This window comes from Streptomyces sp. NPDC048504 (assembly GCF_043200035.1).
GTDB lineage: Bacteria > Actinomycetota > Actinomycetes > Streptomycetales > Streptomycetaceae > Streptomyces.
In genome coordinates this window covers 173,015-230,685 of record NZ_JBICXA010000010.1, presented here as the reverse complement: position 1 = coordinate 230,685, position 57,671 = coordinate 173,015, and the positions used below count along the sequence as shown (strand labels likewise).

The window sequence follows — 57,671 nt, the reverse complement described above, 5'->3', positions numbered from 1 at the left end:
GTCGCCGATGCCGTGGATGAGGACCAGCGCCGGGCCCTGGCCGGCCATGCGGAAGGCGCGGCGGTATCCGTGCACGACGCGGTACTGCAGCTCAAGTTCTCCGGCACCCACCGAGCGCAGTCGTGCGGCGCGCGCCGGGCGCCGTGCCGGGACGTCCTCCACGCACTCGCCTCCCGTTCACCTGGCCGCCCACATGCGGCCGAAAGCCCTTGCCTCCAGCGTAGGGCCGCTGTCCCACGGGGGATTTCGGTGACGTTTCGCCTCCGCTAAGCGGGCGAACCGGCGCCCGTCACAACGGCATTGTCAGTGGCACCCGGCAAGCTGGAGTCGTGCCACCGCCGCGCGGGGGCGCATGACGCCGACCAGGGGAGAGCCGTCCTATGCAGACCGCAGTGATGACCGACCGCGAGCGCGCCGCCGTTCAGGCCTATCTACGGCTGCTGCACACCGTCCGAGCAGCCTTCGACGGCCCACCGGGCGCCCCACGCCCCGTGCTCGTCCCACCCTCGGTACTCGCCGAGGCGGACCAGGCGTTGACGGACGCCGGGCTCGCCGGGAACGAGGAGGCGTTCTTCCGGCTGTTGCAGAGCTGGGGTCCGGAGGGATGAGCGGGGTGTCAACGGCCGGGAGATCAGGCGCGGTTCACGGACGGGGGACCGTGACCGGATGCGGGACCGTGACCGCCGTGGCGACCAGTCCGCGGCCGACGGTCCAACGGCCGTCGAAGACGTCGAGCCGTTCACCGTCGACCACCGGGCCGGGCACGAGGAGGCGGGCACGGAGGCCGCCGCGGGTGTCCTCGCCGGGGTCCGTGAAGACCTCGATGTCGGCCTCCGAGAAGTCCAGCCACTTTCCGGTGAGGGGGAACCACGCCTTGTAGACGGACTCCTTGGCGCTGAACAGGAGCCGGTCCCAGTGGACGCCGGGCCGCTCCGCCGTCAGGCGTGCCAGGCGTTCCTGTTCGGCGGCCAGGGCGACGGAGGGGAGGATGCCGTCCGGGAGCGGGGCGTGCGGTTCGGCGTCGATGCCGAGCGAGGCGAGGTCGGCGGCGCGGGCCAGCGCGGCGGCGCGGTAGCCGTCGCAGTGGGTCATGCTGCCGATGACTCCGGCGGGCCAGCCCGGCGCGCCGTGGGCGCCGGGCAGGATCGGCTGCGGAGGCACGCCGAGCTTCTCCATGGCGCGCCGGGCACAGGCCCGTACGGCGGCGAACTCGCGGCGTCTCTTGGGCACCGCGCGCGCCACACGGGCCTCTTCCTCGGGGTACAGCGGGGCGTCCTGGAGCCCCTCGTCACCGTGTGTCTCCACGGTCACCACGGAGTCCGGAAGCAGTTCCTCGATCACCGGTTCCGACCTCCATCGGCAGGATGCGGCGCAGTCGGCCCGGGGGTTCCGGGCGTTTCTGCCACTCGCGGGGGTATCCCACGGACACCTCTTCGAAGCGGACCCCCTCGTGGTGGGTGGTCCGCGGGATGTGGAGATGGCCGTAGACCATGGTGTCCACGCGGAATCTGCGGTGCCAGTCGGCGGTCAGGGTGGTGCCGCACCACATGGCGAACTCGGGGTACCAGAGGACGTCGGTGGGGTGCCGGTCCAGGGGGTAGTGGTTGATCAGGACGGTGGGCAGGGTGTCGGGGATCCCGGTGAGCCGGCGTTCGGTCCCGGCGACCCGGGCCCGGCACCAGGCCTCGCGGCTGGGGTAGGGGTCGGGGTGCAGCAGGAACTCGTCGTTGCAGACGACGCCGGTGCCGTGCGCGTACGTCAGCCCCTCGGCCTTGGTCGTACAGCCGGCCGGGAGGAACGAGTAGTCGTAGAGCAGGAAGAGGGGTGCCACGACGACCGGGCCGCCGGGGCCCTCCCAGACGGGGTAGGGGTCCTCGGGTGTGACGACGCCCAACTCCCGGCACAGGGCGACGAGATGGTCGTAGCGGGCGACGCCGCGCAGGGTGACGGGGTCCTTGGGGTGGGTCCACAGTTCGTGGTTTCCGGGGGCCCAGAGGACCTTGCGGAAGCGGCCGGCGAGGAGTTCGAGGACCCAGCGGATGTCGGCCACGGTCTCGGCGATGTCACCGGCCACGATCAGCCAGTCGTCGTCCGTGACGGGCCGCATGTTCTCGACCAGGGCGCGGTTCTCGGCGTACCCGATGTGCAGGTCGCTGATGGCCAGCAGCTGTCCGGCACCGCCGGCCGTCGACTCCACCCTTGCCCCCTCCGCGCACCCGATGGGCCCACGAGATCACATCCCGCCGTTCCGCGACAAGACGGCCGGGACGCACAGGGGCGTGCCCGCGGAGCGGGCCGCGGGAAACGCGGAGGCCCGGGCGACGCCGCGGCGGGAGTTCATGTCCCGGGTGGGCACCATCGGGAAATCCGTAACACGGGCGTTGCACGCGGTGCCCTTCGCAAGCCGTATGATCGCCCCAACACCACCGCTACGAACGCCCCTTCGCCGAGGGCGGTTTGGTGTACCTCCAACCACCTTGGCCGGGCACGGCCTCGCTCCGCCGTGCCCGCGAAACCGAAAGGACGGCCCTGCATGGTCTCTCGCGTACGCGTCTGGCTCAACCGCACGTACGCGGAGAACGTGTTCTTCATGGATCAGCTGCGGAGAAATCCCAGCGACCGGGCCGTCGAGATCCATGCCACGCACGGCGACGCGGACTCCCCCGTACTGGCCGCCGCCGACACCGCCGACCTGGAGCCCGAGGGCCTGTCCCCGGCCGCGTACGTCGAGTTCGCGCTCGACCAGTGCGCCCGTCGCGGCATCGACGTGTTCGTGCCCCGGCTGCACCAGTCGGAGATCGTGGCGCACCGCGCGGACTTCGAGGCGGTGGGCACGGCGCTGTTGGCGCCGACCCCCGAGGCCGTCGCCGTCTTCCACGACAAGGTGATCGCGTACGAGGCCGTCCAGGCGATCGGCGTGCCCGTGCCGCCGTGGTGGCGGGTGCGCACGGCGCCCGAACTCGTCGCCGCCGTCGAGGAGTTGGAGGCCGCCGGGCACAAGGCGTGCTTCAAGCCGGCGTCCGGCGCGGGCGGGGTGGGCTTCCGTGTGATCACGCGCGCCCCCTTCTCGCTCATGCACCTCAACGGCTTCCCGAGCCCCTACGTCCCGCTCGACATGGTCGTCGAGGCGCTGGAGCAGGCCGACGAGCAGGTGGACTGGCTGGTCATGCCGCGCCTGGAGGAGCCGGAGGTGTCGGTGGACTGCCTGACCGGTCCCGACAACCTGGTCCGGCTCGCCGTGGGCCGCACGAAGAACGGCCGTCGTCGCGGTTTCACCCTGCAGGAGCAGTGGCTGGAGCCGGCCCGCCGGATCGCGGAGGGCTTCGGGCTGCACTACCTGTCCAACATCCAGTTCCGCATGTTCGGCGACCGGCCCGTGCTGATGGACGTCAACACCCGTCCCGCGGGGGGCCTGCACCAGCTGTCGCTGTGCGGGGTCAACGCCCCTTGGGCGGCAGTGCAGTTGGCGCTCGGCGAGGACCCAGGCACGATGGAGCCGCCGTTCCTGGGCGCGGACTACGCGGTGGTGTCCGGCCCCCGCCAGCTGCGTCCGGTGTCGCTCCCGCACCAGCGCGCGGAGGAGTCGGAGCCCCTGCTCCCGGCGACGCCCGCACCGGCACAGGACGAGATGGAGACGGCGACGGAGACCTCGGAGACGAGCAGTCGGGCCGCCGCTCGCGCGTAACTCCCGGTCCCGCCCTACAACTTCATACCGGTATGGACCAATCATGGCAGGGCATCTTGACACCGTGATTGGTCCATACCAACTTGGTTGCGCACCCTCTTGCACTCCCGAACACCCCCATTACTTCAGGGAGATCGCGTGCGCGACACACTCAGACGCTCCAGACATCGGCTCCTCGCCCTGCTCGGTACCGCCGCCCTGGCCATGGCCGGGGCGATCGCGCTGCCCGGTACGGCGGAGGCTGCCAACGTCCTGACCAACCCCGGCTTCGAGTCGGGCAGCCTCTCCCCCTGGTCCTGCACCGGAAACCTCGGCTCGGTCGTCTCCTCGCCCGTGCACGGCGGCTCCAAGGCCCTTGCGGGAACGGTGAGTTCGAGCGACACAGCGCAGTGCACCCAGACGGTAGCCGTGCAACCGAACACGGCCTACTCGCTCAGCGGCTGGGTGCGCGGAAGCTACGTCTACCTCGGCGTGACCGGCGGCAACTCGACCTGGACGACGTCCCCGTCGGCGTACAGCCAGCTGACGACGTCCTTCACCACCGGCGCCTCGCAGACCAGCGCCACCATCTACGTCCACGGCTGGTACGCGCAGGGCACCTACTACGCGGACGACATCAGCCTCGACGGTCCGGGCGGTGGCGGCGGTGGCGACACCCAGGCCCCGACCGCGCCGACCGGCCTGACGTCCACGGGCAAGACCTCCTCCAGCGTCTCGCTGTCGTGGGGCGCCTCGACGGACAACGTGGGCGTCACGGCGTACGACGTCTACAGCGGTTCGAACCAGGTCCTCAGCGTCTCCGGTACGAGCGGCACGGTCACCGGGCTCTCCGCCAGCACCGCCTACACGTTCACCGTGAAGGCGCGCGACGCGGCCGGGAACAGTTCAGCGGCCTCGGGCGCGGTGAGCGTCACGACGAGCGCCGGCACCGGCGGCGGCACCGGGTTCACCCAGGCAGCGCCGTATCTCTACGAGGGCTGGGGCGATCCGCCGAGCCCGAGCACGGTGATGAGCGCGACCGGCATCAAGTGGTTCACGATGGCATTCGTGCTCGACTCCGGTGGCTGCAACCCCGCCTGGGACGGCAGCCGGGCCCTGACCGGTGGCGTCGACCAGACCGCCATCAACCAGATCCGCGCGGCGGGCGGTGACATCGTGCCGTCCTTCGGCGGCTGGCAGGGCAGCAAGCTCGGCGCCAACTGCTCCTCCGCGAGCGCACTCGCCGGGGCTCTGCAGAAGGTGATCGACGCCTACGGCCTCAAGGCGATCGACATGGACATCGAGAACACGGACGAGTTCGAGAACGAGGCCGTCCAGGCGAAGATCCTGACCGCGCTGAAGACAGTCAAGGCCAACAACCCGGGCCTGCGCACGATCGTCACCTTCGGCACCTCGACGACCGGCCCGACGTACTACGGCAACCGGCTCATCGAGCAGGCGCAGTCGCTCAACGCCAACATCGACGTCTTCACCATCATGCCGTTCGACTTCGGCGGCGGCTCCGACATGTACGGCAACACGGTCGCCGCGGCCGAGGGCCTGAAGACCAAGCTGAAGTCCACGTTCGGGTGGGACGACGCTACGGCCTACTCGCACATCGGCATCTCCGGCATGAACGGTCTGTCGGACCAGTCGGAGACCACGACTCCCGCCATCTGGACGCAGATCCGTGACTGGTCGAACTCGCACCACATCGCCCGGCTCGCCTTCTGGTCGGTCAACCGCGACCGCGGGTGCGCCGGCGGCGGAGTGGTGAGCAACTGCTCCGGCATCAGCCAGAACACCTGGCAGTTCACCTCGATCACAGCCGGTTTCACCGGCTGACGACCCCCACCCCTGGCGGCCGGTCCCCCGTGTGGGCCGGCCGCCTCGGTGTGTGTGCCCCGACAGCCGGCTCCGTCGGTCAGAAACGGCCCGAGCCCCGGTACAGCTCCAGATCCCCGTCCAGCTCCACGGCGAGGACCGTGGCGAGCGGGTCGAGATCGGTCAGCGGCGGCGGGTCGATCCACAACTGCCCCACGGCCTCGTGCAGTCCGCCGATGACCCGGTGGGCGAGTTCGGTGCCGGTGCCGAGCACGGTGACCCGGCGGACCGGGGTGACCAGCCCCCGGACTCCGATCTCGGCGCGCGGGATGTCGTACAGGGTGAGATAGAGGGTGCGCCGGTCGGCGGAGAGGGTGCTCGGCCCGTAGTGGTGCCCGGCCGGGAGCCCGCGCACCGTGCCGTACACGGCGTCGGCGTGCTTGCGGATCCACTCCCCCAGGCCTTCGAGACGCTCGACCTGCGGCTGCGGGATGGTGCCGTCCTCCATCGGGCCCACGTCGAGCAGGAGGTTGCCGCCCCCGCCGATCGTCTCCGTGAAGTAACGCACCAGCTGGCTCAGCGACTTGTGGTTGTCGTCGTGGTGCTGGTACCCCCACGAGTCGTTGATGGTGAGGCACAACTCCCAGGGCCCGTCCGGGGGTTCGACGGGGGCGCCCTGCTCCGGTGTCGCGTAGTCGCCCTCGCTGAGCATGCGCGCGTTGAACACGACGTGCGGCGAGTACGAGCGGATCAGCGCGGCGAGTTCCTTGATGCGCCACTGCTCCTCGCTGCGGTCCCACTCGCCGTCGAACCACATCAGGTCGGGCCGGTAGCGGGAGGCCAACTCCCTTATCTGACCGTCCCGGTAGGCAATGAACCGCTCCCAGGCGTCCAGGTCCTCGAACTCGGCCGCGACCTCGGAGTAGCGGTTGTCCTCCTGCTCCGGCGGGCGGCCCGGCTTGCGCGTGGTGGCGTAGTCGGGGTGGTTCCAGTCGGAGTGGGAGTAGTAGAGGCCGACCTTCAACCCCTGCTCGCGGAGGGCGTCGGCGTACCCGGTGAGGTAGTCCTTGCCGAGGTTGAGATCGCCGAACTCGGTGTCCCACAGGGCCACCCCGTCGTGGTGACGGCTCGTCAGGACGGCGTACTTGGCGCCGGCGCGGGCGAACAGGTCGGCCCAGGCGCGCGGGTCGTACTTCGCGCCGGTGAACCGGTCGAGCTGGGACATGTACTGGTCGTGGGGCACGATGTCGTCGTAGAACGACCAGGACTCCTGGACGCCGTCGACGGCGTAGATCCCCCAGTGGACGAAGATCCCCAACTTGGCGTCGGTGAACCACGGTTGCATGGGCACGGCTGAACTCCCTCTACGTACAGGGTGAGTTGGGAGACGAAGAGGGGCGGGCCCGGCGGCACCGATGCCGGGCCCGCCCCTCCCCCGGGTTCTACTGGCCCGCGCCCGCCCGCTGCAGACGGAGCGTCAGGATCTGGAAGGGCCGCAGGGACACGGCCACCGAGTCGCCGTCGACGGAGGCCTCGTCCGCCAGCGGTCGCTCCAGCAGGTCGGTGATCCGCGCGGCCGCGAGCGGGAAGCCCGTGCGCAGTGCGCCCCGGGCACGGCCGCCGTTCGACTCGTAGAGGCGGACCACGACGTCGCCGGACTCGTCGTCGGCGAGCTTGACCGCCTCGACGGTGATGCCGTCGCCGTCGACGGAAACGACCGGCTGCGGGGCGCCTCCCGAATCGGCCACGCGCAGCGGGAGGTTGAGGGCGTAGCCCTCGGCGACCGCGTCCTCGATGCTCGCGCCGGGCAGCAGCGAGTAGGTGAGGCGGTGCTTGCCCTGGTCGGCGCCCGGGTCCGGGATGCGCGGGGCGCGCACCAGGCTCAGGCGGACCGTGGTCGTCGTGCCGCCGTCCTCGCGGACCGTGCGGGAGACGTCGTGGCCGTACGTCGAGTCGTTGATGACGGCGACGCCGTAGCCGGGCTCGGCGAGGTGCACCCAGCGGTGGCCGGAGACCTCGAAACGGGCCGCCTCCCAGCTGGTGTTGGTGTGCGTGGGCCGCTGGATGTGGCCGAACTGGATCTCGGCGGAGGAGTGCGCGGCCCGGATGTCCACGGGGAAGCCGGCCTTGAGGAACTTCTCGGCCTCGTGCCAGTCGATGTCGGTCTCGAAGTCGATGCGGGGGCTGCCCGCGCGGACGGTGATCGTCTGCACGATCTTCGAGCCCTTGCCGAAGGACCGTTCCACGCGGATCGCGCCGAGCAGCGGGTCCTGCTCGACGACCGTGATGGAGTCGGCGTCCAGGAGGTCGGTGAAGCGGTTCTTGTAGTGCTTGTCGACGTCCCAGGCATCCCAGTAGTTGGGCAGGTCGGTGTGCAGACGCAGCAGGTTGCCCTGGTCGGCGAGGACTTCACGGCTGCCGTGGCGCAGGTCGCGCACGGAGGCGAGGGTGCCGTCGTCGGCGAGTTCGACGCGGACGATGCCGTTGTCGAGGACGCGGTCGGTGACGGTCACCGCCTGCGGGACGTACTCGGCGGCCAGCGGGGCGCTGCCGTTCGCCGGGACCGTCGCGTACATCGGGACGCCGGTCGCCGTGCGGATGACCTCGGCGCGGTCGAAGGGGCTGGTGTTGAAGACGCGGGTACCGCCGCCGCCCAGCGCGGCCACGGCCGCCGCCGTCAGCTCCTCCAACTCCGTTGCCACACGCGCGTATTCGGCCTCGGCCTCGCGGTGCACCCAGGCGATCGAGGAACCCGGCAGGATGTCGTGGAACTGGTGCAGCAGCACCGTCTTCCACAGCCGGTCGAGCTTCTCGTACGGGTACGCGTAGCCCGGCGCGTGCAGCGCGGCCGTGGTCGCCCACAACTCGGCCTCGCGGAGCTTGTGTTCACTGCGCCGGTTGCCCTGCTTGGTGCGGGCCTGGGAGGTGTAGGTGGCGCGGTGGAGTTCGAGGTAGAGCTCGCCGACCCAGACCGGGGCGTCCGGGTACTCGGCGCGGGCCTTGGCGAAGAACTCGTCGGGGTGCTCGACGACGACCTTCGGTGAGCCTTCCAAGTCGGCGAGCCTGCGCGCCCGTTCCATGATCTCGCGGGTCGGGCCGCCGCCGCCGTCGCCCCAGCCGAAGGGGGCCAGGGAGCGGGTGGCGTTGCCCTTCTCCTGGTAGTTGCGGACCGCGCGGGACATCTCCTCGCCGCTGAAGCGGGCGTTGTAGGTGTCGACCGGCGGGAAGTGGGTGAAGATGCGGGTGCCGTCGATGCCCTCCCACCAGAAGGTGTGGTGGGGGAACTTGTTGGTCTGGTTCCAGGAGATCTTCTGGGTGAGGAACCACTCGTTGCCGGCGAGCTTGGCGAGCTGCGGGTAGGCCGCGTTGTAGCCGAAGGAGTCGGGCAGCCAGACGCCCTTGGTCTCGACGCCGAAGTGCTCGATGAAGAACCGCTTGCCGTGGATCAGTTGGCGGGCGATGGCCTCGCCGCCGGGCAGGTTGCCGTCGGACTCGACCCACATGCCGCCGACCGGCGCCCACTGGCCGCGCTTCACGGACTCCTGGATGCGGGCCCACACCTGCGGGTAGTTGTCGCGCACCCACTCGTACTGCTGGGCCTGCGAGCAGGCGAAGATGAAGTCCTCGTACTCGTCGGCCAGCGAGGTCACGTTCGAGAAGGTGCGGGACGTCTTGCGCTTGGTCTCGCGGATCGGCCACAGCCACGCCGAGTCGATGTGCGCGTGTCCGACACCGGAGACGATGTGCGCGCTGGCGTTGGCGGGCTTGGAGAGCACCGGCTTCAGCGCGGCCCGTACGTCGGCTGCCGTACCGGCGACGTCGTCGAGGTCGAGGAGGTCCAGGGCCCGGTCGAGTGCGTGCATGATTTCGTGCCGGCGCGGGTCGTGCTCGCTCAGTTCCAGCATCAGTTCGCGCAGCACCTGGACGTCGAGGTCGAGATGGAAGACCTCCTCGTCGAGGACGGCGAGGTCGGCGCGGCGGAATGTATACAGTGGACGGTCGCCTGCCGTCAGTACATCACCGAGCGGCGTGGGCTCGGAGAAGTCGTTGGCGAGGATGTCGGGGTTGGAGGCCGCCTCGACGAGGTAGTCGATGACCTCGCCGCCCGCCGCCGGGTTGGCGATGGCGACGTACTGGTTGAGCGGGTTGACCGCCTTGAGCGGTGTCCCGTCCGTGAGGTGGACCAGGGCCTCGGCCTGGTTGCCGGGCCAGTCGCCGACGAAGCCGAGGTCGATGACGGCCTCGACGCGCTTCCCGGCCCACTCCTCCGGCACCTGCCCGCACATCCGGAACCAGGTGGTGCCCCAGGGCGGACCCCACGGGGTGTCCATCGCGAACGGCGTGTACGGCGCCGCCGCGGCCTCCTCGAAGGGGACCGGCTCACCCGGCGCCTGCCAGGCCTCGACCGTGAAGGGCGCGGTGGCCGCGTAGATCGCGGGCTTGATGCGCTGGTTGTGGGCGCGCTCGACGCGCTCCTCGATCCTGCGGCGTTCGTCGTGCATGGGAAGTCTCCAGGGAACCAGGGAGCTGCTGAGAACTTTGGGGAGCTGCCGAGAACTCGCTGCCGAGAACTCGGGGTGCTGTCCCGAACTGGGGAAAGCGCTTACCGAACGGATGCCTACTTAAGGTACGCCAGGCCCGGGTGGACCTCGGTGTAGCCCTCGACCAGCCGACGGGCGACGTTCACCGAGTCGACCAGCGGGTGCAGCGCGAAGGCCTTCACCGCCGTCGCACGGGAGCCGTTCTCGGCCGCCGCGAGGACCTCGCGCTCGACGCCCTTGACCGCGCAGACCAGGCCGGTGGCGTGGTCGGGCAGCGGGTCGACGGCGACGGGGTGGGCGCCGTTGGCGTCGACCAGGCACGGCACCTCGATGACGGCGTCCGCGTCGAGGACGGACAGGGCGCCCTGGTTGCGGACGTTCAGGATCAGGGTTGTGCGTTCGTCGCGGGCGATGGCCCGCATCAGGGCGAGGGCGACCTTCTCGTACCCGCCGGAGAGGTCGTCGGCGTCGCGTTCGCCGGCGCCGGCCGTCTCCCTGTTCTCCGCCATGTAGGTCGCCTCGCGCTCGGCGCGGGTGCGGTCCCAGGCGGTCAGCGCGGCCGCGTCGGGGCGCTTCATCTCGTCGTAGAACTGCGCCTGTTGGTCGCGGAGGAAGGCGCCGCGGGTCTTCTCGACCTCGGTGTAGGCGCGGACGGTCTCGCGGTTGAAGTAGTAGTAGTGCAGGTACTCGTTCGGGATCGCGCCGAGCGACTGGAGCCAGTCGGCGCCGAAGAGCTTGCCCTCCTCGAAGGAGCCGAGGAGGTCGGGGTCGGCGAGCAGGCGCGGGAGTTCGTCGCGGCCGGCGACGCGCAGGCCGCGTACCCAGCCGAGGTGGTTGAGGCCGACGTAGTCGATGAAGGCCTCGCGCGGGTTGGCGCCCAGGACCGTGGCGATACGGCGGCCGAGGCCGACCGGGGAGTCGCAGATGCCGATGACGCGGTCGCCGAGGTGGCGGGACATGGCCTCGGTGACCAGGCCCGCCGGGTTGGTGAAGTTGATGACCCAGGCGTCGGGGGCGAGGCGGGCCACGCGCTGGGCGATGTCGACGGCGACCGGGACGGTTCGTAGACCATAGGCAATACCGCCGGCGCCGACCGTCTCCTGGCCGAGGACGCCCTGCGCCAGCGCCACGCGCTCGTCGTTGGCGCGGCCCTCCAGGCCACCGACGCGGATCGCGGAGAAGATGAAGTCGGCTCCGCGCAGGGCCTCGTCGAGGTCCGTGGTGGCGGTGACGGTGGGGGCGTCGGGCACAGTGGCGGCCTGTTCGGCCAGTACACGGGCGACCGCATACAGCCGACTGTCGTCGAGATCGTGCAGCACGACCTCGGTGACCCGGCCCTCGCCGCGGTCCGTCAGGAGTGCCCCGTACACGAGCGGCACCCGGAACCCGCCGCCGCCCAGAATCGTCAGCTTCACGCTTTCACCTTTCCTGCCACGACGACCTCGACGCCCGCTTCCTCCAGGGAGGAACGGGTCACCGGGTCGACCGGGGCGTTCGTCACCACCGCGTCCAGGTCCTCGGGACCGCACACCTTCGCCATCCCCGTACCCGGGAACTTCTGCGCGTCCGCGAGCAGTACGACCTTGTCCGCGGCCTTGATCATGGCCCGTTTCACCGGCACCTCGACGACCGTCGTGTCCATCACCTGGCCGCCGGGCCGCACTCCGCTGGTGCCGAGGAAGAGCCAGTCGGCGTGCAGCTGGCGCAGGTTGTCCTCGGTGAGGAAGCCCACCAGGGACCGGTACTCGCGCCGGACCATGCCGCCGAGCAGCACCAGTTCGATGCCCTCGTCGTCGGCCAGCTCCTCGTAGACCACGAGGTTGCTGGTGATCACGGTGAGCCGGCGGCCGTGCAGCTGGCGGGCCAGCCGGTAGGCGGTGGTGCCGATGTCGAGGAGGACCGACTGGCCGTCCGCGACCATCGCGGCGGCGCGCGCGGCTATCGCGTCCTTCTCGGCCACCCGCACCTCGGCGACCTCGGCGAAGGGCTGGTCGCCCTCGTCGGCCACGGCACCGCCGTGGACACGCGTGAGCAGTCCGTCCTCCTCCAGTTTGAGCAGATCACGCCTGATGGTGGCGGGGCTCACACCCAGCTGCTCGGAGAGATCGGTCACGGCCGCGGGGCCCCCGGAGCGCAGGGCCCGCAGGATGAGTTGATGTCGTCGTTCTGCCAGCACGCCGCGAACACTACTCGTCATCTTCAATCATTTCTATGCTCAGTTCTGCTTGGGTATTGACCAATCTCGTCGAGCAGCGCACGATTCCGGTCACCGAAATGAAGAGTTTTGACGAACTCTCCAGACGACGTGCCGACGAGAGGATGCGCGCGTGGACGACCCCCGGCCCGATGTGCTGCTGACCGGGCTGCTCTTCTACGACCTCGTCCTCACGGGTCTGGGGCAGCCGCCGACGCCGGGCGAGGAGATCTGGACGACCGGCATGGGCTGCGGCCCGGGCGGCATCGCGAACCTCGCGGTCGCCGCGTCCCGCTTCGGCCTGCGGACCTCCCTGGCCACGGTCTTCGGCGACGACTTCTACGGCGCGTACTGCCACGAGATCCTCGCCGGCCAGGAGGGCGTCGACCTCTCCCTGTCCCGCACCGCGAACGGCTGGCACACCCCCGTCACCGTCTCGCTCGCCCACGGGAACGACCGGGCGCTGGTCACCCACGGCCAGGAACCGCCGTACTCGCAGGACGTGCTGATGGGCGACCCGCCCGAGGCGCGGACCGCGCTGGTGCATCTGGAGGCCGAGCCGCGCGCGTGGCTCGGCAAGGCCTCCGCGAACGGCACGCAGATCTACGCCGACGTCGGCTGGGACCCCACCGAGCAGTGGTCCCGTGACCTGCTCGACCAGCTCGCCCTGTGCCACGCCTTCCTCCCCAACGAGACCGAGGCGATGGCGTACACCCGCACCGACAGCGCGGTCGCGGCGCTCGGCACCCTCACCGAACTGGTGCCGGTCGCGGTGATCACGCGGGGCGGCGACGGGGCGATCGCCGCCGACCAGACGACCGGCGAGTACGCGGAGGTCCCGGCCCTGGCCGTCGACGTCCTGGACGCGACGGGCGCCGGTGACGTGTTCGGCGCGAGCTTCGTCGCGGCCTCGCTCGGCGGCTGGCCGCTGGAGGAACGGCTGCGGTTCGCGGTGCTCGCGGCCGGGCTGTCCGTCCAGCATCCCAGCGGTGCGCTGGCGGCGCCGGGCTGGTATGGCGTCGACCGTTGGCTGCATACAGTCCGCGATCCCGAACTGCGGCGTGCGTACGGCTTCCTGGTCGACAGGATCCCGGCGGACCCCGGTCCGCCCGTCTCGTACGCCCCCGTCACTCCCCCCGCACGGGAGTAGCTCCCCCCACCTCGCAAGTCCCTTGCAAATCCCCCCACTTCAGCCCCTCGTATGCACGACCCGAACAGATCGAACAGATCCGAAAGGCGGTGGGAGCTGTGCGGCTCTCACGAAGAGGCCTGCTCCGTGCGGGCCTGGCCGGTACGGCCGCCACGGCGCTCGGCGGCCTGGCGTCCGGCTGTGCCGTTCCGACCGGTTCCACCGGCCGGAACATGGTCCTGTGGTACTGGGACGGCGGCCTCGGCGACACGGTCCTGAAGAAGGCCAAGGCCCGTTACGACAGCTCCGTCGACCTCCAGGCCATCAAGATCGGTGGTTACTACCGGTCCAAGCTGCTCACCACGATGGCCGGTCGCGCCCATGTCCCCGACATCGCCGGCCTCAAGGGCGAGGACATGGCGTCCTATCTCCCCAACTCCGACCAGTTCGTGGACCTCAGGACACTCGGCGCGGACAAGTACAAGAGCCAGTTCCTGGCATGGAAGTGGGAGCAGGGCATCGCCGACGACGGCACGATGGTCGGCTTCCCGATCGACTGCGGGCCGGTGGCGCACTTCTACCAGTACGCCGTGTTCCGCAAGGCGGGGCTGCCGTACGAACCGGCCGATGTCTCACGGGAGTTGAACACCTGGGAGAAGTTCTTCGCGGCGGGCGAGCAGCTCAGGAAGCGGATTCCCGGGACGTCCATGGTCACCGACGTCAACAGCGTCTTCGAGAACGTGGTGCAGCAGGGCAGCAAGCGCTACGTCGACAAGGACCGCCACTTCATCGGCGACCAGGCACATGTGCGCCACGCCTGGGCGCTGGCCGTGGAGGCCAAGCAGCGCAGAATCGTCTCCAATCTCGTCAGCGGTACCCCCGACCAGTTGTCGGCCGTGGACGACGGCAAGCTGCCCAGTCAGCTGGGCGCCTCCTGGGCGACCAACGACATCAAGACCGGCAACCCGAAGACCAAGGGCAGGTGGCGGATCGCCGACATGCCCGTACGGCCGTCCAACAACGGCGGCTCGTTCCTGTCGATCACCAAGGAGTGCCGACAGCCGGAGCAGGCCTTCCAGATCATCTCGTGGATGCTCGACGCGTCGAACCAGGCACAGGGGTTCGTCGACGCGGGTCTGTTCCCGTCCACGCCGGCCTCGTACGACCTGAAACAACTGCGTGAGCCGGACGCCTTCTTCGGCGGCCAGGTCACGATGGACATCTTCGGGCCCGCCGCGCAGAAGATCGTGGTCGCCTACAACAGCCCGTTCGACGTCGCGCTCGGGCAGCCCATCAAGGACGAGATCAAGAACGTCGGTGTCCTCGGCAAGGACCCCAAGAAGGCCTGGAGTGACGCCATGAGCAAGTGCCGGCGCATCGCGGACCACCTGGGGGTGAGCTACTGATGGCCACCGCACTCGACAAGCCCCCGACCGCCGTGGGCAGTTCGTCCGCCTCCGCGCAGCCGAAGAGCGGCTTCCGCAAGTACTGGCATCTGTATGCCGCGATCTCCCCGTTCTATCTGCTGTTCCTCTGCTTCGGGCTGATCCCCGTCGGCTTCTCGCTCTACCTCTCCTTCCACCGCTGGGACGGCCTCGGCTCGATGGAGTGGGCGGGTCTGTCGCAGTACAAGTACCTGCTGAGCGACACCGACTTCTGGAACTCGATCGGCAACACGCTGATCATCTGGGCGCTGGCCACCTTCCCCATGATCTTCCTCGCGATGATCACGGCCGTGATGCTCAACTCGGCGGTCCGCTTCAAGAACGTGTACCGCTTCGCCTACTTCCTGCCGAACGTCACCTCGGTGGTGGCGATCGCGATCGTCTTCGGCTCGGTGTTCTCCACCAACTTCGGCCTGGTGAACGCCCTGTTGCAGGCGATCGGCATCGACCAGATCGCCTGGCTGAACACACCATGGGGCATCAAGATCGCCATCGCGACGCTGATGACCTGGCAGTGGACCGGCTACAACGCGATCATCTTCCTCGCCGGTCTGCAGACCATCCCGAGCGAACTGTACGAAGCGGCAAGGATGGACGGCGCCGGACCGGTGCAGACCTTCTTCCGGATCACGCTGCCGATGCTGCGCCCGGTGCTGCTGTTCGTGCTCGTCATCTCGACGGTCACCGGTCTGCAGAGCTTCTCCGAACCACAGGTGCTGCTCCAGAACACCTCCAACGACTCGACGTTCGCGGGCGGTCCGGGCCACTCCGGCCAGACGATGGTCCTGTACTTCTTCCAACAGACCTTCGACAACAACGACTTCGGTTACGGCGCCGCCGTGGCCTGGGGCATCTTCCTCGTCGTCATCATCTTCTCCATCGTCAACTGGCGCCTGGTGCAGCGCCGGGGCGAAGACTAGGGAGCCGGTCACCATGGCATTCTTCCAAGGCACACGGCGGCCGAAGGCGATCCGGGGCACCCGGAGCCGCGGCATCGCCCTCCATGTCTCCCTGATGCTGGGCGTGTTGCTCTCGGCCTTCCCGTTCTACTGGGCCGTGATCATGTCGACGCACACCTCGTCGGAGATCTTCTCCTACCCGCCGAAGCTGCTGCCCGGCACGCACTTCCTGGAGAACGTGCGCAGCCTCTTCGACAACATCGACTTCTTCGGCTCGATGTTCAACTCGGTGCTGGTGGCGGGGTCGGTGACCTTCCTGGTCCTGTTCTTCGACTCGCTGGCCGCGTTCGTCTTCGCCAAGTTCCAGTTCCCCGGCAAGAACGTGATGTTCGCGCTGCTGATGGGCATCTTCATGGTGCCGGCGCAGCTCGCGGCCATCCCGCAGTTCGTCATCATGGCGAAGCTCGGCTTGATCGGCTCGATGACCGCGCTGATCGTGCCTGCGGCGGCCAACGCGTTCGGCATCTTCTGGATGCGCCAGTACATGAAGAGCGCGATCCACGACGAACTCCTCGACGCCTCCCGCATCGACGGCGCGAGCTTCCTGCGCCAGTACTGGCACGTGGCCCTCCCGGTGGTCCGGCCGGGCCTCGCCTTCCTCGGCATCTTCACGTTCATGGGCCAGTGGAACGACTACGCCTGGCCCCTGATCGCCCTCACCAACCCGAACAACGTGACGCTTCAGGTCGCGCTGTCCCAGCTCAACGGCACCCACGGCACCACCGACTACGGAATGGTCATGACCGGCGCGCTTCTGGCCCTCATCCCCCTGCTGATCGTGTTCGCGGTCGGCGCCAAGCAGATCATCGGCGACCTCGGCAAGGGAGCCATCCGCTGATGACCGACCCGCTGCTCGCGCTCCGCCCCTGGGAGTCACCCGAGGTGACCTCCTGGGGGCGGTTGCCCATGTCCGCCGTCGACCGCCGCGCCGGCGCGCGCTCCCTCGACGGCGACTGGCGCTTCCAGCTGCTGCCGGCGCCGGACGCGCCACTCGCGGACGCCTGGTCGTCCGCATACGTGCCGGGCGTATGGACCATGCAGGACACGGACGACCTTCCGCAGTACACGAACGTCCGTATGCCGTATGCAGAATTCCCTCCGCTGTCGCCGGTCGACAATCCGACGGGTGTCTACGAGCGCGAGGTGGACGTCCCGGCCGACTGGGCCGGGCGGCGGATCGTGCTCCAGGTCGGGGCCGCCGAGAGCGTGCTGCTCCTGCACGTGGACGGGCGGCCCGTCGGCATCTCCAAGGACTCCCACCTCGCCGCCGAGTTCGACCTCTCGCACGTCGTACGTCCCGGCGGGCGGGCCACCGTACGGCTGACCGTGGTCAAGTGGTCGGACGCCTCGCACATCGAGGACCAGGACCAGTGGTGGCACGGGGGCATCACCCGGTCGGTGCTGCTGTACGCGACCGATCCGCTGTATCTCGCGGACGTCACCGTGCGGGCGTCCCACGACGGCGAGCTGCGGGTCGACTGCCAGGTGCGGGACGCGGCAGGCGCGCTGCCCGCCGGGTGGTACGTCAGCGGTGACCTCGACGGTCAACTCCTCACCCAGGACGAGGAGTTCGACCGCTTCAACACCGAGGACGACCGGGTCTCCGACTTCCTCGGCGAGGCCCGCATGCGCACCGGCGTCACCGAGGTCCGCACCTGGAACGCCGAGACGCCCGAGCTGTACGGCCTCACCGTCCGGCTGCACCGCGCCGACGGAACGGTCGCCGACGCGTCGTACCGGCGCATCGGATTCCGTGACGTGGAGATCGTCGGGCGGGATCTGCTCGTCAACGGCGAGCGCGTGTTCATCCGGGGCGTCAACCGGCACGACTTCCATCCGCTGACCGGCCGCACGGTGTCGTACGACGACATGCGCGCGGACCTGGTGCTGCTCAAGCGGTTCGGCTTCAACGCGATCCGCACCTCGCACTACCCGAACGACCCGGCGCTCTACGACCTCGCCGACGAGCTGGGTTTCTACGTCGTCGACGAGGCGGACATCGAGTCGCACGACCACGCGCACGAGATCGCGGACGACCCGCGCTATCTGAACGCGTTCGTGGACCGCATGGCGCGGATGGTGCTGCGCGACAAGAACCACCCCTCGGTCATCATCTGGTCGCTCGGCAACGAGTCCGACTACGGCGCGAACCACGACGCGGCCGCCGGCTGGGTCCGGCGCCACGACCCCACTAGACCGGTCCAATACGAGGGAGCGGCCAAGCGCGGCTGGGCCGACCCGGACCTCGCCTCCGACATTGCGTGTCCGATGTACGCACCGCTGGAGGACTGTGTCGCGCACGCGCTGTCCGGTGAGCAGACCAAGCCGTTGATCCAGTGCGAGTACTCCCACGCCATGGGCAACAGCAACGGGACCCTCGCGGACCACTGGGCTGCCATCGAGTCAACCCCGGGTCTTCAGGGCGGCTTCATCTGGGAGTTCTGGGACCACGGAATCCTGCAGCGTGTGAGCGACGGAAGACCCACCGGCCGCGCGGGCGCCGGACTGTATGACAACGGTGTCGCCGCGCCCGGTCAGCGCTGGGCGTACGGCGGTGACTTCGGCGAGTCGGTCCACGACGGCGCGTTCATCGCCGACGGCGTGGTGTTTCCCGACCGCACGCCCAAGCCGGTCATGTTCGAGCACCGGGAGATCGCGGCGCCGGTGCGCATCGAGTGTTTCCGGCACGAGGGCATCGTCCTCGGCAACCATCAGCACTTCCGCGGCCTCGAATGGCTGTCCGGTACTTGGGAGTTGGCCCTCGCGGACGGCCGTACGCTGACCGCCCCGGCCGAACTGCCCGCCCTATGCCCGGGCGAGACGGCGGCCGTACCACTGCCGTTCGAGCTGCCGGAGGACGGCGGCGAGGCCTGGCTGACGCTGCGCGTGAGGACGGCCGAGGACCAGCCGTGGGCACCGCGCGGCACGGACGTGTGCGCGCCCCAGGTACGGCTGCGGGCGGCAACTCCCATGGCGCCGCCGGTGGTTGGCGGCGGCGGGGTCGAGGTCGACGGTGAGGGCCTCCTGCTCCACCCGCTGTTGACGGTCGCCCCGACGCTGTCCCTGTGGCGGGCGCCCACCGACAACGACGAGTTGGGCGGCATGGCGGCGCGCTGGCGGGCCTGGGGGCTCGACTCGCTGGTCCGCAAGATCGTCTCGGTACGGCGTGACGGCGAGCGAAGCGAGATGGGGGTCCCCCCGGCCGAAGGCTGGGGGAGGGTGACGACGGTCGCGGAGTACGCCGGGGCGGTCGGTGTGGTCCGGCACTGTCAGGTGTTCACGCCGGTGGAGGGCGGGGTCCGGGTCGAGGAATCGGCCCAGCTGCCCGAGGAGTTCGTCGATGTGGCCCGGGTGGGCACCGTGTTCGAGACGGTGCCGGGGCTCGATCTGCTGGAGTGGTTCGGCCGGGGTCCCTGGGAGTCGTACCCCGACCGCAGCACGGGCGCGCCCGTGGGCCACCACTCGGTCCCCGTCGACGAGTTGTTCACCCCGTATCTGCGGCCGCAGGAGAGCGGTGGGCGGCACGGGGTACGGCGGTTCACGCTGTCGGCACCGGACGCCACCGGTCTCGCGGTCGACCTCGACGAGCCCCGCCAGGTCTCGGTGACCCGCCATCGCGCCGCGGACCTGACCGCCGTACGGCATCACGACGAACTGGTGCCGCGCGCGTCCTGCGTGGTGCAACTCGACGCGGCGCACCGGGGGTTGGGCACGGCTTCGTGCGGCCCCGACACCACACCGCAGTACCTCGTCGCACCGGGTGTCCATCGCTGGAGCTGGACCCTGCGCGTTCTCTGAACCCCCCAGTTCTCAGCAGCTTTCACGAGCACTCACCCTGTACGGAGCACACGTGTGTACTTCGCATGACCACGACCAAGAGCAGTGCGAGAGCGCCCAGGCCGGTGCCGGGCGCCGCAACTTCCTGCGGGCGACCGCGCTGCTCGGTGCCGCCGCCACCGCCGGTGTCGCGCTGCCGGGCGCCGCCGAGGCGGCCCCGAACCCGACGTCCACGAAGGCGGGTTGGCGGCCCGACACCGAGAGCCGCCGCTTCACGCTCGCCGTGATGCCGGACACCCAGTACCTCTTCGACGGGCCGAGCATCGACAAGGCGCCGATCGAGGCCTCGCTGCGCTATCTCCTGGAGCACGGCAAGGACGACAACATCGTCTTCCTGTCCCACCTGGGCGACCTGACGCAGAACGGGGCCGTGCCCGAATTCGCCGCGATCGGGGAGGCGTTCAGGCTGCTGGACCGGCGGGGCGTCGGCTACAGCGTGCTGGCGGGCAACCACGACATCAAGTCGTCGACGGACGACCAGCGCGGCGCGTCGCCCTACCTGGACGCCTTCGGCCCGCAGCGCTTCACGAGCAAGTCCACGTTCGGCGGGGCCTCTTCGGACGGCTACAACACGTACCACCTGTTCAAGGCGGCCGGACGCCAGTGGCTGGTGCTGGCGCTGGACTGGCGGCTGTCGGCGAAGGGCTACGCCTGGGCGAAGGACGTCATCGCGCAGCACCCGAAGACACCGGTCATCCTCACCACGCACGAACTGGTCGTGGACGACGACACGTTGTCGGACTACGGGCAGCAGCTGTGGAACCAGCTGATTGCGGACCACGACCAGATCTTCCTGACCCTGAACGGCCACTACTGGCCGGCTCGCCGGGCAACGCGCAAGAACGCGGCGGGGAATGACGTCCACCTTCACCTGACGAACTATCAGAACCGTTACTTCGGCGGCGCGGCGATGATCCGCCTCTACCACTTCGACCTGGACCGCGACGTCATCGACGTCGAGACGGTGTCGCCGTGGATCCTGGGCCGGGCCGCGAAGGGCCTCAACGAGCTGGAGCGGCAGGAGATCGAACTCAGCGGCGACGCCGACCGGTTCTCCGTCGGCATCGACTTCGCCGACCGCTTCGCGGGCTTCGACCCGGTGCCGGTCCGCGCGGCGCGTCCCGCGTCGAAGATGGTGATCCCGGGCACGGCCGCCTACTGGCGCTTCGAGTCACCGGTCTCCGGCACCGTCCGTGACCTGTCCGGCCGCGGCAACGACCTCACCGTCGTCTCCGTGAACGGCGGCACGCTCGGCTGGTCCGCCGACCACCACCCGGACCAACCGGGGCACGGCAGCCTGGAGTTCACGGGCTACAAGTCCCCGCTGAAGGGCGCGTATCTGCGGACCGTCGACGGTGCTCCGCTCAACTCGGCGACGTTCAAGGACGGTTACACCATCGAGGCGTTCTACTGGCTGCCGGCCGACTGGGATGCCTCGCACAACGCCTGGGCCGGTCTGGTCAGCCGCACGGGCCGCAACGGCTCCGTCGGCACGGTGACGGACGACCCCGACGAACCGCTCGCCACCCTGTCCCTCTCCGACGGCCCGGGCCCGCAGTGGGCGATGCACCCCCTGAACCAGCAGCAGTTGGCCACCAACTGGGGTGACGAGACCGACCCCGAGATCTGGTGGCACCTCGCCGTCGTCAACGACGGACGGCACACCACGATGTACGTCCAGGGCTGCCCGGTGGCCCGCAACCCGCACGCCCCCGCGATCGGCATCGCGTCCTCCGGGCAGCCCTGGCTGCTCGGCGGCTACGAGTACGCGGACAAGATCGACCAGATCCTGCACGGCCGCCTCGGCGATGTCCGGATCGTCTCCCGGGCGCTGCCCGTGACCTCCTTCATGACCCACTGACAGCCCTCCAGAGGACTCACACCGATCATGACCGAGCAGCAGCTGCCCGCCTGGGCCGACCCGTCCGTCTCTCCCGCCGACCTCGACGCGCAGGGCGTCTCCCGACGCCAGCTCCTGCGCCGCGCTGGCCTGTTCGGCGCCGCGTTCACCCTCGGCGCGGGCCCGCTCGCCACCTCCGCGTCGGCGGCCGGGCGGGGCTACGGCGGCAACGACCCGCGCCTCGCCTACCTCGTCGGCGACCACCACGTGCACTCCGTGTACAGCCACGACGCGAAGTACACGTTCTCCCAGCAGGCGAAGGCCGCCGCCGAGTACGGCCTCGACTGGATGGTGTTCAACGAGCACTCCAACTTCGGACACGCCTCCTACGGCGCCGAGTTGGAGCACGCGGAGATCCTCAAGGCGCGTGCCGAGAACCCGCGCCAGCTGATCTTCCAGGGCCTGGAGTGGTACATCCCGGCCGCCGAGCACTGTACGGTGTTCGCCGCGCCCGGCCGGCACGAGGTGGACCTGCTCACGCAGTTCGAACTCGCCTACGACGGCAAGCTGTTGGGCTACACCGAGGGCTCGGCCGGGGCGACGGACACCGCCCGCAACGAGGCCCATGCGGTGAAGGCCATCAAGTGGCTGGCGGAGCAGCGCCGTTCGGGCTACGTCGACGACGTCCTCGTCCTCGCCAACCACCCGCTGCGCCTGGGCATCGACTCCCCGCACGAGATGCGCAATTGGCGGGACGCGGCCCCCGAGATCATGATCGGCATGGAGGGCGCACCCGGCGCCCAGGGCGCGGCCCTGCCCGGCTGGCGCGGTGCCACGTCGATCCGCGGCGAGTACGAGAACAAGCCGTCGGCGCAGTCCTGGTCGGGCTATCCGGCGGACGCGTATGTGACGTACGGCGGTTTCGACTGGGCGACGGCGACCGTCGGCGGGCTGTGGGACGCGATGCTGGCCGAGGGCCGGCTGTTCTCGATCACCACCAACTCCGACAACCACCGTACGGTCTACGACACGTGGGCCAACGGCGCCTGGCCCGCCGGGCAGAACTTCGACAACACCGGCAAGCTGCCCGACCCGGTGCAGACCGACTCCCCGCAGCCCGGCAGCGACTTCTGGCCCGGCGAGTTCAGCCGCACCCACGTGGGCGTGACCCGTTACGGCTACCGCGAGGTGATGGCGGGGATGCGCGCGGGCCGGGTCTGGGTGGACCACGGGCATCTGCTGGACGGGCTCGACGTGCGCCTGAAGCGGGACTGCGACTCCGGCCGGGGCGTCACGCTGGGCGGCCGGCTGCGCGTCCGCAAGGGCGACCGGCTCACCCTGAACATCACCGTGACGACCGCCTCGCGGCCCAACGCCCGGGGAATCCTGCCCGAGTTGGCGCACGTGGACGTGATCCGGGGCGCGGTGCGCGGCACGGTGTCCGACCGGGACGCGTGGCGGGCGCCGGACACGAAGGTCGTCCGTACCGCGGACGTCGGCGGCCGCGAGGGGACGTACACCCTGCGCGTCCCGGTGACCGCCGGGGACGAGTCCTTCTATCTGCGGCTGCGCGGCAGCGACGGCAACCGGCACGGCCCCGGCTACCTCGGCGCCTCGGTCGACCCGCACGGCCCGATCCCCCACGAGCCCGGCAACGGTGACCCGTGGGCCGACACATGGTTCTATTCCAACCCCATCTTCGTCGACCTGGCAGGTATCTGATGAAGCGTCAACTCACTGTCCTCGCTGGCTTATTGGGTGCTCTCACGCTCGGCGTGAGCACCTCCTCGGCGGCGGCCGCCACCACCTGGGTGGAGACCGGCACGGCGTACACCGGCAGCCTCGGCGGCGGTGAGGGCGTCGCCAGTCAGGCGGACGGCTCGCTGCTGTACCGCGGGCTGGCGTCCATCCCGCTGGATCTGCGCATCCAGGGCTGGAACCACATCGGCGACCCGGACATCGCGAACGGCTATGTCTTCGACGCCTACCAGGGCGCCGACACGGCCACGTCCAAGATGTTCGCGGTCACCACGCCGTCGGGGACTCGGTACTCCTACGTCCACACGCTCGACTCGGGCGAGAAGATCAACAACTCGTTCGACGCGGTCTCGCCCGACACGCAGTGGATGGTGTCGGGCGAGTGGGGCGACCAGTCCAGACTCCAGGTCTTCCCCACGCCCCTGCTCAACCCGTCGACTCCGGCGACGGGCGGGGCGCTGCCGCAGGCCGGGCAGATCACCCTGGACAAGACGGTGAACGACATCCAGGGCTGCGACTTCGTGACGGACATCCGCCTGCTGTGCGTCTCGGACGACGCGTCGGGGACCAAGTTCCCCGAGATCCGCCCGCTCCTCCAGGTCGACCTGCCCCACAAGCTGGACGGCCGGCCGATCACCGGCACGGTCACCAGCCTGTTCGCACTGCCCGAACGCAGCATCTGCACGGGCACGTTCGAGGCCGAGGGCATCGACTACGACGTGAACAGCGGGACGCTGCGCGCCGAAGTCGTCCAGCCGGGCGTGTGCCAGGTGTCGACGAGCGTCTACTCGTACAAACAGCAGTAGACAAACAGCGGTAGACAAACGGCGGTCGGCAGTCGACCGTCACTCGGTCGGCGGTCGGCAGCAGCAGCCGGTCAGGCGTAGAACCGCGAGAGACTCTGCAGGACGGCGGCGGGCTTCGGCCCGCCGTCGATCTCGATGGTCCCGTCGACGGCGACCTGTACCCCGCCGGGCACGTCCTCCACCGAGGCGAGCTTCGCGACGAGCCGGATCCGTGACCCCACCTTGACCGGTGCGGGGAAACGCACCTTGTTCAGGCCGTAGTTGACCTTCGTCGACACGCCCTCGACGTCCAGCAGCTCGGTGAAGAGCGGGATGAAGAGGGAGAGGGTCAGATAGCCGTGCGCGATGGGCGCGCCGAAGGGGCCTGCCGCGGCCTTCTCCGGGTCGACGTGGATCCACTGGTGGTCGCCCGTCGCGTCGGCGAAGGTGTTGACGCGTTCCTGGGTGACCTCGATCCACTCGCTGGTACCGAGGTCGCTGCCCGCGAGCTTCTTGAGTTCGTCGAGGCCGTTGACGGTGATGCTCATAAGTAGCCTGTTCCTTAAGGGAGTTACTGGTCGCCGAAGCGCTTGCGCACCCGGGACTTGAGGAGCTTTCCGGAAGCGGTGCGCGGGAGTTCGTCCGCGACCACCATCGACTTGGGGATCTTGTACTTGGCGAGCCGGCCGGCCAGCGACGCGAGTACCTCGTCGGGATCCGGCGACGCACCCGCGCGCGGCACGACGACCGCGCGCGGCACCTCGCCCCACTTGTCGTCCGCGACCCCGATGACCGCGCACTCGACGATGTCGGGGTGGGCGAGGAGGAGGTCCTCGATCTCGGCCGGGTAGATGTTCTCCCCACCGGAGATGATCATGTCCTTCATACGGTCGACGATGTACACGTACCCGTCCTCGTCGGTCCGTGCCGCGTCCCCGCTGCGGAACCAGCCGTCGGCGAAGACCGCGGCCGTCTCCTCGGGCAACCCCCAATAGCCGGGCATGACATGGGGCCCGCGCACCACGACCTCGCCGGTCTCGCCGACGTCGGCGGGGGTGAGGTCGGGCCGTACGACCCGTACATCGCTGAAGAAGTGCTGCACGCCCGCCGAACCCGCCTTGCTCACCGCGTGTTCGGCGTCCAGGAACAGGGTCCCGGGCGCGGCCTCCGTCATGCCGTAGCCCTGGAGGAAGGTCAGTCCGCGTTCCTGGTAGGCGGCGATCAGGGGTGACGGGACCGGGGAGCCGCCGCAGGTGAGGATGCGCAGCGAGGAGAGGTCGGCGTCGGCCCAGCGCGGGTGCCGGGCCAGCTGGTCGAACATCGTCGGGACCCCGAACATGAAGGTGATCCCGTGCTGTTCGATCAGGTCGAAGGTGGCCGCCGGGTCGAAGGCCTCCACCAGGACGCAGGTGCCGCCCTTGAGCAGCACCGGCAGGGTGAGCATGTTCAGGCCTGCCGTGTGGAACAGCGGGGCGGAGACCAGGGCGCGTTCGTCGGCGATCAGGTCGGTGTCGACGAGGACGTTGATCGCGTTCCAGGCCAGGTTGCCGTGGGTGAGCATGGCGCCCTTGGGGCGACCCGTCGTGCCCGAGGTGTACATGATGATGCAGGTGTCGTCGGCCGTGACGGGCTCGTCGATCGGCTCGTCGGACGCCGCGTCGAGCAACTCCTCGTATTCCGGGCCGACTTCGAGGTACGTGCGGACGTCGGTGCTGCCCGGGAGTCCGGCGACGAGGCCGGCGTGCGTCGGGCCGTAGACGAGGATCTTGGCGCCGGAGTCGGTGAGTTGGTGGGCGATCTCGGGGCCGGCGAGGCGGGTGTTGAGGGGGACGAAGACCGCGCCGAGGATGCCGGCCGCGAACAGGGTCTCCAGGTAGGAGGGGTGGTTGGGGCCGAGGTGGGCGATGCGGTCGCCGCGGCGGACGCCTCGGGCGCGCAGGGCGTGGGCGAGGCGGGTGGTTCGTGTATGCAATGTGCCGTAGTCCATCGACGAACCGCCGTGGATCAGAGCCGTGCGGTGCGGGGTCTTGCGGGCCCGGCGTGCGGGCCAGGACCCCAGTCCCTCGTTGCGCATCCGGTGCCCCTTACGTCAGTCCGAGCAGGCGGGCGGCGTTCTCCTTGAGGATCTTCGGCTTGACCTCGTCCTTGATCGGCAGCTTCTCGAAGTCGGCGAGCCAGCGGTCCGGGGTGAGGACGGGGTAGTCGGAGCCGAAGAGGACCTTGTCCTTCAGCAGGGTGTTGGCGTACTGCACCAGCTGCGGCGGGAAGTACTTCGGGGACCAGCCGGACAGGTCGATGTGCACGCCCGGCTTGTGCGTGGCGACGGCGAGTGCCTCGTCCTGCCAGGGGAAGGAAGGGTGCGCCAGGATGATCTTGAGGTGCGGGAAGTCGGCGGCGACGTCGTCGACATGGAGAGGGTTGCTGTACTTCAGGCGGATGCCGCCGCCCCCCGGCACTCCCGCGCCGATGCCCGTCTGGCCGGTGTGGAAGAGGGCGATGGTGCCCGTCTCCTCGATGACCTCGTACAGGTCGTAGGCCACGGACCGGTCGTTGGGGAAGAAGCCCTGGATGTTGGGGTGGAACTTGAAGCCCTTGACCCCGTACTCCTCGACCAGGCGGCGGGCCTGCTTCACCCCCGCTCGGCCCCGGAACGGGTCGATGGAGGCGAAGGGGATCAGGACGTCCGGGTTGGCGGCGGCGGCCTCGGCGACCTCCTCGTTCGGGACGGGCTCGGTGCCGGTCGCGGACTCGGCGTCGACCGTGAAGATCACCGCGGCCATCTTCCGCTCGCGGTAGTACGCGGCGGTCTCCTCCAGGGTCGGCTTCCGCTTCCCCTCGACCTTGAAGTAGGCGGAGGAGGCGTCGTGCAGGTCGTCGTCCAGGGAGGAGTGCCCCTTGGAGGACACCTCCGCGTGGGTGTGGACGTCGATCGCCACGAGTCCACCGACGTCCATACCCGTGTCGGTACCGATGTCCATCACGCCTCCGGCAGCTTCGGTGCGGGGATGCCGACCGACTGGAGTTCGGCGCCGACCGAGGTGGGGAAGGCGTCGGCCAGGGTGTCAGGGGTCCAGCCGCCGTCGGCGTAGGCCGCGCTGATCTCCTGCGGGTGGGACCAGAGTGCCACCTTGTCGCCGCCGATGCCGATGGCCTGGCCGGTGATGCCGCGCGCGGCCTCGGAGGCGAGGTAGGGCACGAGGGCGGCGCAGTCCTCGGGGGTGCCGAAGCCCTCGCCCTTGCGGAGGAAGTCGGGCAGCGGGTCGCCGTTCTTCATGGCCTCGATGTACGGGGCGAACGCGGGGATCGTCTCGGTCATCGCGGTCGCGGCGACCGGCACGATCGCGTTGACGGTGATGCCCGCGCGGCCCAGCTCCATCGACCAGGTACGGGCGAAGGCGGCGATGCCCGCCTTGGCGGCCGAGTAGTTCGTCTGGCCGAAGTTGCCGCGCTGGCCGGCCGGCGAGCCGACCAGGATCAGGCTGCCGCCCTCGCCCTGCTCGCGCATCCGTACGGCGGCGGCGCGGGCGCAGGTGAAGGTGCCCTTGAGGTGGGTGGTGATCACCGCGTCGAAGTCCTCGTCGGTCATCTTCCACAGCACCTTGTCGCGCAGGATGCCGGCGTTGGTGACCAGGATGTCTAGCCGCCCGAACTCCTCGACGGCACGGTTCACCAGCCGCTCGGCGGCCTCCGTCGTGCCGACCGGGACCACCTCGGCGACGGCGGTGCCGCCCGCCTCGGCGATCGACTTCACGGCCTGTTCGGCCACCGCCTCGTCGATGTCGTTGACGACCACGGACGCGCCGTGGGCGGCCAGGGCGTGCGCGTAGGCGAGGCCAAGGCCCCGGCCACTGCCGGTGACGACGGCGACCTTGCCGGTCAGATCGATGCTGGGCACGAGCGGTCCCTTCACAAGACGAGGCTGCGGTACGACACACCGGGACCGTGACTGCGAAGTCCCCGAAGTCTGCGAGGACTGCGAACGGCACCGGTGCGGCTACGAGATCGAAGCTAAGAGCAATAATTGTCGACGTCAATAGTTGTTGCTGATGGACCATGTGCGTCAGACTGGACCCGGACCACCGCACGCCCCGCCCGGGGCCTCGACCCAGGGAGCCCGCCATCGCCCGTCAGCCGCACGCCGCGAACCCCCCGATCGACGCGCACGAGCCGTGGATGCGCGGGCTGCACGCGGACACGGGCTACCTCATGTACCGGCTGGGCCTGCGTTCCGGCCAGCTCTTCAACACGTTCCTCCAGGAGTCGGGCCTGCGTCTGCGCCACTACGCGCTGCTCCGCTTCCTGGCCACGTCCGAGGGCGCCCTCCAGCGCGAACTGAGCACCCGGCTCGGCTACGACCCGAGCGCGATCGTCGGCCTGGTCGACGACCTGGAGAAACTGGGGTTCGCCGAGCGCCGCCCTTCCCCCGACGACCGGCGCAGCCGCATCGTGGTCCTGACGGCGGACGGCCGCGGCTTCCTGCGCGACACCGACGAAGCGGGCCTGCGCGTCACGAACGAACTGCTGGATCCGCTCGACGCGACCGAGCGCGAGACCCTGCACACCCTGCTGCAACGGGTCGCCGAGGACGGACTGACCTGACACCGGACGGAGGCCCGGCCATGACCACCACCCGGCCCGCGACGAGCACCGGTTCCGCTACGGCCACTGGGCCCGCCGCCGCACGGCCGGCGACGGTCCCCCGGTCGGCGGCGCCCGCCGCGCGGTCCGCGCCCGACCGGCTGCTCGCCGTGCTCGCCGCCTTCGACCACGCGCACACGGCCCTGTCCCTGTCCGACATCAGCCGCCGCGCCGGCCTCACCCTGACCACCGCCCACCGCCTCGCGGGCGCCCTCACCGAGTGGGGCGCGCTGGAACGGGACACGTCGGGCGTCTACCACGTGGGCCTACGGCTGTGGGAGATCGCGGCGCTCGCGCCTCGCGGCCTCGCCCTGCGCCAACTCGCCCTGCCCTACCTGGAGGACCTGTACGAATCGACGCACGAGAACGTGCAGTTGGCGGTGCGGGACGGCGCGGAGGTCGTCTACACCGAGTGGATCTCGGGCCGTTCGGCGGTCGGCGTGCACATCCGCGTGGGCGCCCGCTGGCCCCTCCACGCCACCGGAGTGGGCCTGGCCCTGCTGGCCCATGACGACCCGGATTCCCAAGAGGCCTACTGGGCCGGTCCGTTGGCGTCCTTCACGCCATACACGATCACCGATCCGGTACGGCTGCGCCGGGTACTGGCCGAAGTCCGGCGCACCGGCGTCGCGGTGAGTACCCGTCAGATCACCGACGACGCGCTGTCGGTGGCCGCACCGGTGCGCGGGCCGGGCGGTGCGGTGGTCGCCGCGGTGTCGGTGGTCGTGCCTCAAGTCGACGCGCAGGTACCGGCGTTGATCCCGGCGGTGCGGCTCGCGGCGCGTGGGATATCCCGGGCGCTCGGGTGGCGGCCGGAGCCGTGACGGGATCCACCGTGCCCGGCGCGGATATCGCTCTCACCGGCGAGGCCCTGCCGGTGTGACGTCGCGGTACTGGAACGGCCCTTGCCCCGAGGAGCCGCTCATGCGTCTGCAGCACTGGTTCGCGCCGGTCCTGTTCGCGGTGTCGTCGCAGTGGCTCTTCCCCGACGAGGGCGGTGATCCGCTCAGTTGGCAGGGCCGGCTGCTCGGGGCCGGTACGGCGGTGCCGCTGGTGTGGCGGCGGGCGGCGCCGTTCGCGACGGCGTGGGTGGTGTCGGCGGCCACGCTCGCGATGGCGGTGTACCACTCCCCGCCGCGGGACGTGATGTACGGCGGTCTCGTGGTCGTCCTGTACACAGTCGCCGCCCGGTGTCTTCCCTGGCAGCGGCGGCTGATGCTCGCGGGCTGGCTGGCCGGCGTGTCCGTGGTCATGCAGCACAAGGAGCACGCCCAGCCCTTCGAGTACGCCTTCCATCTGCCGAGCCTGCTGTGCGCCTACGGCTTCGGCAGCCTCGCCCTGGTCCAGCGCGCCTGCACCGCGGCCCTGGAGGACCGCGCCCGGCGCCTGGAACGCGAGCGGGCCGCCGACACCGCGCGGGCCATGGCGCGGGAACGGGCCCGGATCGCGCGGGACATCACGACATCCTGGCCCACGCGGTGAGCCTGATGGTGGTGCAGGCGGAGGCCGGTCCGGTGGTCGTCCGCCGTGATCCCGAGCGGGCCGAGGCCGCGTTCGACGCGATCGCGGGGGCGGGCCGGGACGCCATGGCCCAGCTGCGGCGCATCCTCGGGGTGCTCAAGGAGGAGCAGCGGGACGGGAGTTCGGGGCACCGGCCGCAGCCGGGGGTCGCCGCGCTGCCCGGTCTGGTGCGCCAGGTCGGCGAATCGGCCGGTCTGCGCGTCGGGTTGAGGACGAGCGGGGATCCGCGCCCGCTGCCCCCGGACACCGAAGTCGCCGTCTACCGCGTCGTGCAGGAGACGCTCACCAACACCGTGAAGCACGCGCATGCCTCCGCCGCTACCGTCGAACTCGACTGGACGGATGACGAGTTGGTGCTGACGGGGACGGACGACGGAAGAGGCCCCGCGGGCACCGTGGGCGGGCACGGGCTGATCGGACTGCGGGAGCGGGCGGCCGCCTGCGGAGGCACGGCGGACACCGGCCGCGGTCCCGACGGCGGCTTCCGGGTCGTCGTACGTCTGCCCGTCGCCACCGACCGGCAGGCGGCGCCGGGGTGAGCATCCGGGTGGTGGCCGACGACCAGGAACCGGTGCGCAGCGGCTTCAGCATGATCCTGGAGGCGCAGCGGGACATCGAGGTGGTCGCGCAGGCCGGGGACGGCGCCGAGGCGGTCGCCGCGGTGCGCCGGCACGCGCCCGACGTGCTGCTGCTGGACATCCGGATGCCGGTGATCGACGGCCTGGAGGCGGCCCGTCAGGTGGGCGCGCAGTCCGCGTGCCGGGTGGTCGTGCTGACCACGCTCGACCTGGACGAGTACGTGTACGAGGCGCTGTACGCGGGCGCCAGCGGCTTCCTCCTCAAGGACGTCCGGCGTGACGACCTCGTGCACGCGGTCCGGGTGGTCGCGGCCGACGACTCGCTGCTCGCGCCGACGGTGACCCGGCGGCTGGTCGCGGACATCGTGCGGCGGCGCCGCGAGGAGGCCGCCGCCGAGGTCGCGCCCCGCCGCCTGGAGGTCCTGACCGCCCGCGAGGAGGAGACGCTGCGGCTGCTCGCCCGGGGCCCGTCCGACGCCGAGATCGCGACGACCCTGTTCGTCAGCGAGCACACCGTGAAGACCCATGTCAGCAATGTGCTGGGCAAGTTGGGGCTGCGGGACCGGGTGCAGGCGGTGATCTGCGCGTATGAGACGGGGCTGGTGACACCGGGGGCGCCCTGACGAGCCCGCCGCGAGCGGCGCGGGTCGGCGGGGCCCGGCGTTCCGAGGCCCGCCGATGCGTCATCCGCCGGTCAGCAGATGGACGACCAGCGGTGCGAGCGGAGCTTGTGGTTGAGGCTCGACCAGGTACCGCCGTGCTGCGCGATGAAGTAGCAGGTGGTACCGCCGTAGTTCGCACCGTCGTAGAGAACGACCCAGTCGTACGAGGACGACGTGCCGTTGTTCTTGGCAGACCCGACGACCTGGTTGTCGGCCCACGAACACACGACGGGAGCGCTGTACCAGTCCGTGTCGGCGTTGCTCCACGTGCACCGGCTGCCCGTGCCGGCGGTACCGGTCCAGATGCACAGATCACCGCTCGGACAGTCCCACGCCGCCTGCGCCGACGCACTCGCCGAACTCGGTGCGATCAGGCCCAGGGCCGCCAGGGCGAAGGTGATCGCCGTGGCGAAGAGGGCTCTGCGGCCCCGTCGGGGTGTGCGGCCGGACTTCCGGTCGTGCTCCTTCGCGTACGAGGACATCCCGTGGCCTTTCTCGTGGAGGGTGCCAACTGGCCTGCCACTGGCGGGAAATCATGTTCCTGGGCCGGGTATGTCCCTGTCATCCTCATGCGAGTGCGATGACACTTCGCAGGTCGACAACGGGGGCCGACGGGGAAACGGATGCTCCGCTTTCATTTCACGCAGGAGGACCTCACCAAGGTCAGGGTGGCGACCGAGCCGCACGCGCTCTGGGAGATCGCGGTCAGTCTGCACCGACTCCAGACCCGTGAAGGCCGCTGGGCCTACGCGCCCTGGTTCCGCACCGCGTGCGATTCGTTGCGGCGGGCCGGGCTCGAACGCACGGTGAAGTCCTTCCTGTTGCCGCTCTTCCCTCGCGCCAGCTACTTCCCCGACTTCCTGACGCCACCGGAGGGCAGCCACGGGCTGGACGCCGGTCTTGAGGCCGTTCTGGAGACGCCGTACGAGCGGGTCGCGAGCGAGGTCGGCGTGCTCACCCGGACCGTCGGTGCCCCGGCCTGGGCGGGCCGGCTCACCGAGCGGGAGATGCGCGAACAGCTCGTGGGCGCCCTGCGCGCCTACCACCGTGCCGTGATCGCCCCTCACGAGGAGGTCATCCAGGAACGTTTGCAAGCCGAGCGGACCCGGCACGCCCACACCCTGTTCCGCGCCGGGACCGAGGGCATGCTCGACGGACTGGGCCCCACGATCCGCTGGCGACCGCCGGTCCTGGAGATCGATCCGTATCCGGACCACCGCGACGTCCACCTCGACGGGCAGGGGCTCCTCCTGATCCCCTCCCACTTCTGCTGGCACACTCCCGTCGCCCTGGCCGACCCCGGGCTTCCGCCCGTTCTTCTCCACCCCCTCCACCACCGGCCGGAGACGACGTCGCACACCGATTCCCCACCCCTGAACGTGCTCCTCGGCCCCACCCGTGCCGCCATCCTGAGAGCCAGCGCGACCGGCTCCACCACCACCGAGGCCGCCCGCCGGGCCGGTGTGACACCCACGACGGCCAGCCATCACACGGCCGTCCTGCGCGACGCGGGCCTGATCACCAGCCAGCGCCACGCCAACACGGTCCTGCACGCCCTGACCCCACTCGGAGCCGCCCTGCTGCGCACGGGGCGGGGCAGCCGCTGACACCGGCTCCCAACCCCCTTGCCGACAACGGGGATTCCTCGCCCGCGGGAGTGAGGGGCACCTCCGTCCCGCCCGTACGACCGAGCCGCCGAAACCCCTCGCTCCGGTGATCCGACGCCACCGTCTCCCCCACCAGTCTGGGACGGATGTCATCCGATGCCCCGCCAGGAGGGACCGTGCTCTCCACACTCGCCTGGGCGGCGACCCGCCGTCCGCTGACCGTGATCACCGTCTGGGAGCTCTTCCTGCTGCTCGGGTTCGGGCTCGGGACATGCGTGTTCGGGCGGCTGTCCGACAATGTGCCCGAAGTCCCGGGCACCGAGTCGGAGTCGGCCGCGCAGTATCTCGACCGGGTCGATCCGACCGGTGAGACCCTCACCGGTGTCGTGGCGGGCGTCGCGGTCTCCGACCCCGCCCTGCGCTACCGGGTCGAACCGGCCGTGGCGGACGTCCGCGCCCTCGCCGAGGTCGCCGCCGTACCGGACCCGTTCACCACACCCGGCCTCACCTCTCGGGACGGGCGGGCGCTGCTGATCCCCGTCACGCTCAAGGGCGGCCTGGGCGACGACGCCGAGGAGCACGCGGTGGACGCGGCGGCCGACCGGATCCGGGAGATCGACGCGCCCGAAGTCCATGTCAGCGGCGGCCCGCTGCTGGGCAAGCAGATCGGTGAGCGGGCCCAACAGGACGTGCAGCTCGCCGAGTTGGTTTCGCTGCCGGTCGTACTCGCCCCGCTGCTGGTCGTGTTCGGCGGTCTGCGGGCCGCCGCGCTGCCGCTGGTGATCGCGGTCAGCGGGATCGCGGGGGCGTTCCTGGCGCTGTTCGCCTTCAGCCAGGTCACCGACATCTCGGTGTACGCGATCCAGGTGACCACGATGCTGGGGCTCGGACTCGCCGTGGACTACGCCCTGTTGATGCTGGTCCGCTTCCGCGAGGAGCGCCGGGACACACCGGACGTGGTGGAGTGCACCGCACGGTGGCCCGGGCGGGCCGTACCGTGCTGTTCTCCGGGCTGACCGTCGCCATCAGCCTGACCGGTCTGCTGGTCTTCCCGAGCACGTTCCTGCGCAGCATGGGCCTCGCGGTGGCGACCGTGGTCGTCGTCGACACGCTGGCCGCGGTCACTCTGCTCCCCGCCGCCGAACGCCCGCAGGACGTCGCCGACCTGTCCCGCGCCCTGAACAGCATGCTGGACCAGTTGCGTACGAGCATGGAGTCCACCGCCGTCTCACCGCCGACGCCGGGCACGAACTGCGCACCCCGCTCACCAGCATCGGAGTGACCCTGGAGACCCTCCAGCGCAACCCCGACCTCCCAACCGCCCAGCGGGCCCGGGCACTTGAGTCGATGAGCGCGGAGCACCGCCGTATCACCGCGCCGCTCACCGGGTTGCAGACGCTGGCTCGCGGTGACGCCCACGCCCTGCCCGAACGCAGCCGGGTCGTGGTGGGCGAACTCCTGGGCACCGCCGTCGCCCAGGCGGCCCGCCGCCACCCCACCACGCCCTATCGGCTGTCGGCCGACGCGTCCACGCCCCTGCACGTGGACGGTTGGCCGGTCGGTCTGCGCCCGGCCGTCGACAACCTCCTCGACGACGCGGCCCTCCACGGCCGCCCCGAAGGCACGGTGGACGTCCGACTCAGCGGGGATGCGGGCACAGTCCGGGTCACGGTCGGTGACGACGGTCCCGGCATCCCCGCCGCCCAACGGCAGGCCATGAAGGCCCGGTTCATCCGCACCCGCACCCGCTCCCCCGGATCCGGCCTCGCCCTCGTCGACCAACAGGGCCACCTCCACCACGGCACCATCCACCTCGGCGCCACGCCCACCGGAGGCTTGGAAGCCACCCTCAGCCTCCCCTCGACACCGGAGGACGAGCCCCGCGAACGCCCCACTCCCGACTGACCACGAGATCGGATCCAGACGCGGGCCCACGACGGGACACGCGTCCAACTCCCGCTCGTCCCACCCGCTTTACCCACCAACCCCGGCCTACGACTGGGACGCGCGTCCAGCACCGGCGTCCGCCCCCACCCGCCTCACCCGGGCAACCCCGCCAGCATCCGCCGATCCCGAGGCGCCGCCTTCCGGTCCAACCGTGCGTCCAGCAACCGTCGTGCCGCGTCGCACCGCCCCGCCGACACCAGCGCGTACAGCAACGTCTCCTCGACGACCTCGCGTTGGGCCGCGCTGCCGCCCACCTTGCGCAGGACCGGCAGCAACGCGTCGAGGCCGTGGGCCGCTTCGTGGAAGCGGTGTTCGACGAGGGCGGCGAAGGCGTCGCAGAGCGGGGCGATGACCTCGCGCTGCACCGGGTCGGCGGCCGCCGCGTGGTCGCGCAGGCGGCGGAGGGCCGGGAGGTCTCCGGCCGCCGTCAGAGCCACCGCCGCGTGCAGGGCCGTGAAGGCCGTCGCCGGTCGCTCCAGCACGTCACAGGCCACGGTGTCCAGGACGTCCGAAGTGGGCAGCTCCCCCTGCCAGTTGCCGCTGAGCCGCGCCCGCCACAGCAGCGACCCCGAGTCCACCAGCGCACGTACCCCGGTCACCCGCCCCGGCGCCAACTGGGCGAACCAGCGCCTGCGTACGGCGGCCGGGTCGTCCAACGCGAGTTCGTGCAGGGCGATGTGCCAGGAGAAGTGGGCCCGGTGGACGGCACCCCGGCCCTGCCCGGACACCCAGCCGTCCAGCCAGTCCCGGCCCGCCTCGTGGGCGCCGGACTCGTAGTGGACGTGGGCCAGCGCGTGCACGGCGTGACCGGACGCGGGCTCGACTCCCAGCGCACGGTGGGCGAGTTCACCCGCCTCGTGCAGCCGGCCCTGCTCCTGGCGGAGGAACGCGAGCAGCGAGGTGTGGAACCAGTGCCCGTCGTAGGCGGGGGACGTCCGCTCGACGAGCCGTAGCGCGTAGTCGTCGTCCAGGTCGGTGACGCCGGAGAAGGCGATGGTGGGGACGGCGGCGGCGAGGGCGAGCGCGTCGGCGGGGTGGGTGTCGAGGTGGCGTATCAACGCGCGGTCGCCGTCGGCGGATTGGACGCGGCGCGTGATCACGTCCACGAAGGAGCGTTCGCGTTCGTCGGCGCGTTCGTGTGCGCAGCGCTGGGCGTCCGCGAGTGCCCGGGGTACGTCGACGGCGGCTCCGCACTCGTGGCCGAGCAGGGCCAACGCCGCGTGTCCCAGGGCGAATCCGGGGTCCAGGGCGACCGCGCGGGCGAAGGCGTCCTCGGCTCCGGCGCGGACCCTGAGGACCCGGTCGAGCCCGTTGCGGTACGCGGTGGCGGCCTCGGCGTGGGTCGACAGCGGGAGTCCGAGTCCGTCGACGGGCCTGCGGCGGGCGGCGCGGCGGGCCGGTGGCGCCGGCAACTGCTGGGCCAGGGCGGCCGCCTGGACGCGGATCTCGGGGATCGCGGTGGTCTCCCACAACTCGCCGCGCCTGGGGGCGCCGAGCGTGAACAGCGGTCGTGGGGAACGGCCTTGGGCGTCGAGGAGGCGTCCGTCGCGGGTGGCGACGCCCATGCCGAGCGGTCCGGGAACTGCCGTACCGGTCTCGAACAGACCACGCCACAAAGGGTCTTCGAGCCGCTGCCCGGGTCCCGTGCAGTCGATCACCCAACCCACGCGCAGCGTACGGCCGTTGGAGAGTGTGACAACCAACTGGCCGCCGTCCTCCGCCGCGTCGGCGATCGTGCCCGCGTGCACCTGGAGGCGGCGTGCGGTGCGGGCCCGGGTGACCGACTCGGCGGTGGTGGGTGCCATGCGGTGGCGGTGGGTGTTCCAGAGGGCGCCTTCGTGGGCGAGGAACTCCCCGCGCTCTTCGGGGGTGAGGCTGCGCCAGAGTCGCGCGGTGTGCGGGCGCAGGCTGTCGAGGGCGGGGCGCCAGTCTCCGTGGGTGCGGACCGAGCGGCTGACGTGCCGGTAGACGGTTCGGCGCAGTGCGTTCAGTGTCAGGTCGCGGGGCCAGCTCGGCGCCTCCATCGCGCCGGCCGGTCCCAACGCGTGCGGTTGCGGGAGGAGTCCGCTGCGGGAGACGGCGTGGACCGTGCGTTCGGAACGGTCCAAGGAGAGGGCGAGGTCCACGGAGGTGAGGCCCGTGCCGACGAGGAGGATGTCTGCGGTGTCATCGCGCACGGCGTCCAACGCACCGGGTTTCCAGGGTGAGTTGACGAATCGGGGTGAGGTGCGCAGCGCGGGCGGGGCCCAGGCGGCCGTAGGAGCGGCGGGGCCGGTGGCCAGGACCGCGCTGTCGGCGGTGAGGAGTCCCCCGTCGGCGAGGTGGAGTTCCACCGGGCCTTCGGGGGTGCCGGTACAGCTCTCGGCGCGGGTGCGCAGCCGGCGTACGGAGACCGTGCCGTGGGAGCGGACGACGGCCTGGGCGAGGGTGTCGGCGAGGTAGGCGCCGTAGCGGTAGCGGGTGGCGAAGTCGGCGCCGCTGACGGTGGGTTCACCGTGGCGGCACAGCCAGCGCGTGAAGTGGCCGGGGTCGTCGGGGTAGCAACTCATGCCGCCCGCCGGGACGTTGAGCCGGTGGCGTGGATCGGGTGTCGCGTAGGCGGTGCCGCGGCCGGCCTCCGGGGCCGGGTCGACCAGCACCAGGTCGAGCGGGGTCCGGCGGCGGGTGGCGGTCTCGCACAGCTGGACGGCGGTCAGGGTGCCTGCCGCGCCCGCTCCGACGATCGCCACGGTGGGCCGCTTGCGGACTTCGGTCACGAATACCTCCGGCGTGGTCTGCCGCGGAGCCGCCGAAGCGGAACTCCGCCTTCAGTTCCTTCCTCACTATTCCGACCGGACAGGTGGGGAAGCCATGGCGGGACGGGGATCTCACCGGATACTCAGGGCACCGGTCGGCGCCTTCATACTCTGTTCACACTCGGGAACCGTCCGGCAACCGTGGTTTCAGGACTTCTTTCAGGCTCTCTTCACAGGAATCTCAGGTGGAGCTCCTGGGATTCAAAGATTCAACCCATGGAAGTAGCGCAGGATGCAACGGCACTGGTGATCTCGTCGCGTACGGCCAGGGGGTGTGCGCGACATGCGGAGGAAGGCGTGCCGTGGGCGTGTCGCACATATCCAACCGGTCCGAGAAGCAGTCGGAGAGGTGGTCCCGTCGCGGGGTCCTCACCGTTCTCGGGGTGGTACCGGCCGCCGCCGTCCTGACCGGCTGCAGCGGTTCGGCCGGCGCCGCGGAGGGCTCCTCCTCCGGCGGTTCGTCGGCGACGGCGTCCGTGAAGGCCGCGAAGGCGCCGACCGTCACGGTCCTGCCCGCCGACGGCACCAAGAAGGCCGATTTCACCACCCCGGTCACGGTCACCGTGGCCGACGGCACGCTCGCCGCGGTGAAGGTGACCGGCAACGACGGCTCCACGCTGGCCGGCACCTTCAACGACGCCAGGACGAAGTGGACGTCCGCGAAGAACCCGTACTCGGGCACGAAGTACACGGTCGCGGCGCAGGCGCAGGGCGCCGCCGCGAAGACGGTGACCTTCACCACGAAGTCGCCCGGCGAGACCTTCGTCGGCTACTTCACCCCCGAGGCGAACTCCACCTCCGGCGTCGGCATGCCCGTGTCGATCAACTTCACGCACGCGGTCACCGACCGGGCCGCTGTCCAGAAGGCGATCACGGTCACCGCCGAGCCCGCCGTCGAGGTCGTCGGCCACTGGTTCAGCGACACCCGGCTCGACTTCCGCCCCGAGACGTACTGGGCGGCCGGCACCAAGATCACGCTCAGCCTCCGCCTGAAGGACGTCGAGGGCCAGGACGGCATCTACGGCATCCAGTCCAAGGACGTCACCTTCGACATCGGCCGCGAGCAGATCAGCACGGTCGACCTGGCCGGCAAGGAGATGGTCGTCAAGCGCGACGGCAAGACCCTCGCGACCTATCCGGTCAGCGGCGGCAACGCCCAGCACACCACCTGGTCCGGGATCATGGTGATCAGCGAGCGGTTCAAGCAGACCCGCATGGAGTCCTCGACGGTCGGCCTCGGCGACGAGTACGACATCTCCGACGTCCCGCACGCCCAGCGCCTCACCACCTCCGGCACCTTCGTGCACGGCAACTACTGGGCGTCCACCTCGGTCTTCGGCAGCGAGAACACCAGCCACGGCTGCGTCGGCCTGCACGACGCGAAGGGCGCCAACGACACATCGGTGGCGGGCTACAAGTTCTACGACAGCTCGATGCTCGGCGACGTCGTCATCGTGAAGAACTCCGGCGACAAGACCGTGGCGGCGGACAACGGCCTCAACGGCTGGAACCTGTCGTGGGCGGACTGGAAGGCGGGGAGCGCGGTCTAGGGACCGTCACCCCGGAAGGCGGATCGGAAACCTCCTCTTTCACCGCATTCATCGCCTGAACTCCCGCACAGCGAAAGGACTTTCCCGGCTTCACCTCTTGACGCCCGGAGTGGCTGAGAGCACATTGACCGCGCACCCACTGCGTGAGAGCGCTCTCAGGCAGGCACCCGCACCCCCACTCCGTATCCGAGAGGCACCGATGAGTGAACCCTCCGGCACGCAGCGCAGACCCCGTCCCCTACGGCGTGTCCTGATCGCCGTCCTCAGCACCCTCGGCCTGGCGGCCGCCACCGCCACGGCCTTCACCCTGCCCGCGAACGCGTCCGCGCCCACGCCCCCGTCCGGCTGGACACAGGTCTTCCTGGACGACTTCAACGGCTCCGCGGGCACCGGTGTCTCCACCGCCAACTGGCAGTACGACACCGGGACTTCGTATCCGGGCGGGGCCGCCAACTGGGGCACCGGCGAGGTCGAGACGATGACCTCCTCCACCAACAACGTGGCCCTCGACGGCAACGGCAACCTGCTGATCACCCCGCGCCGGGACGCCTCCGGCAACTGGACCTCGGGCCGTATCGAGACCAACCGCACCGACTTCCAGCCGCCGGCCGGCGGGAAGCTCCGCGTCGAGGCCCGTATCCAACTCCCCAATGTCACCGGCTCGTCGGCGCTCGGCTACTGGCCCGCGTTCTGGATGCTGGGCGCGCCGTACCGGGGCAATTATCAAAACTGGCCCAGCGTGGGCGAGTTGGACGTGATGGAGAACGTGCAGGGTCTCAACACCGACTGGGCGACGGTGCATTGCGGCACCAACCCGGGCGGCCCTTGCAACGAGACGACCGGCATCGGTGGCAACACCGCCTGCACCGGGACGACTTGCCAGGCCGGCTTCCACACGTACGCCATGGAGTGGGACAGGTCGACGAGCCCCGAGCAGATCCGCTTCTACCTCGACGGCGTCAACTTCCACACGGTGAACGCCAGTCAGGTCGACGCCACCACGTGGGCCAACGCCACCAACCACGGCTTCTTCATCATCCTGAACGTGGCGATGGGCGGCGGCTTCCCGGACGCGTTCGGCGGCGGCCCCACCAGCGCCACCGACCCGAACCACCCGATGACGGTGGACTACGTCCAGGTGCTCTCGTCCACGGGCAGTGGGAGCGGTACCACGACCCCGCCGACCGGCAACCGGGACGCCTACAGCGCCATCCAGGCCGAGTCCTACGACAGCCAGTCCGGCACGATCGCCGAGACCACCACGGACACCGGCGGCGGCCAGGACATCGGCTCCATCGCCAACGGCGACTGGGCCCTCTACAAGGGCGTCAACTTCGGCTCCACGGCGGCCACCCAGTTCTACGCCCGGGTGGCGAGCGGCGCCGCGAGCGGGGTCAGCGGCCTGGTCCAGGTCCGCCTGGACAGCCCCACCGCGACCCCGGTCGGCAGCTTCGCGCTGGCCAACACCGGGGGCTGGCAGTCATGGAGAACGGTGCCCGCGAACATCAGCTCGGTCACCGGTACCCACGACGTCTACCTCACCTTCAGCAGCGGCCAGCCGGCGGACTTCGTGAACGTGAACTGGTTCGACTTCGGTCACTGATCCCAACTCCCCACAGGAAAAGGGGGCTTCACGCGTGCGCGTGGGGCCCCTTCTCCTTTCCCGCCAGCGCGATCACGCGGTGCATGACGGTCACGGGAAGGGCCGGATTCCGGGCCGCGTCCTGGGCGCTGTTTTCGTCGAGGAGCAACGACACCAGGGATGCCGGGGGCAGAGCCGGGTTTCGCCGGGCCGGGTGACACACCTCCCAGGCGGTGTCCTGGGCCAGCCTGACCGCGGAGTCGGGGGACAGCCGCGGATCGCCCGCCGCTCGCCCTCGCACCTCGTTGTCGGGATCGCGGCTGAACCGCTCGACGAGGTCGTCGCCCGACGCGGGATCGTCGAGTGCGAGAAGACGCACGCGCGGCCGTGGGTCGTCGGCGAAGCGCAGCAGGCCGTCGCGGGGGAAGTTGGGGTGGTTGCGGGGACGGCCGGGGAACGAGAAGCTGCCGGGCCACCAGGTCCACACGTCGAGGAGCAGGTCCCCGGGAGCGTCGTCGCAGGACTCGGTGAGGAAGAGACGTACGACGCGGTCTTCGTCGCGGGCCACCAGGTCCACGACGTCAGGGGGAAGGTGCACGGCGCGGGCCACGCTGCGACGGATCAACAGCTTGGCGGACGAGGCCAGTTGCCGCATGGCGGCCGCGTCGTCGTGGAGGGCCGCGACCCACCACAGGGCGTAGCTGCGGTGGTCCGATGTGATGTCGGGGACGGTGTCGGCCATGGCGGCGATCTCGGCCGGTGTGGCAGGTGGGCGGGATTCGGGGGGCGGCGGGCGGTCCACGCCGATACGCGCGCCGCGTCGTCGGTATTCGTCCTGCTCGTCCGCCATCTCGGCCAACAGCCCGTGAACGGGTAGCCCGGCGGTGGCGGTCAGAAGCCGGTCCCACTGATCGCGCGAGAGTTTCCCGTGCTCCGCGGCCCTGCCCCAGACGTTTCTCGACGGATGGACCACGGCCGCGTCCAGAACGCCGACTGGAAGGTCCGTACGGTACAGAAAGGTCGCTTCTCCGGCATCGAAGAGGCTGACCAGCACCTCCACCGGGGCGGCGAGGTTCAGCCCCAGCCCCGACAACCACCCTTGAGCGAGACGCTCGTTGGGCCGAGAGCCCTCGGACAGCGCGGACCAGACATCGTTCATGTTCTCTCCCCCCGAAGAGATCCAAGCCCAGCGACCCTGGTCCGCCCGTCAGCAGGCCGTCAGCGCAACTCCGCCCGAAACCCCGCCGGCGTCACATCCGTGTGCTGCTGGAAGAACTTGGAGAAGTTCGCCGCGTCGGGAAACCCAACTGCCGCCCCGACGCGGCCGATCGGCAGGTCCGTGTGGGCCAACAGCCGCTTCGCCTCCAGGACGACGCGCTTGTCGATGAAGCCCTTGGGGGTCTCGCCGGTCGCGGCGCGGACCGCGCGGACGAGGGTGCGGCGGGAGTAGCCGAGAGCGTCGGCGTAGGCGCTGACGCTGTGGTTGGTGGCGAAGCCCTTCTCGACGGCGTTCCGGAAGAGGGTGAACGTCGTGTCGGCCTGCCGGGCGGCGTCTGCCGCCGAGCTCGCCGCCAGGTGGGCCAGGCGCAGCAGGAACGCCGTCAGGGAGTGTCGTAGCACCGAGGTGTGGAGGCTCAGCGGGAGTGTCTCGGTGTCCTCGTACTCGCGCTGGAGCTGGCCCAGGGAGGCGCGCAGGGCGGCGAGGCGGGGCTCGTCGGGGTGCAGGACGGGTGGGAGGTCGTAGCGGTAGAGGCCGGTCGCCTCGACCGTGGCGCGCGGGAGGAAGCCGGGCTGCATGGTCAGGACGGTGCCCCGGTACTCGTCGAGGCGGGAGAAGCGGTGGACCTGGCCGGGGCGGACCCACAGGATGTCACCGGCGCTCACCTCGTACTCGGCGAAGTCGATCATGTGGCGGACCGGGCCACCGGAGAAGAGCATCACCACATGGAAGTCGATGCGGTGGACGCGGTGCAGGGGTGCGTCGGCGTGCCAGGTGTGGTCGGTGCCCATCGGGCCGACCTGCATGCCCACACCGCAGACACTCAGATCGACAGGGAAGGGAAACGTTCTGATCACGTCGCCGTCACCGCCGACGTCTTGGATAGTTCTGTCCGTCATGTCCTTCTCGTGCCGCCTCAGCGCTGATACCGGTGTCCCACTTTCACCACAGGCTGGCACACCGGCACCTTCCCTCGTAAAAGTCAGACTTTTAGATTTGAAGACGTCCGAGCAGTTCTGCCGCTCTTACCGAGGACTTCTTGAAGATGAACGCGCACACACCTGACAGCTTCGAGTGGACCGATCTCGATCGTCGAGCCGTCGACACCGCCCGTGTTCTGGCCGCTGACGCGGTGCAGAAGGTCGGCAACGGTCACCCGGGCACCGCGATGGCCCTGGCTCCCGCCGCGTACACGATCTTTCAGAAGGTGATGCGTCACGACCCCGCGGATCCCGAGTGGACCGGCCGCGACCGCTTCGTCCTCTCCCCCGGCCACACCTCGCTGACGCTGTACACGCAGCTGTACCTCGCCGGGTACGAGCTGGAGCTGGACGACCTGAAGGCGTTCCGGACGCACGGGTCGAAGACGCCTGGTCACCCCGAGTACGGGCATACGGCCGGTGTGGAGACCACGACAGGACCGCTCGGCCAGGGTGTCGCCAACGCGGTGGGCATGGCCATGGCCGCCCGCTACGAGCGCGGCCTGTTCGACCCCGAGGCACCCGAGGGCGAGTCGCCCTTCGACCACACGATCTGGGCGATCGTCTCCGACGGCGACCTGGAGGAGGGCATCTCCGCCGAGGCCTCCTCCCTGGCCGGCCACCAGAAGCTCGGCAACCTCGTCTTCGTCTACGACGACAACCACATCTCCATCGAGGGCGACACCGCGACCGCCTTCTCCGAGGACGTCCTGAAGCGGTACGAGGCCTACGGCTGGCACACCCAGCGCATCGAGCCCTCCGCCGACGGCGACATCGACCCGCACGCGCTGTACACGGCGCTGAAGACGGCGCAGGCCGAGACCGAGCGCCCCTCGATCATCGCGATGCGCACGATCATCGCCTGGCCCGCTCCAAACGCGCAGAACACCGAGGCCGCCCACGGCTCCGCGCTCGGAGCCGACGAGATCGCCGCCACCAAGCGCGTCCTCGGCTTCGACCCCGAGAAGTCCTTCGAGGTCGCCGACGAGGTCATCGCCCACAGCCGCAGGGCCCTGGACCGGGGCGCCGAGGCGCACTCCGCGTGGGACAAGCAGCTCGACAAGTGGCGCGGCGCCCAGCCCGAGCGCGCGAAGCTCTTCGACCGGGTCGTCGCCGGTCAGCTCCCCGAGGGCTGGGAGCAGTCGCTGCCGGTCTTCGAGGCGGGCTCCTCCGTCGCGACCCGTGCCGCCTCCGGCAAGGTGCTCCAGGCGCTTGGACCGGTCCTGCCCGAGCTGTGGGGCGGCTCCGCCGACCTGGCCGGCTCGAACAACACCACCATCGACAAGAACTCGTCCTTCCTCCCGGAGGGCAACCCGCTGCCGGAGGCCGACCCGTACGGCCGTACGATCCACTTCGGTATCCGCGAGCACTCGATGGCGGCCGAGATGAACGGCATCGCCCTGCACGGCAACACCCGTGTCTACGGCGGCACCTTCCTGGTGTTCTCCGACTACATGCGCAACGCCGTCCGCCTCTCCGCGCTGATGCAGCTCCCCGTGACGTACGTCTGGACCCACGACTCGATCGGTCTCGGCGAGGACGGCCCCACCCACCAGCCGGTCGAGCACCTCGCCTCGCTGCGCGCCATCCCGGGCCTGAACATCGTGCGTCCGGCCGACGCCAACGAGACCGCGATCGCCTGGGCCGAGATCCTCAAGCGGCACGCCACGAAGCCCGCCCCGCACGGCCTCGCGCTGACCCGCCAGGGTGTGCCGACCTACGCGCCCAACTCCGATGCGGCACGCGGCGGTTACGTCCTCAAGGACTCCTCCACCGGGACCCCGGACGTGGTGCTCATCGCGACCGGTTCCGAGGTCCACCTCGCCGTCGAGGCGCGGGAGCAACTGGAGGCCGAGGGTGTGGGCACCCGGGTGGTGTCGATGCCGTCCGTGGAGTGGTTCGAGGAGCAGTCGCGCGAGTACCGCGACAGCGTCCTTCCGCCGTCCGTGAAGGCCCGCGTTGCGGTCGAGGCCGGGATCGGTCTCACGTGGTACCGGTTCGTGGGTGACGCAGGACGCATCGTCTCCCTCGAACACTTCGGCGCCTCCGCCGATGCCAAGACCCTGTTCGCCGAGTTCGGTTTCACGGCCGAGAACGTCGCCGCAGCTGCCCGGGAATCCCTTGCCGCCGCGCGCGGTTGATCCGATCGCCAGAAAGAAGATGATCACAGTGACCGAAGTGACCGCCACCGCGGGAGCTCTCAAGCGCCTGTCCGACGAGGGCGTCTCCATCTGGCTGGACGACCTGTCGCGCAAGCGGATCGAGTCCGGCAACCTCGCCGAACTCGTCGACACCAGGAACGTCGTCGGTGTCACCACCAACCCCTCCATCTTCCAGGCCGCCATCGGCTCCGGCGAGGGCTACGAGGAGCAGCTCGCCGACCTGGCCGTGCGCAAGGTGACGGTCGAAGAGGCCGTACGGATGATGACCACCGCCGACGTCCGCGCCGCCGCCGACATCCTGCGCCCCGTCTGCGACGCGACCGGCGGCCGGGACGGCCGGGTGTCGATCGAGGTCGACCCGCGGCTCGCCCACAACACCGAGGCGACCATCGCCGAGGCCAAGCAGCTGGCCTGGCTGGTGGACCGTTCCAACGTGATGATCAAGATCCCGGCGACGAAGGCAGGTCTCCCGGCCATCACCGAGGTCATCGGCGAGGGCATCAGCGTCAACGTCACGCTGATCTTCTCCTTGGAGCGCTACCGCGAGGTCATGGACGCCTACCTGGCCGGCCTGGAGAAGGCGCGCGCCGCGGGCATCGACCTGGCGACCATCCACTCCGTGGCCTCGTTCTTCGTCTCCCGCGTCGACTCCGAGATCGACAAGCGCCTGACCGCGCTCGGCACGGACGTGGCCCTCGCCCTCAAGGGCAAGGCGGCGCTCGCCAACGCGCGGCTCGCCTACGAGGCCTACGAAGAGGTCTTCTCCGGTGACCGTTGGACCGTTCTCGCGGGCTCGAAGGCCAACAAGCAGCGCCCCCTGTGGGCCTCGACCGGTGTGAAGGACCCGTCGTACAAGGACACCCTGTACGTCGACGAGCTGGTCGCGCCCGGCACGGTCAACACCATGCCGGAGGCGACGCTGAACGCCACCGCCGACCACGGCGACATCCACGGCGACACGGTGACCGGCGGCTACGCGCAGGCCCGCGCCGACCTGGACGCCGTAGAACGACTGGGGATCTCGTACGACGTCGTCGTCAAGCAGCTGGAGGACGAAGGCGTCGCCAAGTTCGAGGTGGCCTGGCAGGACCTGCTGGACGCCGTCGCGAAGTCGCTGAGCAGCAAGGGGGTCGACGGGGAATGAACGAGGAGCTTCCCGAGACGAAAGCGGCCGAGGAGGCCGCGCAGGAGCTGACAGTCGAGGAAATCACCGACGCGCCGGCCACCGACTGGGACAACCCGCTGCGCGACCCGCGCGACCGCCGGCTCCCCAGGATCGCGGGCCCGTCCGGGCTGGTCATCTTCGGTGTCACCGGTGACCTGTCCCGCAAGAAGCTGATGCCGGCCGTGTACGACCTGGCCAACCGCGGCATGCTGCCGCCGGGCTTCTCGCTCGTCGGGTTCGCCCGGCGGGACTGGGAGGACCAGGACTTCGCGCAGGTGGTGCACGACTCGGTGCGCGAGCACTCCCGGACCGAGTTCCGCGAGGAGGTCTGGCAGCAGCTCGCCGAGGGCATGCGGTTCATTCCGGGCGACTTCGACGACGACACCGCGTTCAAGCAACTGCGCGCGGCGGTCGACGAGTTGGACGGGTCCCGCGGGACCAGCGGCAACTACGCGTTCTATCTGTCCGTACCGCCGAAGTTCTTCCCGAAGGTCGTCCAGCAGCTGAAGAAGCACGGCCTGGCGACGGCCGGCGAGGGCTCCTGGCGGCGCGCGGTCATCGAGAAGCCGTTCGGCCGCGACCTGAAGAGCGCGCGCGAGCTGAACGAGATCGTGCACGAGGTGTTCGACCCGGACCAGGTGTTCCGCATCGACCACTACCTCGGCAAGGAGACCGTCCAGAACATCCTGGCGCTGCGCTTCGCCAACCAGATGTACGAGCCCATCTGGAACCGGTCCTACGTCGACCACATCCAGATCACGATGGCCGAGGACATCGGCATCGGCGGGCGCGCCGGGTACTACGACGGCATCGGCTCGGCCCGTGACGTCATCCAGAACCACCTCCTGCAGCTGATGGCGCTCACCGCCATGGAGGAGCCGATCGCCTTCGACGAGGAGGCGCTGCTCACCGAGAAGCTCAAGGTGCTGAAGTCGGTACGGCTGCCCGAGAAGCTGGGCGAGCACACGGTGTTCGGGCAGTACGCGGAGGGCTGGCAGGGCGGCGAGAAGGTCGTCGGCTACCTCCAGGAGGACGGCATCGACCCGCAGTCGAAGACCGACACCTACGCGGCCGTCAAGCTGGAGGTCGACAACCGCCGCTGGGCGGGCGTCCCCTTCTACCTGCGCACCGGCAAGCGGCTCGGGCGGCGCGTGACGGAGATCGCGGTCGTCTTCAAGCGCGCCCCGCACTCCCCCTTCGACTCCAGCGCCACCGAGGAGCTGGGCCAGAACGCGATCGTCATCCGCGTCCAGCCCGACGAGGGCATGACGGTCCGGTTCGGCTCCAAGGTTCCGGGCACCTCGATGGAGATCCGGGACGTGTCCATGGACTTCGCCTACGGCGAGTCGTTCACGGAGTCGAGCCCGGAGGCGTACGAGCGGCTCATCCTGGATGTGCTGCTCGGCGACGCCAACCTGTTCCCGCGCCACCAGGAAGTGGAAGAGTCCTGGAAGATCCTCGACCCGATCGAGGAGTACTGGGCGCAGAACGGCAAGCCCGCGCAGTACTCCTCGGGCAGTTGGGGTCCCGAGGAGGCGGACGAGATGCTCGCACGAGACGGACGGAGCTGGCGCAGGCCATGAAGATCGACCTGAGCGACACCACGGCAAGCAAGATCAACAAGGCGCTGGTGCAGGGTCGCCGCGACATCGGCACCCCTGCCGTGGGCATGGTCCTGACGATGGTCATCGTCACGGACGAGGAGAACGCCTACGACTCGATCAAGGCGGCCGAGGAGGCCTCGCACGAGCACCCCTCGCGCACCCTGGTCGTCATCAAGCGGCATGCCCGCACCCCGCGCGACCGCACCAACTCGCACCTCGACGCCGAGGTCCGGGTGGGCGCCGACGCCGGCACCGGCGAGACGGTCGTGCTGCGGACCTACGGCGAGGTGTCCGACCACGCCGACTCCGTGGTGCTGCCGCTGCTGCTGCCGGACGCGCCGGTCGTCGTCTGGTGGCCGGGGGACGCGCCCGAGGTCCCGTCGAAGGACCCGCTGGGTGCCCTCGCGCAGCGCCGGATCACCGACCTGTACGCGGCGGCGAACCCGCTGGAGGCGCTGGACACCCGGGCCCGTTCCTACGCGCCCGGCGACACCGACCTCGCCTGGACCCGGCTGACGCCGTGGCGCTCGATGCTGGCGGCGGCCCTCGACCAGGCCAAGTCCAAGATCACCTCTGGTGCCGTGGAGAGCGAGGCCGACAACCCGGCCGCCGAGCTGCTGGCCCGCTGGCTGGAGGCCCGCCTCAAGGTGAAGATCGACCGCGTGGTCACCGCTGGACCGGTCATCACGGCCGTGCGCCTGGGCACGGGCGCCGGTGAGGTCGTCATCGACCGTCCCGAGGGCCCGCTGGCCACGCTGTCCCTGCCCGGACAGCCGTCCCGCACCCTCGCGCTGAAGGTCCGCACGACCTCCGAACTGATCGCCGAGGAGCTGCGGCGCCTCGACGCCGACGAGATGTACGCCATCGCCCTCCGGGCCGAGGGCACCAAGGAGACCCCCTCTCATGTCTGACTCCCCCAAGCTCACCCGGCGACCGGAGTGGGCCGCGCTGGAGGACCACCGCGCGGATCAACTGCGGCCGCAGTTGCGTGAGTTGTTCGCGGCGGACCCGGGGCGCGCGGAGCGGTACGTCGTCACCGTCGGCGACCTGCGCATCGACTACTCCAAGCATCTGATCACGGACGAGACCCTCGCCCTGCTCCAGGAACTGGCCACCGCCACCGGCGTGTTCGGCCTCCGGGATGCGATGTTCCGGGGCGAGAAGATCAACGTCACCGAGGACCGCGCGGTCCTGCACACCGCGCTGCGCGCCCCGCGTGACGCGGTGATCGAGGTCGACGGTGAGAACGTCGTGCCCCAAGTCCACGCCGTGCTCGACAAGATGGCCGGCTTCGCGGACCGCGTCCGCTCCGGCGAGTGGACCGGCCACACCGGCAAGCGCATCAAGAACGTCGTCAACATCGGCATCGGCGGCTCGGACCTCGGTCCGGCCATGGCGTACGAGGCGCTCCGCGCGTTCACCGACCGCTCGTTGACGGTCCGCTTCGTGTCGAACGTGGACGGCGCCGACCTCCACGAGGCCACCCGCGACCTGGACCCGGCCGAGACGCTGTTCATCGTCGCGTCCAAGACGTTCACGACGATCGAGACGATCACCAACGCAACGTCCGCCCGGACGTGGCTCCTTGAGGGGCTCGGCGGTGACGACAAGGGAGTCGCCAAGCACTTCGTGGCGCTGTCGACGAACGCCGGGAAGGTGTCGGACTTCGGCATCGACACGGACAACATGTTCGAGTTCTGGGACTGGGTAGGCGGCCGCTACTCCTACGACTCGGCCATCGGCCTCTCCCTGATGATCGCCATCGGCCCGGACCGCTTCCGCGAGATGCTCGACGGCTTCCACCTCGTCGACGAGCACTTCCGCACCGCGCCCGCCGAGTCCAACGCCCCTCTCCTCCTTGGCCTGTTGGGCGTCTGGTACGGCAACTTCCACGACGCCCAGTCGCACGCCGTGCTGCCGTACAGCCACTACCTCTCCAAGTTCACCGCCTACTTGCAGCAGCTGGACATGGAGTCCAACGGCAAGTCCGTGGACCGGGACGGGAATCCGGTGGAGTGGCAGACCGGCCCGGTGGTGTGGGGCACGCCCGGCACGAACGGGCAGCACGCCTACTACCAACTCATCCACCAGGGCACGAAGTTGATCCCGGCGGACTTCATCGGCTTCGTCAACCCGATCGGCGAACTGAGCGAAGGCCTCAAGAAGCAGCACGACCTTCTGATGGCCAACTTCTTCGCGCAGACACAGGCGTTGGCCTTCGGCAAGACACCGGACGAGGTACGCGCGGAGGGTGTGCCCGAGGAGCTGGTGCCGCACAAGACGTTCAAGGGCAACCATCCCACGACCACGATCCTGGCCCGCGAGCTGACCCCGTCGGTGCTCGGGCAGTTGATCGCGCTCTACGAGCACAAGGTGTTCGTGCAGGGCGCGGTCTGGAACATCGACTCCTTCGACCAGTGGGGCGTGGAGTTGGGCAAGGTCCTCGCCAAGCGCGTCGAACCCGCCCTGACCGAGGGCGCCGACGTGCCCGGCCTCGACTCCTCCACCGCCGCTCTCGTGGCCACCTACCGGACGCTCCGCAATTCCCAGGAAGTGAACTGACATGCAGCTCGGACTGATCGGCCTCGGCAAGATGGGCGGCAACATGCGCGAGCGCATCCGCCGCGCGGGCCACACCGTCATCGGCTACGACCGCAACCCCGAAGTGACCGACGTCGATAGCCTCGCCGAACTGGTCGACAAGCTCGAAGCCCCGCGCACGGTATGGGTGATGGTCCCGGCCGGTGCCCCGACCCAGTCGGTCGTCGACGAGCTGGGCGAGCTGCTCCAGCCCGGCGACGTCATCGTGGACGGCGGCAACTCCCGCTGGACGGACGACGAGAAGCACGCCGAGGAGCTGGGCGCCAAGGGAATCGGCTTCGTCGACGCGGGCGTGTCCGGTGGTGTGTGGGGCCTGAAGAACGGCTACGCGCTGATGGTCGGCGGCGACGCCGAGAACATCGCGAAGGTGCAGCCGATCTTCGATGCCCTCAAGCCCGAGGGCGAGTTCGGCTTCGTCCACGCCGGCAAGGTGGGCGCCGGCCACTTCTCGAAGATGGTTCACAACGGCATCGAGTACGCCATGATGCAGGCGTACGCCGAGGGTTGGGAGCTGCTGGAGAAGGTCCACTCCGTCACGGACGTGCGGGAGGTGTTCCGCTCCTGGCAGGAGGGCACCGTCATCCGCTCGTGGCTGCTGGACCTCGCGGTCAACGCCCTTGACAGCGATGAGCACTTGGACAAGCTGCGCGGTTTCGCTGAGGACTCCGGCGAGGGCCGGTGGACCGTCGAGGCGGCCATCGACAACGCGGTGCCGCTCCCCGCGATCACGGCCTCCCTCTTCGCGCGGTTCGCCTCGCGTCAGGACGACTCGCCGCAGATGAAGATGGTCGCGGCGCTGCGCAACCAGTTCGGCGGCCACGCCGTCGAGTCCAAGTAGGCGCGCCGTGGGGGATCTTCTGCTGGTCCGCCACGGCGAGACGGAGTGGAGCGTGTCGGGCCAGCACACCAGCTGGACCGACCTGCCCCTCACCCAGCACGGCGAGGAACAGGCCAAGTCCCTCGCTCCGCTCCTCTCGGACCGGACCTTCGCATCCGCACTGACCAGCCCGCTCGGCCGCGCGATACGCACCGCCGAACTCGCGGGCATCACCGGGGCCGTACCCGACCCCGATCTGCACGAGTGGGACTACGGCGCCTACGAGGGCGTCACCACCGTCGACATCCACCGCACCCGCCCCGACTGGTACTTGTGGACCGACGGGGTGCCGCCGGGGCCGGCCGGACACCCCGGCGAGTCCCCTGACGAGATCAGCGCCCGGGCCGACCGGGTCCTGAAGCGGGTGGACACCGCGCTCGTGGACGGTGACGTGATCCTCGTGGCCCACGCCCACTTCCTGCGCGTGCTCACCGCCCGCCGACTGGGACTTACGGCGGCGGACGGCCGCCTGTTCCAACTGGCCACCGGCACGGTCAGCCGCCTGTCCACCGAGCACGACCGCCCGGTGATCGCGGAGTGGAACACCCGACCGTAACGACGCAACTCCCCGGCCCGGACCGTACGTTGACGTGCGGTCCGGGCCGTTGCCGTCCCCTGTGCCCGTGGCCTCCGCCCGGCTAGAGTCCCGCTTGATGGAGATCAACGATCTGACACCGGCCGAGGAACAGGTGTGGCGGGCCTTCCCGTTGGGCGAGTCCGTGGACTTCCGCACGGCGGAGGACGAGGACGTCGCCCTCGGCGGCGACTGGGGGCCCGAACGGACCGTGCGCGCCGAGGTGTTGCGGGCCCTGCTGCTCAACGGGCCGCAGGAAGCAGGGGAGATAGCGTCGCTGAGTCTGGCGGGCGCCCGGATCACCGGCAGGCTCGATCTGCAGTACGCGACGATCGACCACCCGGTCCGCTTGCGGTACTGCCACTTCGACGACGTGCCCCGCTTCTACGCCTGCCGACTACGCGAACTCAACTTCGGCGACTCGGTGTTGCCCGGCCTCACCGCCCATGCGATGCGGGTGGACGGCGTGCTGCGGATGACGCGGTCCCGGTTCCGCGGAGTGGTACGGCTGGCCGGGGCGAAGATCTCCGGAAGCCTGTTCATGGAGGGCGCGGAGATCATCGCTCCGGACGCCGAGGAGCCGGTGCTCCAGCTCAACCAGGCGGCCGTCGGCGACGACCTCCGAGCCGTCGGCCTGCGCACCCAGGGGCAGATACGGCTCAGCGGCGCGAGCGTCGCCGGGTCGGTCGACCTCAACACGGCGCACCTCTCCAATCCCGGGGGCTCCGCGGTCGACGCCGAGATCCTCGCCGTGGAGGGCAACGTCCTCGTCCGGGAGGCCCACGTGGAGGGCTGGGTGGGCCTGCGCGGCGCCCGGATCGCGGGTCGGCTGGACCTGTCGCACACCACCCTGTCGAATCCCGGCAACCCCGCACTGCTGGCGAGCAGTTCCACCATGGGGGAACTCTGGCTGCGCGAGAGCCCGCCCATGCAGGGGCGACTCGTGCTGCGCAGTGCGCAGATCGACGTCCTGTGGCTGGAGCCGACGGTGCTGCCGGACCAGGTCTCCCTCACCAGCTTCGCCTACACCTCGCTCGTCCCGCACGAGCCCGCCGACCGCCGGCTGACCATGCTGGAGCGCGACGGCGACGGCTATGTCCCGCACGCCTACGAGGAGTTGGCCGCCGCGTATCGCCGCGTCGGCGACGACTACGCCGCTCGCAACGTCCAACTGGCCAAGCAGCGCCGCCTGCGCGGCACCCTCCGGTGGTACTACCGGATCTGGGGCTACGTCCAGGACGCCACCGTCGGCTACGGCTTCCGCCCGCTGCGCGCCTGTGCCTGGCTGCTGTCGCTGCTGGCGATCGGCTCCCTCGCCTACGGCCTGCACCAGCCGCACGCCCTCAAGGCGTCCGAGGCCCCGCATTTCAACCCGGTGTTCTACACGCTCGACCTGCTGCTCCCGGTGATCTCCTTCGGCCAGGAGGAGGCGTTCGCGCCGGAGGGCTGGTACCAGTACCTCTCCTACGCCCTGATCATCACCGGCTGGATCCTCGCCACCACGGTCGTCACCGGCGTGACCCGGTCCGTCAGCCGCCAGTGAGCCGCTTCGCCGTGTGCTGGGCGGCCAGGCGCACCGGCGCGTTCTGGGCGCCATAACCGCGGTAGCCCGGCTCGCGCTGGACCAGTTCGAAGAAGACCCGCCCGACCGTCCGGGTGTAGCAGTGCCGGAACTCGCCGCCCGCGTCCCGGTCGTAGAGGATGCCGAGGTCCTGGTACGTCTCCAACTCGCCCTCGGGGAAGGTGAATCGGGCCGCTAGGTCGTCGTAGTAGTTCGCGGGCATGCGGAGCAGTCGGCCGCCGGACTCGCGGAAGCGGCGGGCCGCGGCGACCACGTCCTCGGTGGCGAGGGCGATGTGCTGGGCGTGGGCGCCGTCCTCGCTCGGTGCCGCGCCGACGCTCAGGGCGATACGGACGCTGCCGTCGGGGGTGGTGACGGCGCGGCTGCGCAGCAGGCCATAGGGGTCGGCTACGTCGACGCTCTCCTGGGCGTGGAGCCCAAGGACGCTGCGATGAAAGAGGGTTGCCTCGTCGAAGTGGTGCCAGGGCTGGGTGAGGGCGAGGTGGTCGATGCGCTGGACGCCTGTCCCTGCGGGCAGTCGACCGGTGGTGTCGGTGAAGTCGGCCCGCCAGCCGGGGAGTTCTGGGGTGGCCTGGGCGCAGAAGAAGAGTTCCGTGCCGTCCGGTGCGGCCACGGCGTCGAGTTGGGCGTCACCGGGTGCGCGGCGGCGGGGCAGGACCGGCGCGAGGAGGGCCTCGGCGCGGCGGGCGGCGCCCTGCGGGTCGGGGGACTCCAGGCCGATCGCCGCGAGGGCGGTGCCGTCCCGTCGTAGGGCGGGGCCGGTGTTGACCAGGATGCGGGCCTCGCCCTGCTGCCACAGGTCCACCGGTTTGCCGTGGTGGCGGGCCGTGCGGGCGAAGCCGAGGGCGCCGAGGAGGGCCGAGACGGGTTCCGCGTCGGGGGTGACGAGTTCGGCGAAGGCGATGCCCGTGGGGACAACGGGAGTTGGGGGCTCCAGTACGCCGACCGTCTCCTGGAGGACCAGCAGCGAGCGTTGGGCGTCGACCGCTGTCGGGCCCGCTTCCGCTTGCCGGAACACGTCGTTGAAGATCTCCAGCGAGAGCGGGCCGTCGTAGCCGGCGGTCAGGACGTGCCGTACGAGTCCGGCGACGTCGAAGCCGCCCTGGCCGGGGAAGCAGCGGTAGTGGCGGCTCCACTGCAGGACGTCCATCGCGAGCAGCGGGGCGTCGGCGAGCTGGAGGAAGAAGATCTTCTCGCCGGGGATGTCCTCGATGCCCTTGGGATCGGAGCCCCGGGACAGGATGTGGAAGCTGTCGAGGCAGGTGCCGAGTGCCGGGTGGCCGGCCGCCTCGACGATGCGCCAGGCGTGGTCGTACGTGCTGACGTGCCGTCCCCAGGCGAGCGCCTCATAAGCGACGCGGACGTCGAACTCCTGGGCCAGGTCGGCCAGTTGGCTGAGCTGGGCGGCGGCGAGCGCGTCGTCGTCCTCGGCGAGCGGGGAGACGTTGGAGCAGACGAGGACGGTGTCGGTGCCGAGCCTGCGCATCAGCTCGAACTTGTGGCGGGCGCGGCGCAGATTGCGGGCGAACTCGGCCTCGGGCACGGCCTCGATGTCCCGCATCGGCTGGTAGAGGTCGATGGTCAGGCCGAGGTCGGCGCACCGGGCGCGGATCTCCTCGGGCGTGAGCGGGCTGGCGAGCAGGTCGTTCTCGAAGATCTCGACGCCGTCGAAGCCGGCCCGGGAGGCGGCGGTGAGTTTCTCGGTGAGAGAGCCGCTGAGGGAGACGGTGGCGATGGACGTGCGCATCGGGGTACCTCTCAAGTTCGCTGCGGGCACGGCTATTTGGGTGCGGGCACGGCGCCGGCCAACTCGGCGATGTCCGCGAGCATGCGGGCGCTGTCGGGTTCCCGGCCGGTGAACAGGCGGAACGCGTCCGCCGCCTGGAAGACCGCCATGCCGCCGCCGTCGAGGGTGGCGCAGCCCAACGCGCGGGCGGTACTCAGCAGTTGGGTCTCCAGCGGACGGTAGACCACCTCGGCGACCCACAGCCCGGAGTGCAACAGGCGTGGGGGGAAGGGAAGTCCGGGGTGGGCGGCCATCCCGGTGGGCGTGGCGTGGACGATGCCGTCGGCTGCGGCGAGCAGGCCGGGCAGTCGGTCCGGAGTGGCGCCGGCCGCGCGGCCCGGGCCGAAGTGGCGGTTCAGGGAGTCGGCGAGGGCGGTCGATCGTTCCGGCAGCGCGTCGACGACGGTGACGCGCTCGGCGCCGAGGGTGAGCGTGGCGTGCGCGACGGCCGCGCCCGCGCCGCCCGCGCCGAGCTGGACGACGCGTTCCATGGGCGCGTCGGGCAGTCCGCGGGCGAAGGAGGCGGCGAAGCCGGTGACGTCCGTGTTGTGGCCGATCGCGCGGCCGTCCGCCTCGAACACGACGGTGTTGACCGCGCCCAGCGCCTCGGCCTGCGGGGCGAGCCCGTCGAGGTGCTCGATGACGAGCTGCTTGCACGGGTGGGTGATGTTGAGCCCGTCGAAGCCCAGGCCACGGGCGGCGCGCAGCAGATCGCCCACCGCTTCCGGGCCGACGCCGAGCACGTCGATGTCGATGAGCCGGTACAGATAGCGCAGCCCCTGCCGGTCGGCCTCGCGTTCATGCAGGGCGGGGCTGAGGGAGGGACCGATGCCGGAACCGATCAGCCCGACGAGATACGAGTCGACGAGAGACGGGTCCTTGAAGACGTCGGCCACGGTGGCCCTCCTGAGCGGCTCACTAATGTACGAACTAGTACGTTAGCTATATCAGGATCGCGGACCCACCGGAAGACCCCGACCGAGAACCCGACCGCTCACCGCCGGCCCCTCCTTCTACAATCGGCCGCACACCGCGCGCACGCCCGAAGGAAGCCAAGGAACCCGATGACCAGCGTCGAAGAACCGGCACGACCGAACGGGCGCATCCGTGACGCGGCCCGCACCAAGGCCGAGATCCTCGACGTGGCCACCCACGAGTTCGCCCGGGCCGGCTACGACGGCGCCCGCGTCGACGAGATCGCCGCCCGCACCCGCACCACCAAGCGGATGATCTACTACTACTTCGGCGGCAAGGAACAGCTCTTCACGGCCGTCCTGGAACGGTCCTACGGCGTGATCCGCGAGGCCGAACGAGGCCTGGACGTCGAGCACCTGGACCCGGTCGCGGCCATCCGCCGGCTCGCGGAGCTGACCTTCGACCACCACGAGCAGCACCCCGAATTCATCCGTCTCGTGTCCATCGAGAACATCCACGGCGCCGAGCACATCGCCGCCTCCGAGAAGCTCGGGAAGATCGGTTCGCCCGCTCTCGACGTGATCCGGCGCATCCTGGAGGCGGGGCAGAAGTCCGGCCTGTTCACGGCCGATGTGGACGCCGTCGACCTGCACGCGATGATCAGTTCCTTCTGCTTCTTCCGGGTCGCCAACCGGCACACCTTCGGCGCCCTGTTCGGCCGCGACCTGGTGGCACCGGCCCGGCGCGAGCACTACCGGACCATGCTGGGCGACATGGTGATCGCCTATCTGACGGCGGAGCGGGCCGCGGACTGAGCCGCGAGATCCTTCGGTACGACCCCTTGACACCCGGGAAACGTGAGCGCAGCATCCGTAGCCAACCGCTACTAACTACCCAGTGGGTTAATTAGCCGGGCAGCACCCGGCACGGCCGTCCCGTCACCCCAGGGATCCGGCACATCTCCCCCGCCGCTCACTCCGCCTACGGTGGAGTTCCCCCGAAGGAGCAAGCCGTGTCCGTCCCCGCCAAAGCCGTCGGGCAACCGAAAAAGGCCGCCACCGCCGCCTGGATCGGCAGCGCCCTGGAGTACTACGACTTCTTCATCTACGGCAGTGCCGCCGCACTGATCTTCCCCAAGGTCTTCTTCGACGACTCGGACCCGGCGACGGCGACTCTGCTCTCCCTCGCGACCTTCGGTGTCGCCTACGCGGCCCGGCCGGTCGGCGCGCTGTTCCTCGGGCACTTCGGTGACCGGGTCGGCCGTAAGAAGATCATGATCTTCACGCTGCTGCTGATGGGCCTGTCGACGTTCCTCATCGGCTGTCTGCCCACGCGGGGCCAGGTCGGCAC

General features: G+C 70.1%; 45 protein-coding genes and 2 pseudogenes (2 of these 47 running past the window's edge). 30 read left to right on the top strand and 17 right to left on the bottom strand.

Going from position 1 to position 57,671, the window contains the following annotated elements; genetic code table 11:
- Positions 1–162: the 5' portion of an alpha/beta hydrolase gene (locus ACGFY9_RS25595; RefSeq protein ID WP_328676365.1), read on the bottom strand. It extends 864 nt beyond the left edge of the window; 162 of the gene's 1,026 nt are visible here — the first part of the coding sequence; it begins with the start codon at positions 160–162; its stop codon lies off the left edge, out of view.
- Positions 163–380: 218 nt separating this feature from the next.
- Here ACGFY9_RS25595 and ACGFY9_RS25590 point away from each other — a divergent pair, with 218 nt between their 5' ends.
- Complete coding sequence (locus tag ACGFY9_RS25590) at positions 381–608, top strand: hypothetical protein (RefSeq protein WP_393757764.1); 228 nt, start codon at positions 381–383, stop codon at positions 606–608.
- Between the two features lie 34 nt (positions 609–642).
- Here ACGFY9_RS25590 and ACGFY9_RS25585 read toward each other — a convergent pair whose 3' ends face one another.
- Both ACGFY9_RS25585 and ACGFY9_RS25580 read right to left on the bottom strand, forming a co-directional pair.
- Positions 643–1,341, bottom strand: coding sequence for a 4'-phosphopantetheinyl transferase (locus ACGFY9_RS25585; RefSeq protein WP_393757763.1), 699 nt, complete (start codon positions 1,339–1,341; stop codon positions 643–645).
- Complete coding sequence (locus tag ACGFY9_RS25580) at positions 1,289–2,197, bottom strand: metallophosphoesterase family protein (RefSeq protein ID WP_393757761.1); 909 nt, start codon at positions 2,195–2,197, stop codon at positions 1,289–1,291. Before ACGFY9_RS25580 ends, ACGFY9_RS25585 begins: the two co-directional genes overlap by 53 nt.
- A 336-nt stretch (positions 2,198–2,533) precedes the next feature.
- Between ACGFY9_RS25580 and ACGFY9_RS25575 the strand changes: the two genes are divergently transcribed.
- Positions 2,534–3,685: an ATP-grasp domain-containing protein gene (locus ACGFY9_RS25575; protein WP_393757759.1), complete on the top strand. Its 1,152-nt coding sequence runs from the start codon at positions 2,534–2,536 to the stop codon at positions 3,683–3,685.
- A gap of 138 nt (positions 3,686–3,823) precedes the next feature.
- Complete coding sequence (locus ACGFY9_RS25570) at positions 3,824–5,509, top strand: carbohydrate binding domain-containing protein (protein ID WP_393757757.1); 1,686 nt, start codon at positions 3,824–3,826, stop codon at positions 5,507–5,509.
- 79 nt (positions 5,510–5,588) lie between these two features.
- On the opposite strand, the gene ACGFY9_RS25565 is transcribed toward ACGFY9_RS25570, so the two are convergent.
- From ACGFY9_RS25565 to ACGFY9_RS25550, 4 genes are all read right to left on the bottom strand, one after another.
- Positions 5,589–6,839: an alpha-L-fucosidase gene (locus ACGFY9_RS25565; protein ID WP_393757755.1), complete on the bottom strand. Its 1,251-nt coding sequence runs from the start codon at positions 6,837–6,839 to the stop codon at positions 5,589–5,591.
- Between the two features lie 91 nt (positions 6,840–6,930).
- Positions 6,931–9,990 carry an alpha-mannosidase gene (locus tag ACGFY9_RS25560; protein ID WP_393757754.1) on the bottom strand — a complete coding sequence of 1,020 codons (3,060 nt, stop codon included), beginning with the start codon at positions 9,988–9,990 and terminating at the stop codon, positions 6,931–6,933.
- A 116-nt stretch (positions 9,991–10,106) separates the two neighbouring features.
- Positions 10,107–11,444, bottom strand: coding sequence for a 6-phospho-beta-glucosidase (locus ACGFY9_RS25555; protein ID WP_393757752.1), 1,338 nt, complete (start codon positions 11,442–11,444; stop codon positions 10,107–10,109).
- Positions 11,441–12,205, bottom strand: a complete 765-nt coding sequence (locus ACGFY9_RS25550) for a DeoR/GlpR family DNA-binding transcription regulator (RefSeq protein ID WP_019058991.1) — start codon at positions 12,203–12,205, stop codon at positions 11,441–11,443. Before ACGFY9_RS25550 ends, ACGFY9_RS25555 begins: the two co-directional genes overlap by 4 nt.
- A 151-nt stretch (positions 12,206–12,356) precedes the next feature.
- Here ACGFY9_RS25550 and ACGFY9_RS25545 point away from each other — a divergent pair, with 151 nt between their 5' ends.
- From ACGFY9_RS25545 to ACGFY9_RS25510, 8 genes are all read left to right on the top strand, one after another.
- Complete coding sequence (locus ACGFY9_RS25545; RefSeq protein ID WP_393757750.1) at positions 12,357–13,373, top strand: carbohydrate kinase family protein; 1,017 nt, start codon at positions 12,357–12,359, stop codon at positions 13,371–13,373.
- A gap of 98 nt (positions 13,374–13,471) precedes the next feature.
- Positions 13,472–14,758 (top strand): ABC transporter substrate-binding protein, encoded by a 1,287-nt coding sequence (locus ACGFY9_RS25540; protein WP_393757748.1) that lies wholly within the window; start codon positions 13,472–13,474, stop codon positions 14,756–14,758.
- Complete coding sequence (locus tag ACGFY9_RS25535; RefSeq protein ID WP_393757746.1) at positions 14,758–15,717, top strand: carbohydrate ABC transporter permease; 960 nt, start codon at positions 14,758–14,760, stop codon at positions 15,715–15,717. Before ACGFY9_RS25540 ends, ACGFY9_RS25535 begins: the two co-directional genes overlap by 1 nt.
- Before the next feature lie 13 nt (positions 15,718–15,730).
- Positions 15,731–16,594 (top strand): carbohydrate ABC transporter permease, encoded by an 864-nt coding sequence (locus ACGFY9_RS25530; protein WP_393757744.1) that lies wholly within the window; start codon positions 15,731–15,733, stop codon positions 16,592–16,594.
- Entirely contained in the window at positions 16,594–19,554 is a 2,961-nt protein-coding gene (locus tag ACGFY9_RS25525) for a glycoside hydrolase family 2 TIM barrel-domain containing protein (protein ID WP_393757742.1), read from the top strand. Before ACGFY9_RS25530 ends, ACGFY9_RS25525 begins: the two co-directional genes overlap by 1 nt.
- Before the next feature lie 52 nt (positions 19,555–19,606).
- Entirely contained in the window at positions 19,607–21,454 is a 1,848-nt protein-coding gene (locus ACGFY9_RS25520; RefSeq protein WP_393757740.1) for a LamG-like jellyroll fold domain-containing protein, read from the top strand.
- 27 nt (positions 21,455–21,481) lie between these two features.
- Entirely contained in the window at positions 21,482–23,155 is a 1,674-nt protein-coding gene (locus ACGFY9_RS25515; RefSeq protein WP_393757738.1) for a PHP domain-containing protein, read from the top strand.
- A complete protein-coding gene (locus tag ACGFY9_RS25510; RefSeq protein ID WP_393757736.1) occupies positions 23,155–23,997 on the top strand; it encodes a hypothetical protein in 843 nt (280 codons plus the stop codon). The genes ACGFY9_RS25515 and ACGFY9_RS25510 overlap by 1 nt, the downstream gene beginning before the upstream one ends.
- A 71-nt stretch (positions 23,998–24,068) precedes the next feature.
- Here the strand turns inward: ACGFY9_RS25510 and ACGFY9_RS25505 are convergent, their stop codons facing one another.
- From ACGFY9_RS25505 to ACGFY9_RS25490, 4 genes are read right to left on the bottom strand one after another with little or no spacing between them, the layout of a single operon-like run.
- Positions 24,069–24,524 (bottom strand): MaoC family dehydratase, encoded by a 456-nt coding sequence (locus ACGFY9_RS25505; protein ID WP_393757734.1) that lies wholly within the window; start codon positions 24,522–24,524, stop codon positions 24,069–24,071.
- Positions 24,525–24,547: 23 nt separating this feature from the next.
- Entirely contained in the window at positions 24,548–26,050 is a 1,503-nt protein-coding gene (locus tag ACGFY9_RS25500; RefSeq protein WP_393757732.1) for a long-chain fatty acid--CoA ligase, read from the bottom strand.
- 10 nt (positions 26,051–26,060) lie between these two features.
- A complete protein-coding gene (locus ACGFY9_RS25495) occupies positions 26,061–26,930 on the bottom strand; it encodes an amidohydrolase family protein (RefSeq protein ID WP_318021880.1) in 870 nt (289 codons plus the stop codon).
- Between the two features lie 23 nt (positions 26,931–26,953).
- Positions 26,954–27,871 (bottom strand): SDR family NAD(P)-dependent oxidoreductase, encoded by a 918-nt coding sequence (locus ACGFY9_RS25490; protein ID WP_393757730.1) that lies wholly within the window; start codon positions 27,869–27,871, stop codon positions 26,954–26,956.
- 278 nt (positions 27,872–28,149) lie between these two features.
- Here ACGFY9_RS25490 and ACGFY9_RS25485 point away from each other — a divergent pair, with 278 nt between their 5' ends.
- The 4 genes and pseudogenes from ACGFY9_RS25485 (at position 28,150) to ACGFY9_RS25470 (ending at position 31,336) form a co-directional block, all read left to right on the top strand.
- Entirely contained in the window at positions 28,150–28,575 is a 426-nt protein-coding gene (locus tag ACGFY9_RS25485; protein ID WP_365298256.1) for a MarR family transcriptional regulator, read from the top strand.
- Between the two features lie 20 nt (positions 28,576–28,595).
- Positions 28,596–29,438 (top strand): IclR family transcriptional regulator, encoded by an 843-nt coding sequence (locus tag ACGFY9_RS25480; RefSeq protein ID WP_393757728.1) that lies wholly within the window; start codon positions 28,596–28,598, stop codon positions 29,436–29,438.
- 100 nt (positions 29,439–29,538) lie between these two features.
- Positions 29,539–30,674: pseudogene (locus ACGFY9_RS25475) on the top strand (sensor histidine kinase).
- Positions 30,671–31,336: a response regulator gene (locus ACGFY9_RS25470; protein ID WP_393757726.1), complete on the top strand. Its 666-nt coding sequence runs from the start codon at positions 30,671–30,673 to the stop codon at positions 31,334–31,336. The pseudogene ACGFY9_RS25475 and the gene ACGFY9_RS25470 overlap by 4 nt, the downstream one beginning before the upstream one ends.
- 71 nt (positions 31,337–31,407) lie before the next feature.
- On the opposite strand, the gene ACGFY9_RS25465 is transcribed toward ACGFY9_RS25470, so the two are convergent.
- The gene (locus tag ACGFY9_RS25465) at positions 31,408–31,857 is read right to left on the bottom strand and encodes a peptidase inhibitor family I36 protein (protein WP_393757724.1); all 450 of its coding nucleotides are present in this window, start codon (positions 31,855–31,857) and stop codon (positions 31,408–31,410) included.
- Positions 31,858–31,998: 141 nt separating this feature from the next.
- Here ACGFY9_RS25465 and ACGFY9_RS25460 point away from each other — a divergent pair, with 141 nt between their 5' ends.
- The 3 genes and pseudogenes from ACGFY9_RS25460 (at position 31,999) to ACGFY9_RS25450 (ending at position 34,887) form a co-directional block, all read left to right on the top strand.
- Positions 31,999–32,982 (top strand): ArsR/SmtB family transcription factor, encoded by a 984-nt coding sequence (locus tag ACGFY9_RS25460; RefSeq protein WP_393757722.1) that lies wholly within the window; start codon positions 31,999–32,001, stop codon positions 32,980–32,982.
- 176 nt (positions 32,983–33,158) lie between these two features.
- Positions 33,159–34,120: pseudogene (locus ACGFY9_RS25455) on the top strand (MMPL family transporter); the annotation flags it as partial.
- Positions 34,121–34,260: 140 nt separating this feature from the next.
- A complete protein-coding gene (locus tag ACGFY9_RS25450; RefSeq protein WP_393757720.1) occupies positions 34,261–34,887 on the top strand; it encodes a sensor histidine kinase in 627 nt (208 codons plus the stop codon).
- Between the two features lie 134 nt (positions 34,888–35,021).
- Here ACGFY9_RS25450 and ACGFY9_RS25445 read toward each other — a convergent pair whose 3' ends face one another.
- Positions 35,022–37,685, bottom strand: coding sequence for an FAD/NAD(P)-binding protein (locus ACGFY9_RS25445; protein WP_393757718.1), 2,664 nt, complete (start codon positions 37,683–37,685; stop codon positions 35,022–35,024).
- Positions 37,686–38,026: 341 nt separating this feature from the next.
- Between ACGFY9_RS25445 and ACGFY9_RS25440 the strand changes: the two genes are divergently transcribed.
- Positions 38,027–39,274, top strand: a complete 1,248-nt coding sequence (locus ACGFY9_RS25440; protein WP_393757716.1) for an Ig-like domain-containing protein — start codon at positions 38,027–38,029, stop codon at positions 39,272–39,274.
- 199 nt (positions 39,275–39,473) lie between these two features.
- Complete coding sequence (locus ACGFY9_RS25435) at positions 39,474–40,877, top strand: glycoside hydrolase family 16 protein (RefSeq protein WP_393757714.1); 1,404 nt, start codon at positions 39,474–39,476, stop codon at positions 40,875–40,877.
- Positions 40,878–40,905: 28 nt separating this feature from the next.
- Here the strand turns inward: ACGFY9_RS25435 and ACGFY9_RS25430 are convergent, their stop codons facing one another.
- Together ACGFY9_RS25430 and ACGFY9_RS25425 are read right to left on the bottom strand one after the other, a co-directional pair.
- Positions 40,906–42,015: a hypothetical protein gene (locus ACGFY9_RS25430; protein ID WP_393757712.1), complete on the bottom strand. Its 1,110-nt coding sequence runs from the start codon at positions 42,013–42,015 to the stop codon at positions 40,906–40,908.
- Between the two features lie 59 nt (positions 42,016–42,074).
- A complete protein-coding gene (locus ACGFY9_RS25425) occupies positions 42,075–42,974 on the bottom strand; it encodes a helix-turn-helix domain-containing protein (RefSeq protein ID WP_393757710.1) in 900 nt (299 codons plus the stop codon).
- Positions 42,975–43,120: 146 nt separating this feature from the next.
- On the opposite strand from ACGFY9_RS25425, the gene tkt reads away from it, so the two are divergent.
- The 8 genes from tkt (at position 43,121) to ACGFY9_RS25385 (ending at position 53,581) form a co-directional block, all read left to right on the top strand.
- A complete protein-coding gene (gene tkt, locus ACGFY9_RS25420; protein WP_393757708.1) occupies positions 43,121–45,196 on the top strand; it encodes a transketolase in 2,076 nt (691 codons plus the stop codon).
- Positions 45,197–45,215: 19 nt separating this feature from the next.
- Positions 45,216–46,361, top strand: a complete 1,146-nt coding sequence (gene tal / locus ACGFY9_RS25415) for a transaldolase (protein WP_393757706.1) — start codon at positions 45,216–45,218, stop codon at positions 46,359–46,361.
- Positions 46,358–47,965, top strand: a complete 1,608-nt coding sequence (gene zwf / locus ACGFY9_RS25410) for a glucose-6-phosphate dehydrogenase (RefSeq protein WP_393757704.1) — start codon at positions 46,358–46,360, stop codon at positions 47,963–47,965. Before tal ends, zwf begins: the two co-directional genes overlap by 4 nt.
- Complete coding sequence (gene opcA, locus ACGFY9_RS25405; RefSeq protein ID WP_393757702.1) at positions 47,962–48,897, top strand: glucose-6-phosphate dehydrogenase assembly protein OpcA; 936 nt, start codon at positions 47,962–47,964, stop codon at positions 48,895–48,897. The genes zwf and opcA overlap by 4 nt, the downstream gene beginning before the upstream one ends.
- Positions 48,890–50,548 (top strand): glucose-6-phosphate isomerase, encoded by a 1,659-nt coding sequence (gene pgi, locus ACGFY9_RS25400; RefSeq protein WP_393757700.1) that lies wholly within the window; start codon positions 48,890–48,892, stop codon positions 50,546–50,548. Before opcA ends, pgi begins: the two co-directional genes overlap by 8 nt.
- Position 50,549: 1 nt before the next feature.
- Entirely contained in the window at positions 50,550–51,425 is an 876-nt protein-coding gene (gene gnd, locus ACGFY9_RS25395; RefSeq protein ID WP_393757698.1) for a phosphogluconate dehydrogenase (NAD(+)-dependent, decarboxylating), read from the top strand.
- A gap of 7 nt (positions 51,426–51,432) precedes the next feature.
- Positions 51,433–52,020 (top strand): histidine phosphatase family protein, encoded by a 588-nt coding sequence (locus ACGFY9_RS25390; protein WP_393757696.1) that lies wholly within the window; start codon positions 51,433–51,435, stop codon positions 52,018–52,020.
- Between the two features lie 97 nt (positions 52,021–52,117).
- Positions 52,118–53,581 carry a membrane-associated oxidoreductase gene (locus ACGFY9_RS25385; RefSeq protein WP_393757695.1) on the top strand — a complete coding sequence of 488 codons (1,464 nt, stop codon included), beginning with the start codon at positions 52,118–52,120 and terminating at the stop codon, positions 53,579–53,581.
- Here the strand turns inward: ACGFY9_RS25385 and ACGFY9_RS25380 are convergent.
- Positions 53,568–55,367, bottom strand: a complete 1,800-nt coding sequence (locus ACGFY9_RS25380) for a bifunctional sugar phosphate isomerase/epimerase/4-hydroxyphenylpyruvate dioxygenase family protein (RefSeq protein ID WP_393757693.1) — start codon at positions 55,365–55,367, stop codon at positions 53,568–53,570. The genes ACGFY9_RS25385 and ACGFY9_RS25380 overlap by 14 nt on opposite strands.
- 32 nt (positions 55,368–55,399) lie before the next feature.
- Entirely contained in the window at positions 55,400–56,302 is a 903-nt protein-coding gene (locus tag ACGFY9_RS25375) for a shikimate dehydrogenase (protein ID WP_393757691.1), read from the bottom strand.
- Between the two features lie 168 nt (positions 56,303–56,470).
- Between ACGFY9_RS25375 and ACGFY9_RS25370 the strand changes: the two genes are divergently transcribed.
- Both ACGFY9_RS25370 and ACGFY9_RS25365 read left to right on the top strand, forming a co-directional pair.
- Entirely contained in the window at positions 56,471–57,136 is a 666-nt protein-coding gene (locus ACGFY9_RS25370) for a TetR/AcrR family transcriptional regulator (protein WP_393757689.1), read from the top strand.
- Between the two features lie 197 nt (positions 57,137–57,333).
- On the top strand, positions 57,334–57,671 hold the beginning of the coding sequence (locus ACGFY9_RS25365) for an MFS transporter (RefSeq protein ID WP_393757687.1). The gene runs 1,003 nt beyond the window's last position; 338 of the gene's 1,341 nt are visible here — the first part of the coding sequence; it begins with the start codon at positions 57,334–57,336; its stop codon lies beyond the right edge, outside the window.

What these genes read in the sequence shown, in the direction of transcription:
- ACGFY9_RS25590 (WP_393757764.1), top strand. Translation starts at nt 381, where the DNA reads ATGCAGACCGCAGTGATGACCGACCGCGAGCGCGCCGCCGTTCAGGCC.
- ACGFY9_RS25575 (WP_393757759.1), top strand. Translation starts at nt 2,534, where the DNA reads ATGGTCTCTCGCGTACGCGTCTGGCTCAACCGCACGTACGCGGAGAAC.
- ACGFY9_RS25560 (WP_393757754.1), bottom strand. Translation starts at nt 9,990, where the DNA reads ATGCACGACGAACGCCGCAGGATCGAGGAGCGCGTCGAGCGCGCCCAC.
- ACGFY9_RS25535 (WP_393757746.1), top strand. Translation starts at nt 14,758, where the DNA reads ATGGCCACCGCACTCGACAAGCCCCCGACCGCCGTGGGCAGTTCGTCC.
- ACGFY9_RS25530 (WP_393757744.1), top strand. Translation starts at nt 15,731, where the DNA reads ATGGCATTCTTCCAAGGCACACGGCGGCCGAAGGCGATCCGGGGCACC.
- ACGFY9_RS25525 (WP_393757742.1), top strand. Translation starts at nt 16,594, where the DNA reads ATGACCGACCCGCTGCTCGCGCTCCGCCCCTGGGAGTCACCCGAGGTG.
- ACGFY9_RS25515 (WP_393757738.1), top strand. Translation starts at nt 21,482, where the DNA reads ATGACCGAGCAGCAGCTGCCCGCCTGGGCCGACCCGTCCGTCTCTCCC.
- ACGFY9_RS25510 (WP_393757736.1), top strand. Translation starts at nt 23,155, where the DNA reads ATGAAGCGTCAACTCACTGTCCTCGCTGGCTTATTGGGTGCTCTCACG.
- ACGFY9_RS25505 (WP_393757734.1), bottom strand. Translation starts at nt 24,524, where the DNA reads ATGAGCATCACCGTCAACGGCCTCGACGAACTCAAGAAGCTCGCGGGC.
- ACGFY9_RS25500 (WP_393757732.1), bottom strand. Translation starts at nt 26,050, where the DNA reads ATGCGCAACGAGGGACTGGGGTCCTGGCCCGCACGCCGGGCCCGCAAG.
- ACGFY9_RS25495 (WP_318021880.1), bottom strand. Translation starts at nt 26,930, where the DNA reads ATGGACGTCGGTGGACTCGTGGCGATCGACGTCCACACCCACGCGGAG.
- ACGFY9_RS25485 (WP_365298256.1), top strand. Translation starts at nt 28,150, where the DNA reads ATGCGCGGGCTGCACGCGGACACGGGCTACCTCATGTACCGGCTGGGC.
- ACGFY9_RS25480 (WP_393757728.1), top strand. Translation starts at nt 28,596, where the DNA reads ATGACCACCACCCGGCCCGCGACGAGCACCGGTTCCGCTACGGCCACT.
- ACGFY9_RS25465 (WP_393757724.1), bottom strand. Translation starts at nt 31,857, where the DNA reads ATGTCCTCGTACGCGAAGGAGCACGACCGGAAGTCCGGCCGCACACCC.
- ACGFY9_RS25460 (WP_393757722.1), top strand. Translation starts at nt 31,999, where the DNA reads ATGCTCCGCTTTCATTTCACGCAGGAGGACCTCACCAAGGTCAGGGTG.
- ACGFY9_RS25435 (WP_393757714.1), top strand. Translation starts at nt 39,474, where the DNA reads ATGAGTGAACCCTCCGGCACGCAGCGCAGACCCCGTCCCCTACGGCGT.
- ACGFY9_RS25430 (WP_393757712.1), bottom strand. Translation starts at nt 42,015, where the DNA reads ATGAACGATGTCTGGTCCGCGCTGTCCGAGGGCTCTCGGCCCAACGAG.
- ACGFY9_RS25425 (WP_393757710.1), bottom strand. Translation starts at nt 42,974, where the DNA reads ATGACGGACAGAACTATCCAAGACGTCGGCGGTGACGGCGACGTGATC.
- tkt (WP_393757708.1), top strand. Translation starts at nt 43,121, where the DNA reads ATGAACGCGCACACACCTGACAGCTTCGAGTGGACCGATCTCGATCGT.
- tal (WP_393757706.1), top strand. Translation starts at nt 45,216, where the DNA reads ATGATCACAGTGACCGAAGTGACCGCCACCGCGGGAGCTCTCAAGCGC.
- zwf (WP_393757704.1), top strand. Translation starts at nt 46,358, where the DNA reads ATGAACGAGGAGCTTCCCGAGACGAAAGCGGCCGAGGAGGCCGCGCAG.
- opcA (WP_393757702.1), top strand. Translation starts at nt 47,962, where the DNA reads ATGAAGATCGACCTGAGCGACACCACGGCAAGCAAGATCAACAAGGCG.
- pgi (WP_393757700.1), top strand. Translation starts at nt 48,890, where the DNA reads ATGTCTGACTCCCCCAAGCTCACCCGGCGACCGGAGTGGGCCGCGCTG.
- gnd (WP_393757698.1), top strand. Translation starts at nt 50,550, where the DNA reads ATGCAGCTCGGACTGATCGGCCTCGGCAAGATGGGCGGCAACATGCGC.
- ACGFY9_RS25385 (WP_393757695.1), top strand. Translation starts at nt 52,118, where the DNA reads ATGGAGATCAACGATCTGACACCGGCCGAGGAACAGGTGTGGCGGGCC.
- ACGFY9_RS25380 (WP_393757693.1), bottom strand. Translation starts at nt 55,367, where the DNA reads ATGCGCACGTCCATCGCCACCGTCTCCCTCAGCGGCTCTCTCACCGAG.
- ACGFY9_RS25370 (WP_393757689.1), top strand. Translation starts at nt 56,471, where the DNA reads ATGACCAGCGTCGAAGAACCGGCACGACCGAACGGGCGCATCCGTGAC.